General features: G+C 41.0%; 58 protein-coding genes and 2 pseudogenes (1 of these 60 only partly in view). 21 read left to right on the forward strand and 39 right to left on the reverse strand.

What is annotated here, in order from left to right; all coding sequences use genetic code 11:
* Window positions 1-162: 162 nt before the first annotated feature.
* The gene (locus CWC30_RS06960) at window positions 163-561 is read right to left on the reverse strand and encodes a DUF3224 domain-containing protein (RefSeq protein WP_138626724.1); all 399 of its coding nucleotides are present in this window, start codon (window positions 559-561) and stop codon (window positions 163-165) included.
* An 88-nt stretch (window positions 562-649) separates the two neighbouring features.
* Here CWC30_RS06960 and CWC30_RS06965 point away from each other — a divergent pair, with 88 nt between their 5' ends.
* Window positions 650-2,428 (forward strand): ABC transporter transmembrane domain-containing protein, encoded by a 1,779-nt coding sequence (locus CWC30_RS06965; protein ID WP_138626725.1) that lies wholly within the window; start codon window positions 650-652, stop codon window positions 2,426-2,428.
* A 14-nt stretch (window positions 2,429-2,442) separates the two neighbouring features.
* On the opposite strand, the gene CWC30_RS06970 is transcribed toward CWC30_RS06965, so the two are convergent.
* Both CWC30_RS06970 and CWC30_RS06975 read right to left on the reverse strand, forming a co-directional pair.
* The gene (locus tag CWC30_RS06970; protein ID WP_138626726.1) at window positions 2,443-3,108 is read right to left on the reverse strand and encodes a hypothetical protein; all 666 of its coding nucleotides are present in this window, start codon (window positions 3,106-3,108) and stop codon (window positions 2,443-2,445) included.
* A gap of 104 nt (window positions 3,109-3,212) precedes the next feature.
* Entirely contained in the window at window positions 3,213-3,845 is a 633-nt protein-coding gene (locus CWC30_RS06975) for a YiaD family glycine zipper/OmpA-like lipoprotein (RefSeq protein WP_013466091.1), read from the reverse strand.
* A 184-nt stretch (window positions 3,846-4,029) separates the two neighbouring features.
* Between CWC30_RS06975 and chrA the strand changes: the two genes are divergently transcribed.
* On the forward strand, window positions 4,030-5,181 hold the full coding sequence (gene chrA / locus CWC30_RS06980) for a chromate efflux transporter (protein WP_138626727.1): 1,152 nt from the start codon (window positions 4,030-4,032) through the stop codon (window positions 5,179-5,181).
* Here chrA and CWC30_RS06985 read toward each other — a convergent pair.
* Genes CWC30_RS06985 through speA form a run of 4 tightly spaced genes read right to left on the reverse strand, consistent with a single transcriptional unit; the run spans window position 5,141 to window position 10,149 of the window.
* Window positions 5,141-6,400: a mechanosensitive ion channel family protein gene (locus CWC30_RS06985; RefSeq protein WP_036980491.1), complete on the reverse strand. Its 1,260-nt coding sequence runs from the start codon at window positions 6,398-6,400 to the stop codon at window positions 5,141-5,143. The genes chrA and CWC30_RS06985 overlap by 41 nt on opposite strands.
* Window positions 6,397-7,317 carry a 1-acylglycerol-3-phosphate O-acyltransferase, YihG family gene (yihG, locus tag CWC30_RS06990; RefSeq protein WP_138626728.1) on the reverse strand — a complete coding sequence of 307 codons (921 nt, stop codon included), beginning with the start codon at window positions 7,315-7,317 and terminating at the stop codon, window positions 6,397-6,399. Before yihG (CWC30_RS06990) ends, CWC30_RS06985 begins: the two co-directional genes overlap by 4 nt.
* Window positions 7,318-7,335: 18 nt before the next feature.
* Entirely contained in the window at window positions 7,336-8,208 is an 873-nt protein-coding gene (gene yihG / locus CWC30_RS06995) for a 1-acylglycerol-3-phosphate O-acyltransferase, YihG family (protein WP_076922746.1), read from the reverse strand.
* Between the two features lie 60 nt (window positions 8,209-8,268).
* On the reverse strand, window positions 8,269-10,149 hold the full coding sequence (gene speA, locus CWC30_RS07000; protein ID WP_036980494.1) for a biosynthetic arginine decarboxylase: 1,881 nt from the start codon (window positions 10,147-10,149) through the stop codon (window positions 8,269-8,271).
* A 199-nt stretch (window positions 10,150-10,348) separates the two neighbouring features.
* Between speA and speE the strand changes: the two genes are divergently transcribed.
* Window positions 10,349-11,212 carry a polyamine aminopropyltransferase gene (gene speE, locus CWC30_RS07005; RefSeq protein ID WP_138626729.1) on the forward strand — a complete coding sequence of 288 codons (864 nt, stop codon included), beginning with the start codon at window positions 10,349-10,351 and terminating at the stop codon, window positions 11,210-11,212.
* Between the two features lie 139 nt (window positions 11,213-11,351).
* Window positions 11,352-13,394 (forward strand): glycoside hydrolase family 97 protein, encoded by a 2,043-nt coding sequence (locus CWC30_RS07010; protein ID WP_138626730.1) that lies wholly within the window; start codon window positions 11,352-11,354, stop codon window positions 13,392-13,394.
* A gap of 41 nt (window positions 13,395-13,435) precedes the next feature.
* On the opposite strand, the gene envZ is transcribed toward CWC30_RS07010, so the two are convergent.
* Together envZ and ompR are read right to left on the reverse strand one after the other, a co-directional pair.
* A complete protein-coding gene (envZ, locus tag CWC30_RS07015; RefSeq protein WP_138626731.1) occupies window positions 13,436-14,749 on the reverse strand; it encodes a two-component system sensor histidine kinase EnvZ in 1,314 nt (437 codons plus the stop codon).
* 5 nt (window positions 14,750-14,754) lie between these two features.
* On the reverse strand, window positions 14,755-15,474 hold the full coding sequence (gene ompR / locus CWC30_RS07020; RefSeq protein WP_036980498.1) for an osmolarity response regulator transcription factor OmpR: 720 nt from the start codon (window positions 15,472-15,474) through the stop codon (window positions 14,755-14,757).
* Window positions 15,475-15,657: 183 nt separating this feature from the next.
* Here ompR and greB point away from each other — a divergent pair, with 183 nt between their 5' ends.
* From greB to CWC30_RS07040, 4 genes are all read left to right on the forward strand, one after another.
* Window positions 15,658-16,131, forward strand: coding sequence for a transcription elongation factor GreB (greB, locus tag CWC30_RS07025; RefSeq protein ID WP_036983331.1), 474 nt, complete (start codon window positions 15,658-15,660; stop codon window positions 16,129-16,131).
* Window positions 16,132-16,255: 124 nt separating this feature from the next.
* Window positions 16,256-16,561, forward strand: a complete 306-nt coding sequence (locus CWC30_RS07030; RefSeq protein ID WP_024602195.1) for a hypothetical protein — start codon at window positions 16,256-16,258, stop codon at window positions 16,559-16,561.
* 55 nt (window positions 16,562-16,616) lie between these two features.
* Window positions 16,617-17,195, forward strand: coding sequence for a CBS domain-containing protein (locus tag CWC30_RS07035; protein ID WP_036980500.1), 579 nt, complete (start codon window positions 16,617-16,619; stop codon window positions 17,193-17,195).
* 168 nt (window positions 17,196-17,363) lie between these two features.
* A complete protein-coding gene (locus CWC30_RS07040; RefSeq protein ID WP_138626732.1) occupies window positions 17,364-19,679 on the forward strand; it encodes a Tex family protein in 2,316 nt (771 codons plus the stop codon).
* 66 nt (window positions 19,680-19,745) lie between these two features.
* Here the strand turns inward: CWC30_RS07040 and CWC30_RS07045 are convergent, their stop codons facing one another.
* The 3 genes from CWC30_RS07045 to bioH all read right to left on the reverse strand — a co-directional run bounded on the left by CWC30_RS07045 (window position 19,746) and on the right by bioH (window position 21,748).
* On the reverse strand, window positions 19,746-20,603 hold the full coding sequence (locus tag CWC30_RS07045; protein ID WP_138626733.1) for a putative metalloprotease CJM1_0395 family protein: 858 nt from the start codon (window positions 20,601-20,603) through the stop codon (window positions 19,746-19,748).
* A gap of 6 nt (window positions 20,604-20,609) precedes the next feature.
* Window positions 20,610-20,918: a hypothetical protein gene (locus CWC30_RS07050; RefSeq protein WP_008112879.1), complete on the reverse strand. Its 309-nt coding sequence runs from the start codon at window positions 20,916-20,918 to the stop codon at window positions 20,610-20,612.
* A gap of 92 nt (window positions 20,919-21,010) precedes the next feature.
* A complete protein-coding gene (gene bioH / locus CWC30_RS07055; protein ID WP_036980508.1) occupies window positions 21,011-21,748 on the reverse strand; it encodes a pimeloyl-ACP methyl ester esterase BioH in 738 nt (245 codons plus the stop codon).
* A 74-nt stretch (window positions 21,749-21,822) separates the two neighbouring features.
* On the opposite strand from bioH, the gene CWC30_RS07060 reads away from it, so the two are divergent.
* Window positions 21,823-22,500 carry a ComF family protein gene (locus CWC30_RS07060; RefSeq protein ID WP_138626734.1) on the forward strand — a complete coding sequence of 226 codons (678 nt, stop codon included), beginning with the start codon at window positions 21,823-21,825 and terminating at the stop codon, window positions 22,498-22,500.
* A gap of 2 nt (window positions 22,501-22,502) precedes the next feature.
* Here the strand turns inward: CWC30_RS07060 and CWC30_RS07065 are convergent, their stop codons facing one another.
* Window positions 22,503-25,052: a M14 metallopeptidase family protein gene (locus CWC30_RS07065; RefSeq protein ID WP_171034693.1), complete on the reverse strand. Its 2,550-nt coding sequence runs from the start codon at window positions 25,050-25,052 to the stop codon at window positions 22,503-22,505.
* Between the two features lie 146 nt (window positions 25,053-25,198).
* Between CWC30_RS07065 and nfuA the strand changes: the two genes are divergently transcribed.
* The gene (nfuA, locus tag CWC30_RS07070; RefSeq protein WP_036980513.1) at window positions 25,199-25,774 is read left to right on the forward strand and encodes a Fe-S biogenesis protein NfuA; all 576 of its coding nucleotides are present in this window, start codon (window positions 25,199-25,201) and stop codon (window positions 25,772-25,774) included.
* 13 nt (window positions 25,775-25,787) lie between these two features.
* Window positions 25,788-26,057 carry a hypothetical protein gene (locus tag CWC30_RS07075; RefSeq protein WP_036980514.1) on the forward strand — a complete coding sequence of 90 codons (270 nt, stop codon included), beginning with the start codon at window positions 25,788-25,790 and terminating at the stop codon, window positions 26,055-26,057.
* A gap of 4 nt (window positions 26,058-26,061) precedes the next feature.
* Here CWC30_RS07075 and CWC30_RS07080 read toward each other — a convergent pair whose 3' ends face one another.
* Window positions 26,062-27,333 carry an MATE family efflux transporter gene (locus tag CWC30_RS07080; RefSeq protein ID WP_138626749.1) on the reverse strand — a complete coding sequence of 424 codons (1,272 nt, stop codon included), beginning with the start codon at window positions 27,331-27,333 and terminating at the stop codon, window positions 26,062-26,064.
* Between the two features lie 42 nt (window positions 27,334-27,375).
* On the opposite strand from CWC30_RS07080, the gene CWC30_RS07085 reads away from it, so the two are divergent.
* Window positions 27,376-28,401: a polysaccharide deacetylase family protein gene (locus CWC30_RS07085; protein ID WP_138626735.1), complete on the forward strand. Its 1,026-nt coding sequence runs from the start codon at window positions 27,376-27,378 to the stop codon at window positions 28,399-28,401.
* Window positions 28,402-28,404: 3 nt separating this feature from the next.
* Here the strand turns inward: CWC30_RS07085 and CWC30_RS07090 are convergent.
* The 8 genes and pseudogenes from CWC30_RS07090 to CWC30_RS07130 form a co-directional block, all read right to left on the reverse strand.
* Window positions 28,405-28,827 (reverse strand): annotated as a pseudogene (locus CWC30_RS07090) (CheB methylesterase domain-containing protein); the annotation flags it as partial.
* Between the two features lie 572 nt (window positions 28,828-29,399).
* Window positions 29,400-29,735, reverse strand: coding sequence for a hypothetical protein (locus tag CWC30_RS07095; RefSeq protein WP_212746075.1), 336 nt, complete (start codon window positions 29,733-29,735; stop codon window positions 29,400-29,402).
* 2 nt (window positions 29,736-29,737) lie between these two features.
* Window positions 29,738-30,411: pseudogene (locus CWC30_RS19230) on the reverse strand (ISAs1 family transposase); the annotation flags it as partial.
* A gap of 223 nt (window positions 30,412-30,634) precedes the next feature.
* A complete protein-coding gene (locus CWC30_RS07110; protein WP_138626736.1) occupies window positions 30,635-31,252 on the reverse strand; it encodes an SCO family protein in 618 nt (205 codons plus the stop codon).
* Window positions 31,249-32,178 (reverse strand): heme o synthase, encoded by a 930-nt coding sequence (cyoE, locus tag CWC30_RS07115; RefSeq protein ID WP_138626737.1) that lies wholly within the window; start codon window positions 32,176-32,178, stop codon window positions 31,249-31,251. Before cyoE ends, CWC30_RS07110 begins: the two co-directional genes overlap by 4 nt.
* A gap of 12 nt (window positions 32,179-32,190) precedes the next feature.
* On the reverse strand, window positions 32,191-33,180 hold the full coding sequence (locus CWC30_RS07120) for a COX15/CtaA family protein (RefSeq protein ID WP_138626738.1): 990 nt from the start codon (window positions 33,178-33,180) through the stop codon (window positions 32,191-32,193).
* Between the two features lie 12 nt (window positions 33,181-33,192).
* A complete protein-coding gene (locus tag CWC30_RS07125) occupies window positions 33,193-33,687 on the reverse strand; it encodes a transmembrane cytochrome oxidase associated protein (protein ID WP_069438574.1) in 495 nt (164 codons plus the stop codon).
* On the reverse strand, window positions 33,677-34,417 hold the full coding sequence (locus CWC30_RS07130; RefSeq protein ID WP_013466137.1) for an SURF1 family protein: 741 nt from the start codon (window positions 34,415-34,417) through the stop codon (window positions 33,677-33,679). The genes CWC30_RS07125 and CWC30_RS07130 overlap by 11 nt, the downstream gene beginning before the upstream one ends.
* A 14-nt stretch (window positions 34,418-34,431) precedes the next feature.
* Here CWC30_RS07130 and CWC30_RS19115 point away from each other — a divergent pair, with 14 nt between their 5' ends.
* The gene (locus CWC30_RS19115; RefSeq protein WP_081485455.1) at window positions 34,432-34,740 is read left to right on the forward strand and encodes a DUF2909 family protein; all 309 of its coding nucleotides are present in this window, start codon (window positions 34,432-34,434) and stop codon (window positions 34,738-34,740) included.
* Here the strand turns inward: CWC30_RS19115 and CWC30_RS07140 are convergent.
* The 5 genes from CWC30_RS07140 to lexA all read right to left on the reverse strand — a co-directional run bounded on the left by CWC30_RS07140 (window position 34,643) and on the right by lexA (window position 39,929).
* Window positions 34,643-35,518 carry a cytochrome c oxidase subunit 3 gene (locus CWC30_RS07140; RefSeq protein WP_138626739.1) on the reverse strand — a complete coding sequence of 292 codons (876 nt, stop codon included), beginning with the start codon at window positions 35,516-35,518 and terminating at the stop codon, window positions 34,643-34,645. The genes CWC30_RS19115 and CWC30_RS07140 overlap by 98 nt on opposite strands.
* A gap of 35 nt (window positions 35,519-35,553) precedes the next feature.
* A complete protein-coding gene (locus CWC30_RS07145; RefSeq protein WP_013466139.1) occupies window positions 35,554-36,084 on the reverse strand; it encodes a cytochrome c oxidase assembly protein in 531 nt (176 codons plus the stop codon).
* The gene (gene ctaD / locus CWC30_RS07150) at window positions 36,084-37,676 is read right to left on the reverse strand and encodes a cytochrome c oxidase subunit I (protein WP_028834828.1); all 1,593 of its coding nucleotides are present in this window, start codon (window positions 37,674-37,676) and stop codon (window positions 36,084-36,086) included. The genes CWC30_RS07145 and ctaD overlap by 1 nt, the downstream gene beginning before the upstream one ends.
* Window positions 37,676-38,818, reverse strand: a complete 1,143-nt coding sequence (coxB, locus tag CWC30_RS07155; protein ID WP_036980527.1) for a cytochrome c oxidase subunit II — start codon at window positions 38,816-38,818, stop codon at window positions 37,676-37,678. Before coxB ends, ctaD begins: the two co-directional genes overlap by 1 nt.
* A 493-nt stretch (window positions 38,819-39,311) precedes the next feature.
* Window positions 39,312-39,929, reverse strand: coding sequence for a transcriptional repressor LexA (gene lexA, locus CWC30_RS07160; RefSeq protein WP_008114166.1), 618 nt, complete (start codon window positions 39,927-39,929; stop codon window positions 39,312-39,314).
* A 198-nt stretch (window positions 39,930-40,127) separates the two neighbouring features.
* Between lexA and CWC30_RS07165 the strand changes: the two genes are divergently transcribed.
* Window positions 40,128-40,571, forward strand: coding sequence for a PaaI family thioesterase (locus CWC30_RS07165; protein WP_013466144.1), 444 nt, complete (start codon window positions 40,128-40,130; stop codon window positions 40,569-40,571).
* A 29-nt stretch (window positions 40,572-40,600) separates the two neighbouring features.
* Here CWC30_RS07165 and CWC30_RS07170 read toward each other — a convergent pair whose 3' ends face one another.
* Window positions 40,601-40,981, reverse strand: coding sequence for a hypothetical protein (locus CWC30_RS07170; protein WP_036983336.1), 381 nt, complete (start codon window positions 40,979-40,981; stop codon window positions 40,601-40,603).
* 252 nt (window positions 40,982-41,233) lie between these two features.
* Between CWC30_RS07170 and CWC30_RS07175 the strand changes: the two genes are divergently transcribed.
* Complete coding sequence (locus CWC30_RS07175) at window positions 41,234-41,887, forward strand: endonuclease (protein ID WP_138560693.1); 654 nt, start codon at window positions 41,234-41,236, stop codon at window positions 41,885-41,887.
* A gap of 39 nt (window positions 41,888-41,926) precedes the next feature.
* On the opposite strand, the gene hmpA is transcribed toward CWC30_RS07175, so the two are convergent.
* From hmpA to CWC30_RS07190, 3 genes are read right to left on the reverse strand one after another with little or no spacing between them, the layout of a single operon-like run.
* On the reverse strand, window positions 41,927-43,108 hold the full coding sequence (gene hmpA / locus CWC30_RS07180; RefSeq protein ID WP_138626740.1) for an NO-inducible flavohemoprotein: 1,182 nt from the start codon (window positions 43,106-43,108) through the stop codon (window positions 41,927-41,929).
* Window positions 43,109-43,158: 50 nt separating this feature from the next.
* Window positions 43,159-44,391, reverse strand: coding sequence for an NnrS family protein (locus CWC30_RS07185; RefSeq protein ID WP_138626741.1), 1,233 nt, complete (start codon window positions 44,389-44,391; stop codon window positions 43,159-43,161).
* Window positions 44,391-44,660: a hypothetical protein gene (locus CWC30_RS07190; RefSeq protein ID WP_011329510.1), complete on the reverse strand. Its 270-nt coding sequence runs from the start codon at window positions 44,658-44,660 to the stop codon at window positions 44,391-44,393. The genes CWC30_RS07185 and CWC30_RS07190 overlap by 1 nt, the downstream gene beginning before the upstream one ends.
* A 159-nt stretch (window positions 44,661-44,819) precedes the next feature.
* On the opposite strand from CWC30_RS07190, the gene norR reads away from it, so the two are divergent.
* A complete protein-coding gene (gene norR / locus CWC30_RS07195; RefSeq protein ID WP_171034694.1) occupies window positions 44,820-46,385 on the forward strand; it encodes a nitric oxide reductase transcriptional regulator NorR in 1,566 nt (521 codons plus the stop codon).
* Between the two features lie 5 nt (window positions 46,386-46,390).
* Here norR and CWC30_RS07200 read toward each other — a convergent pair whose 3' ends face one another.
* On the reverse strand, window positions 46,391-47,287 hold the full coding sequence (locus CWC30_RS07200) for a LysR family transcriptional regulator (protein ID WP_138560683.1): 897 nt from the start codon (window positions 47,285-47,287) through the stop codon (window positions 46,391-46,393).
* Between the two features lie 115 nt (window positions 47,288-47,402).
* On the opposite strand from CWC30_RS07200, the gene CWC30_RS07205 reads away from it, so the two are divergent.
* Entirely contained in the window at window positions 47,403-47,969 is a 567-nt protein-coding gene (locus CWC30_RS07205) for an NADPH-dependent FMN reductase (protein ID WP_036980537.1), read from the forward strand.
* A gap of 7 nt (window positions 47,970-47,976) precedes the next feature.
* Here CWC30_RS07205 and CWC30_RS07210 read toward each other — a convergent pair whose 3' ends face one another.
* On the reverse strand, window positions 47,977-48,420 hold the full coding sequence (locus CWC30_RS07210; RefSeq protein ID WP_069438568.1) for a tellurite resistance TerB family protein: 444 nt from the start codon (window positions 48,418-48,420) through the stop codon (window positions 47,977-47,979).
* 95 nt (window positions 48,421-48,515) lie between these two features.
* Here CWC30_RS07210 and CWC30_RS07215 point away from each other — a divergent pair, with 95 nt between their 5' ends.
* Window positions 48,516-48,896, forward strand: coding sequence for a hypothetical protein (locus CWC30_RS07215; protein WP_138626743.1), 381 nt, complete (start codon window positions 48,516-48,518; stop codon window positions 48,894-48,896).
* Window positions 48,897-48,970: 74 nt separating this feature from the next.
* Here the strand turns inward: CWC30_RS07215 and CWC30_RS07220 are convergent, their stop codons facing one another.
* Window positions 48,971-49,567: a hypothetical protein gene (locus CWC30_RS07220; RefSeq protein WP_138626744.1), complete on the reverse strand. Its 597-nt coding sequence runs from the start codon at window positions 49,565-49,567 to the stop codon at window positions 48,971-48,973.
* Window positions 49,568-49,789: 222 nt separating this feature from the next.
* Between CWC30_RS07220 and CWC30_RS07225 the strand changes: the two genes are divergently transcribed.
* A complete protein-coding gene (locus tag CWC30_RS07225; protein ID WP_138626745.1) occupies window positions 49,790-50,083 on the forward strand; it encodes a hypothetical protein in 294 nt (97 codons plus the stop codon).
* A 51-nt stretch (window positions 50,084-50,134) separates the two neighbouring features.
* Here CWC30_RS07225 and leuD read toward each other — a convergent pair whose 3' ends face one another.
* The 5 genes from leuD to fabR form a co-directional block, all read right to left on the reverse strand.
* On the reverse strand, window positions 50,135-50,734 hold the full coding sequence (gene leuD / locus CWC30_RS07230; protein ID WP_069438564.1) for a 3-isopropylmalate dehydratase small subunit: 600 nt from the start codon (window positions 50,732-50,734) through the stop codon (window positions 50,135-50,137).
* Window positions 50,734-52,134, reverse strand: a complete 1,401-nt coding sequence (gene leuC / locus CWC30_RS07235; RefSeq protein ID WP_138626746.1) for a 3-isopropylmalate dehydratase large subunit — start codon at window positions 52,132-52,134, stop codon at window positions 50,734-50,736. The genes leuD and leuC overlap by 1 nt, the downstream gene beginning before the upstream one ends.
* Before the next feature lie 56 nt (window positions 52,135-52,190).
* The gene (gene leuB / locus CWC30_RS07240; protein WP_013466156.1) at window positions 52,191-53,267 is read right to left on the reverse strand and encodes a 3-isopropylmalate dehydrogenase; all 1,077 of its coding nucleotides are present in this window, start codon (window positions 53,265-53,267) and stop codon (window positions 52,191-52,193) included.
* Window positions 53,264-54,817 (reverse strand): 2-isopropylmalate synthase, encoded by a 1,554-nt coding sequence (gene leuA / locus CWC30_RS07245; protein WP_138626747.1) that lies wholly within the window; start codon window positions 54,815-54,817, stop codon window positions 53,264-53,266. The genes leuB and leuA overlap by 4 nt, the downstream gene beginning before the upstream one ends.
* Before the next feature lie 395 nt (window positions 54,818-55,212).
* Window positions 55,213-55,830, reverse strand: a complete 618-nt coding sequence (gene fabR / locus CWC30_RS07250; RefSeq protein WP_008114202.1) for an HTH-type transcriptional repressor FabR — start codon at window positions 55,828-55,830, stop codon at window positions 55,213-55,215.
* Window positions 55,831-55,960: 130 nt separating this feature from the next.
* Between fabR and CWC30_RS07255 the strand changes: the two genes are divergently transcribed.
* Entirely contained in the window at window positions 55,961-57,094 is a 1,134-nt protein-coding gene (locus CWC30_RS07255) for an acyl-CoA desaturase (RefSeq protein ID WP_054202812.1), read from the forward strand.
* Between the two features lie 13 nt (window positions 57,095-57,107).
* Window positions 57,108-57,246, forward strand: the 5' end (the start) of a protein-coding gene (gene sthA / locus CWC30_RS07260) for a Si-specific NAD(P)(+) transhydrogenase (RefSeq protein WP_171034695.1). 1,292 nt of this gene lie beyond the right edge of the window; 139 of the gene's 1,431 nt are visible here — the first part of the coding sequence; its start codon is at window positions 57,108-57,110; its stop codon lies off the right edge, out of view.

The raw sequence follows: 57,246 nt of genomic DNA on the forward strand, positions 1-57,246 counted from the left end.
TTCTTAAACGAGTGGTGTTAGTCAATGGCACTGCGTTTATTACTTTCCAGCCATCTTGGTTTAATTCCTGTATGCGATCATTTAGTGCGACTATATCTACCCCACCCAAAAAACGGGCCTTTCTGAATTCGATTACTTTTTGCATTTTAATCCTTGTTGAACTTATAACATGTATTCAAAATCGTAATGGTGAATCCCTTGCTCAATCCGTATTTTCATACTGCCTGTTAATCCTGCGAGCTCATCAGTGCCTGAGTCGGGTACCACTTTTAAAATCAAGCTATCTTGGCCTTTATCCATAGTGACAAAATGCTGCAGTACAAAACCACCTTGCAAACCATCAAGTTCGCCTATTACTTGTTCAATAGCCACATAACCGGCACTGCCTTGGGTGGGGGTCATGGCGCTGAGCATTTCACCTTGGCTAGTTGCGGTTAGGCCACCAGTAAATTGTTTATCAATCGACATACGACCTAAATTAACGCCTTGCTGCCCGTGTGCATACCCTTCTATAGGCGCTAATGTAACGGTAAACTCGCCTGTTACCTGTTTAGTTGTCATAATTTTTCCCTATTGATGATTTTTAATACTATTGATTTTTAATCTATTGATGCCATATCTATACCTTAATCATCAATAAGAATCTACTATGCCTACAGACAAGCCTGCTCCAGATAAAGCCGCCTTTAGCGCTTTATTCCCTATATTCAATTTTATTAAGCCTTATAAATGGGTGGTTTTAGGGGCTCTAGTTGCATTACTTGCCACTGCAGGAGTTAACTTATCGCTAGGGCAAGGCGTTAAATTTGTGATTGATCATGGCTTTATTGCCGGCTCGCAAGCGCAGTTACAACAAGCTGTTTTGGTATTAATTGGTTTGATCAGTTTATTGGCAGTGGGTACATTCAGCCGATTTTATTTAATGTCGTGGATTGGCGAGCGAGTCAGTAACGACATTCGAAAAGCTGTATTCAATCGTATTGTTACCTTGCATCCGAGTTACTTTGAAGAAAATCGCAGCGGCGAGCTGATGTCGCGTTTAACCACCGACACCACATTATTACAATCTATTATTGGCTCGTCATTTTCTATGGCACTGCGAAGCGCGCTAATGTTAGTCGGTGGTTTAATTATGCTGCTTGTTACTAATTTAAAGCTTACCTTGGTCGTTGTGGCCTGCGTCCCTTTAGTACTGGTGCCTATGATAGTGTTTGGTAAAAAGGTGCGTAAACTCGCAAGCTCCAGCCAAGATGCTATTGCCGATATAAGCACCTACGCGGGTGAGATCATTCAAAACATAAAAGTGGTACAAAGTTATAGCCATGAACAGCAAGAGCAATCTGCTTTTGCGCTTGAAACCGAAAAGGCCTTTAATGTGGCTAAAAGCCGAATTAAACAACGTTCGTTTTTAATTGCAGCTGTTATTTTTCTTACCTTTAGTGCTATTAGTGCCATGCTCTGGGTAGGCGGTAGTGATGTGTTAGCAGGCACTATGACGGGCGGTGAACTCGGCGCGTTTGTGTTCTATGCCATTATGGTGGCCATGTCGGTAGCGACCGTTGCAGAGGTTTATGGTGAACTACAGCGCGCCGCAGGAGCCGCAGCAAGATTGCTTGAACTGCTAGCCGTTGAAAGTAAAATACAAAACCCCGAAATTCCACAAGATGATGAGTTACATGCAACAACCAGCAACAGTGCAATTTCACTTGAAGGTATTAGTTTTAATTACCCTTCTCGCCCAGATGTAAGCGCATTAAATAATATCAGCTTAAATATTGAAACAGGTAAAACTGTGGCTATTGTTGGCCCTTCCGGTGCGGGTAAAACTACCTTATTTGAACTATTGCAGCGCTTTTACGATCCAGCCAGCGGAGCGATTAAGTTTCATAATATAGATATTAAACAGTTGTCGTTAAACACCTTACGCAACAAAATGGGCATGGTGGCACAAAACCCGATTTTATTTAGCTCTGATGTCATGCATAACATTCGCTATGGCAACCCAAGCGCCAGTGACGAGCAAGTTTATGCGGCCGCCAAACATGCACATGCTGATGAATTTATAAAACAGTTACCACAAGGCTATAACAGCTTCTTAGGTGAGCAAGGTGTTAGGCTTTCGGGTGGACAAAAGCAGCGTATTGTACTTGCCCGCGCCATTTTAAAAGACCCAGAAATACTGCTACTCGATGAAGCCACCAGTGCACTTGATGCACAAAGTGAGCATCATGTTCAGGCCGCACTTGAGCACTTAATGCAAAATAGAACAACGCTGATTATTGCCCATAGACTAGCCACGGTAAAACACGCCGATATGATTGTGGTGATGGAAAATGGCGAAATAAAAGCCACAGGCACTCATCAGCAATTAATGGCAAGCAACCCTTTGTATCAAAAGTTATGTGAATTACAGTTTAATCTAGATTGATTGCAATTTAGTCGCTACTTTTTATCAAGCCATTTATTCATTGCGGTATCGTAAGCCTCAGTTAGCTTGGTTTTATCGCACTTTGCACCAGCAATATAACTATCTGGCAAGTCATTTTTTGGCATAACTCCAGCACCAACGGATACCTTTTTAAAACAGCTATCACCTCGTTGGTAAGTGGTAAATTGCATATTTTGCTGCTCTATTTTTAAAAGCGGCTTCACCTTCCCTGCATGCTCTTTTGGCACGGTAATGCGCTTTTTCTGAGGGTCATTCTTTGCAGTATCAGAATAGCCAATTTGTTGCTGTAAAATACTATTGAGCCCTTTTTTCAGGTCGATCTTTTTATAAGACGTTGCGGTTACAGGGTGGGTATTTATGGAGGTGGTACTTACCGGCTCAGTCGTCTTCTGTGTTTTTTTATTAGTCGCATTCAGTGGTTTTGATTGGGTTGCATTAACAGGCTTGGTTGGAGTTATTTCTGTATTAACATTTTTATTAGCGCTTTGCTGAGTGGCTTGTTGTGTTACTTTATTTTTGGCAGGCACATTCACCATATACGCTTTAATTAGCGTTAATTGCGGCTGTTTAATTTTAGGGGCTTTTAAGGTAGTTAAAAAAAACAAAACTAACCCATGTAAACATACCGATAAAATAATTGCTGTACGCCACTTTGTCATAAACATGTCCCTATGAAGAACTCCTTATGACAACTAACTTATTTAAAAGTGCCCTTTAAATAAGTACACAAACCGCGCGCAAACGCGGTTTGTAACTACAAAAGCTAACCTTGAGTGTTTGGTACAATTTGAATTTCTACTCGGCGATTTTGCGCACGACCATTCGCTGTGTCGTTAGTCGCTATTGGGCGTGATTCGCCATAGCCACTCGTGCTTACTCGAGCAGCCATAATTTGTTGGTTTACCAAGTAATTTTTTACGCTTTGTGCACGCTGCTCTGAAAGAGTCATGTTGTAACTGTCTTTGCCCGTGCTGTCGGTGTGGCCTTCAACACTTAAGTAGGTTTTTTCGTATTTATTCATTACACTTGCTATCGCATTTAGAGTGTCATGAAAGCCCGATGAAATATAAGATTGATCAGTCGCAAACGTAATATTAGAGGGCATTACTAAGCGTAAGTTATCGCCTTCACGAACCACTTCAACTCCCGAACCCGCTAACTCATCACGAAAAGCAGCTTCTTGTTTATCCATGTAATCACCTACAGCAGCACCCGCCAGCGCACCAATAGCTGCACCAATAAAAATACGTTTATCTTTGTGGTTACCTGTAGCTTTACCTAAAATACCACCCGCGGCTGCACCTATAGCGGCACCTTTACCTGTGTTATTCATTTCACAGCCAGAAAGTAATACAGCAACGACAGTGACACTTAAAAGTGATTTAGTTAACGTCATGGTGATTTCCTATTCATTTAGAATTTATTATTGCGATTATGCAAATATATGTATGAACCAACAATGAAGAATAACGTATAAGCGTTGATATTGCCTATCAAATAAGGAAGTAGTGATAGCGTTTCATAATAATGTCATACTTGTTTGTGACAATTTTATGATTTATCAAAAGGCGATTGCCACTATGTTAATTGCGATTTTTAGGCAGTTTTTTTTGCTTGGCTGCATGAGTTTTGGCGGCCCTGCCGCCCATTTAGGTTACTTTAAACATCACTTTGTTGATTCGCTGCGCTGGTTAAGTATCAATCGCTATTCACAGCTAATAAGCCTCAGCCAAGCTCTGCCTGGCCCTGGCTCTAGTCAGGTTAGCTTTGCTATTGGCGTAGAACGTGCTGGTGTTCTCGGTGGTATCACTGCGTTTATAGGCTTTACCCTGCCTTCGTTTTTGATCATGGTGCTAATTGCAATAAGTGCACATCAGTTTGATGCTGTTTATTTTGCTATTATTGCAGGTTTGAAACTATTTGCCGTGGTTATTGTTGCTGATGCGACCCTTAGTATGGCGAAAAGCTTTTGCACCAGTGCGGTACTTAAACTTCTGGCAATAATGAGTACTTTAGCACTGATTTTATTTCCTATGTTGGGCACTCAAATCGCCATTTTAGTAACCGCTGCCATTATCGGTGCTTTATGGCCTTTACTTAACTTAGCTAAATCTACAGAAAATGTTAGCAGAGAAAAAACCAACATCAATTGGATTGCTCTTAGCTTATTTGCACTACTACTTGCCATCAGCTTTATCCCACTTGGCGAAAACGCTGCGTTATTCGCGCCTTTTTACCAAGCAGGTGCCATGGTATTTGGCGGCGGACATGTTGTGTTGCCAGTACTTCAAGCGGGTGTGCCTACGTTAAGTGATGATCAATTTTTAACGGCTTACGCCAGTGCTCAGGCTATACCTGGACCGATGTTTACTATAGCGACCTACTTAGGCGCGCAGCTAACTACCGAGCAGCCAATGATGGGCGCAATCATAGCTACATTATTGATATTTTTACCCGGTTTTTTACTGATGCTGGCGTTTCAAAAAAGCTGGATAAACTTGGCCAGTAATCCTCGCTTTGCCAGCTCAATTGCAGCGCTTAATGCTACTGTAGTTGGCTTTTTGGCAGCTGCATTATATTCACCCATTTGGACTTCTGCCGTAAGCAATATTTGGCAAATTGCATTAGTGATTGCTGCGTTTGCATGGTTACGTATTAAAAAGCCACCTATTTGGTGGCTATTGTTATTGTTTATTGGTGTTGGCCTTGGACAGCATTATTGGGCACTTTAATGCTGGGTTTACCTGCCATATTGGCCCCGTCAGCTGGGCTTAATTGCCCACTGACACTTTGATAAGCGCGCAGCCCAAACACAGGTAATACGGCCAGTAAATGGTCCATAATTTCAGCTTGTAAGTGCTCGTACGATATCCAACGTTTGTCTTCACTGAAGCAGTAAAACTCAATCGGTAAGCCATGATTAAGCGGTTGTAGTTCACGCACCATAAGTGTGAGCGAGGTATTGATTTTACTGTGTTGTTTTAAGTAACCCTCTGCATAGCGACGAAATAGCCCTAAGTTCGACACCGGATCGGGAAGTGTGCCTAGTCGAATATATTCTTGCAGTGGTATAGCCGCTTCTATTTGCGCTTTAAAATCGTCATCAACTAAAAAGATGCTGTTCATATCAATGTTTAAAGAACGCTTGATGCGTCGCCCACCAGATTCTTGCATACCGCGCCAATTTTTAAATGAACCGGCCACCAGCATATAAGTAGGGATGGTCGTTATGGTGTTATCCCAGTTACGCACTTTTACAGTATTAAGTCCTAAATCAATTACTTCGCCATCGGCGCCGTAGTTATCTACTTGGATCCAATCTCCATAGGTCACTAAACGATTAGCGGCAATTTGAATGCTGGCGACAAAACCTAATATGGTGTCTTTAAATACTAATAAAGTAACAGCGGCGATCGCACCAAAACCAGAGAGAATATAAGTCGGCGATTTTTCAAGCACAATACTAACAATTAATATTGAACACACAATAAAGGTGATCAGCTTAACCACTTGAATTAAGCCTTGAATAGGTACTTCGCGAGCAAAGTCTAGTTGGTTATAAATAGCGCCAGCAATGCTCACTATGCTGCTAATAATAAAACCTATATAAATAATTAATAATGCTTGGCCAATGGTTTTAAGGATCTCTTGAGCAATTGCATTAACCGGATAAACACTATCAAATGTGGCTAAAAAAAGTACACAACATAACAAGCAAGCAATTCGTTTATTCAGCTTAGTTAACATAGGTGTCAATGAACCAATACGCTCAGGAGAGAGTTTAGTCACCACCTTTTGAATACCCGGTAACATTAAGCGACGAGTAAATAAGTAAACAAATAATAATGAAAGAATGCCAATTGATGAGGCGGTGATGGCACTGAGAAAAAAAGCATCGGGGACTTTTTCAAACCAAGGAGTAATTAGCTCCTGTAGGTGTGTTTTGCTCATGGTATTTCAATTTCCTTACTGGGTGTTAATTCAGTACTAGCTTGCTGAATATGAATAGCGCTTAATTGCTTATCTTTTTTTATCCATAAATTATTTAAATATTGCTGAAACTCGGCTCTAAATGCGTGATCTGTTTGGTAACTGCCAATCATCTGTGTATTTATTGGCATAACCTCAATAGTAATATGAATAGACTCCAACTCGCCTTTTAAAATATTACGACACACATGATCTGACTGACCGCTATACACTAAACTGGTGTTAAGCATAGCGTCAAACTGCTCGTTTAAAACCTCTAAGGCAAAAGCAGTTCCACCAGCCTTAGGCTTTAATAAATGCTGAAAAGGGCTTTGTTGATGCAGGTGCTTTTGCGCAGTAAAACGCGTACCTTCTACAAAGTTAACTATGGTTGTAGGATGATGACGAAAGTTACGGCAACTGCGCTTAGTACGCTCGACATCTAAGCCTTTTAAATTCGGATTTTTAGCCAATTGCGCTTTGGTCACTCGTTTCATAAAGGGCATACCCATCGCCCACGCACCAGTGCCAATAAATGGCACGTATTTAAGCTCATCTTTTAAAAAAAACTTAGGGGCTGGTAATGCATTTAACGAGCTTAATACCGCAATATCAAGCCAGCTAATATGATTACTGATTAGCAAATACCAACTGTTGGCATTCACCTCCCCACTAATATTAACTTTAATATCATTACAGCCTAGCCACAGCCCTAAGCGGTTACCTTTGCACCACCCTTTATACGCACTGTGTAATAATTTACTCACTACAGGTATGGGCAGCACTAATTTAACTAACCCTAGGGTAAGCACTAATGCGCCAAATATTATTAAATTAGCAAATAAAACACAGCCAACAATTAAGCCATTTAACCAATTAGGTAACCATTTTTTTAGCATAACTGTCAGCTCATTTTGTTATTTTTGTTTGAGATTAACCAACGTCTGGTTTTTTTCTTCCCACACGCGATTTAATTCACTTTGAAAGCGTACTCTAAAGTCAGGATCATTAGTGTAATCACCAATTAAGTCGTCACTAACGCCTTTTACTTCAACATGTACATCAATGTGTTTTACTTTACCGGCTGCAAAATCCATAAAGGTAGGAATGCCCTCAGGGTAATGAATAGTGACATTTACCACTTTAGAAATTTGCTCACCCATGGCTTGCATTACAAACGCCACACCACCCGCTTTCGGTTTAAGTAAGTGAGTAAACGGGCTATTTTGACGCGCATGCTTTTGCGCTGTAAACCGCGTCCCTTCAACAAAGTTAACCACACTGACTGGCATTTCTTTAAATTTTTCACAGGCTTTACGAGTGGTTTCTAAATCTTTACCACGCAACTTGGGGTTCTTTTTTAATTGGCTTTTACTAGTGCGGGTCATAAAAGGAAAGTCGAGTGCCCACCAACACAAACCTAAAACAGGCACGTAAATAAGCTCTTTTTTCAAAAAGAAGTTTAAAAAAGGTATTTTTCGGTTAAACACCCGCTGTAACACTAAAATATCCACCCAGCTTTGGTGGTTAGCAATGACTAAGTACCAATCTTTTAATTTAAGCTCTTCAAGGCCAATAACATTAAGTTTTGTTGGCGTTAATAACGTTTGATTTAACGTGTTGAAGGTCACCCAAATAGAGGCACATTGCTTGGCCGTCCAGCTCATTAATTTTTGAAGTCCCTTAATTGGGATTAACTTAACGATGCCACAAATAAAAATAGGCACAAACCAAAAAAGAGTGTTTATTGTATAAAAGAAAATACTAAATACACTGCGAATAACTGACATTACTTCTATTCCTTTAAATATCGCGCAGCCACTAGGACCGCGCTTAACTATGCAACTAAATTAATCTTCAAAATAGGTGTAGCCCTCAAGCCCTGCATTGAGCTCGGCTAGATACCCTTCTTTACAGTGTTCTGATACATCAAGTTTATTAATTTGAGTGGCAAAGTTATCAGCTAATAACTCGCTATCATAATCAACAAATTTTAATACATCCTTAACGCTGTCACCTTTAATGGCATTGGTTAATACATATCCTTGCTCATTAAGCTCAACATGGACTGAGTCGGTATCACCAAATAGGTTATGTAAGTCACCTAAAATCTCTTGGTATGCCCCCACCATAAACATGGCAATATGATACTGCTGACCTTGTGTATATTCAGGGATAGGTAAACTTGTTTCAATACCTGCACCTTCAACGTACTCACGTATTTGCCCGTCAGAATCACAAGTAATGTCTTGGATAATCGCGCGCTGAGTAAGCGGCTGCGTTAGGTTTTCGATGGGCATAACCGGAAATAACTGCTGAATACCCCATACATCAGGTAATGACTGAAACAATGAAAAATTCACAAACAGTTTATCGGCTAGTTTTTCGTTTAAATCATCCAGCACTTCGCGGTGAGCTCTTGCATTAGAGCTTAATGAAGCACGAACACGATGTAAAATAGTAAAGTAAAGCTGCTCTATTTTCGCCCACTCTAGCATGCTCACTAAACCATGCACGTATTGATCGTGTGCTTCGCTAAATAAGTGCATAGCGTCATGATATATTTCAAGTGCCATACGTGGGTTCAAACGTTGTAAGCATTGCCACATTTCATCTAGCACTAATGCGCTGTTTTCCAATGGCGGTTTTGGGTTTAAATGATTCGGTGCTTTTTCTACATCAATGACATCGGTGATCAACACTGCATGATGAGCCGTTAATGCACGGCCAGATTCTGTAATAATCGCAGGATGCGTTAAGTTATGCTGATCGCACACATCGGCAAATGCATTCACTACATTACGTGCGTATTCTTCGACTGTGTAGTTCATTGAGCAGGCACTTCGTGAGCCTGAACCTTCGTAGTCAACGCCAAGCCCGCCACCCACATCAACCGTATTTAGCGGTACACCGTATTGAGTTAATTCAGCAAAATGGCGAGCACATTCGCGCAAGGCACGATGAATATCACGAATATTGGCGATTTGAGAACCAATATGAAAATGCACCATTTGCATTAAATGCAACTTGTTATGTTGCTTAAGTACTTCCACTGCACTAAGTACTTGCCCTGCGGTTAAACCAAACTTACCTTTTTCACCACCGGTATTTTGCCATTTACCTTTACCAACCGAATTTAAGCGAATGCGAATACCAATAGCAGGCTCAATACCTAAATTATCAATTTCTTCAAGCAATGTGGTTAGCTCAGAGAGTTTTTCGACCACAATTTTAACGTTGTGCCCCATTGCTTGACCAATACAGGCTAAACGTAAAAACTCACTGTCTTTGTAGCCGTTGCATACAATTGTAATAGGCTCTTTCGCCACCCCTAAAATGGCCATTAGTTCAGGCTTAGAACCGGCTTCAAGCCCCACTAAGCCACTTGGGTGAGCTAATAACTTACTCACAACAGAGCGCTGCTGGTTTACTTTAATAGGATAAACACAGGTGTATTTGCCGTTATATTCTCGGTTAGTGCGCGCTTGAGTAAAGGCATTGGTGAGCGTATCGACACGATTTTTTAAAATATCAGTAAAGCGCACCAGTACGGGCAATGTTAACCCTTGTTGCTTAAATTGCTCAGTAAGCTGACTTAAAGAAATGGCAGGTTTTGTTTGGTCGCCATCAGGATAGGCTATCAACTCACCTTGTGCGTTAATATCAAAATAACCATCGCTCCAATGAGCAACATTGTATGTAGCACGTGCTGTTTCTAAACCCCAAGTCATGGCAACTCTTCTTTATTAAATTAGGTGTAAAGGGGCATTTTAATACGTCACTATCTGCTAAGCTAACAAAAATTGAACTTTCCCCTCTTTATAGCTAACTTTATTCGCTAAAGAGAGTAAAATTTGATTGAGCAATAGGCCAAGCACTGGCAGAATTGCCTCCTTTTTTTCATACTCAACCAAAAGTGTAACAACAACTATGGCAAATTTAGATCAAAGTAAGTGGTTTACTGAAATTAGCGACCGCGATGGCAGCGCATTTTCATTACGTATTAACAAAAAGTTAGATGAAAAACAGTCTCCTTTTCAAAAAGTAGAAATGTTTGAAACCACAGACTTTGGTAATTTAATGATCATTGATGGTTGTACTATGGTAAGCAGCCGTGAAAACTTTTTTTACCACGAAATGATCAGCCACCCAGCATTACTGGCGCATCCAAACCCAAAAAACGTAGTTATTATTGGTGGCGGCGATTGCGGTACATTACGTGAAGTGCTCAAGCACCCTAGTGTAGAAACTGTTACACAAATCGATATTGACGAAGTGGTTACCCAAATGTCGTTAAAGTACTTCCCTGAGTTATGTGAATCAAATAACGACCCACGTGCTACTGTGATGTTTGACGATGGCATTAAATACATGCGCGAAGCAGCTGGTGAGTCTATTGATGTAGTGATTGTTGATGGTACTGATCCGGTAGGCCCAGGTGAAGGTTTATTTAACCATGCGTTTTATACTAGCTGTTTAAACGCACTTCGCCCTGGTGGAATACTGGTACAACAAAGTGAATCGCCATTAATGCATATGCCACTGTTGGTTGAAATGCGCGAAGCTATGCTAAATGTTGGTTTTAACGATTTACAAACACTCCCATTCCCACAACCTATTTACCCAAGTGGGTTATGGTCAGTGACGCTAGCTCGCAAATCTGAGGTATTTAATGGCTTTAGAGAAGACGGCGCAGCAATAATTGCACAGCATAGTGAATACTACAATGGCGGCATTCATCACGGTGCACTCGCAACACCTAATTACATGAAACGCGCTTTTGATAAAAAATAATAAGTTATAAATACAAAACAGGGCTCGCTAGAGCCCTTTTTTATGTGTTTAATTACATTGAATACGTTTGCAGTCATCTCGTAATAACCCCACCTTCACTTTATGCTCATAGTCTACAATTTGACATAAAGGACACACAATGAGATTACCTTTACTGCTAGTTGCTTTACTTTCAAGCAGCGCTTTTGCAAAAGAAGCCATGCTGGAATCGCCTGATCAAAAAATTAAAATCATCATATCTGATCAATCTTCATCTCCTTACTATTCTATTAGCTTTAATGGTAAACCTGTTATTGCGCAGTCACATTTAGGTTTTAGATTTAAAAGCCAAGCGCCATTTGATGAAGGTTTTGTTATTAGTGAAGTAACCCACTCACAGACAGATAGCCAATGGCAACAGCCTTGGGGTGAGCGCCAAACCGTTGTCGACAAGCACAATGAAATTGCCGTTACCTTTAATAAACCCGCCCCCCACGGTGGCACATACACAGTGCGATTTAAAGCCTTTGATAGCGGTGTGGGATTTCGCTATGAAGTCCCTAAACAAGCCGATTTTGAAAAAACAGAAATTACTAAAGAGCTGACCGAGTTTGCCATCGCCGGTGCCGATAAAGCCACCGCATGGTGGATACCTGCTCGCGGTTGGAATCGTTACGAATATGTCTACAACACCACAGCCTTACAAGATGCTGCACTCGCTCACACCCCTTTTACCTTTAAAAATGGTAACGGTGTACATGTCAGCATTCATGAAGCAGCCCTAGTCGATTATGCGGGCATGGTGCTTAATCAACGTCGCCCAGGCACTTTTAGCGCCGATTTAACGCCATGGTCAGATGGTATAGCAGTCAAAAAGCACGGTGCATTTAATACGCCTTGGCGCACCATTCAAATTGGCGAACATGCGGTAGACTTAGTTAATTCAGATATTATTTTAAATCTAAATGAGCCAAATAAGCTCGGTGATGTGTCCTGGGTTAAACCAGGCAAATACGTAGGTATTTGGTGGGGCATGCACATCAATGAGAATACTTGGGGTAGTGGCGAAAAACACGGTGCTACCACAAAAAATACTAAATACTACATGGACTTTGCCGCAAAATACGGCTTTGATGGTGTATTAGTGGAAGGTTGGAACACCGGTTGGGATGGCGACTGGTTTTTTAATGGCGATGTATTTAGTTTTACCCAACCATATGATGACTTTGATATTGAGGAGCTTACCCGCTACGGTAAGCAAAAAGGGGTGCAGTTAATTGGCCACCATGAAACCTCAGGTAACGTAACAAATTATCGTAATCAAATGGAAGACGCTTTTGCGCTTTACGAGCAATCAAATGTAAGCCAAATTAAAACCGGTTATGTGGCCGATGGTGGCAATATTAAACGCATTGATGAAAATGGCATTGCCCGTTTTGAGTGGCATGACGGCCAATTTATGGTTAATGAGTACTTATACAACGTTAAGCTAGCTGCAAAACATAAAATAAGTATTAATACTCATGAGCCAATAAAAGACACCGGCCTTCGCCGTACTTACCCTAATTGGATTGCTCGTGAAGGTGCTCGCGGCCAAGAATTTAACGCATGGGGCACGCCACCCAATCCACCTGAGCACATTCCAATGCTTGCTTTTACGCGTATGCTTGCAGGCCCAATGGACTTTACGCCAGGTATTTTTGACATGAGTTTTAATGGCTTAGGTGGCGATACAAATCGCCCGCAAACAACGCTGGCAAAGCAATTAGCACTTTATGTCGTAATGTACAGCCCAATTCAAATGGCGGCTGATTTACCTAAAAATTATTTAGCTAAGCCCGATGCTTTTCAATTTATTCAAGACGTACCGACCGATTGGCAACAAAGTATTGCGCTTGATGGAGAAGTAGGCGACTTTATTGTATTTGCACGTAAAGAACGTAAACGCGATCAGTACACCGGTAATGACTGGTACTTAGGCGCTGTAACTGATGAAAACGCCCGCACCATTGAGGTTAAACTCGACTTCTTAGATAAAGATAAACAGTTTGAAGCGCAAATCTACAAAGATGGTGTTAAGGCAGAGTGGAAGAACAACCCTTACGATTTAAAAATAGAAAAACGCACTGTTACCGCAAATGATAAACTCACACTAAAATTAGCCACCAGTGGTGGTACAGCCATTCGTTTTAAAGCACTATAAAATGGTTAAAGCTATCCGCATATAACGGCGGATAGCTTTATTTAGTTTTGATTAACCACTTTAACCGGTAAATATATTTGCGCACTTAAACCACCTTCAGGGCGATTAGAGAGCACAACCTTGCCATTATGCATGTCTATAATGCGTTTAATAATAGCTAAGCCTAAACCACTGCCTTCACTGCCTCGTGCAGCGTCACCTTGCTTGAATGGTTCGAACACTGATTCTAATTCACTCTCAGGAATACCTGGGCCATTATCGTTAACCGCAATAATGACGTACTTTTTATTGCTATTAAAATAACTTTGCACCTCAATATCCCCTTGCGAGTAACGCAGTGCATTTTCAATCATATTCGTCACTACTCGCTTAATAGCCACTGAGCTTATGGGAATATTACCTAGGTTAGGATTGCTTTCAAACGTAATAACACGTTGATGCTTTAATTCACTTTGTACGACTTCGGCTACTAACGCATTGATATCTTCATAGCTTTGTTCTTCACAATTATGATGGCGTAAATATTCAATAAACTGATCAATAATGCCATTCATATCTTCAATGTCGTAAATAATACCTTCGCGTAAATAATCATCTTCATCAACCATCATTTCTGTGGCTAACCTAATACGGGTAAGCGGTGTGCGTAAGTCGTGAGAGACACCGGCCATGAGTAATCGACGATCATTTTCAAGGGCTGCAATACCTCGCGACATTTGGTTAAAAGCCCGCGTTACCTCAATAACTTCACTTGAGCCTTGTTCTTGTAACTTAGTACTAAAATCACCAACACCTACTTTTATTGCCGCTTGTTGCAGTGCTTTTAATGGTCGGTTCAAATGCCTTGCAAATAACCACCCGCCTAAGACACTTAAGAAGCCTATACTGGATAAGTAAAAAGTTAGAAATTCAAGATTACTTTCTTTAAATCCGGTTAAGGGAACTTTAACCCAATAGCCCGGTGCTTGCGGGGCTTCCACCCAATAAATAAGTGGTTCGGTTTGACTAATGCGTACCCGAGAAAACCCATTCAACTGCTCTGACATACTTCGCGATAGCCCTGAATACTCACGACTTTGTCCTAAGCCATTGCGCATCGCTTCACGCTGAGTCATCACCTCAATACCGGTTATTTCAAAAAACTTTTCTGAAACTTCATCGGTTACTTCAACACCATCTTCCCAGTCAATAAATACAGTTTTAATTTGCTTAGCGAGCATCAAATTAACTTGCTCAATGGTGGGTTTAACAACATATAAACTTACTGTGACGTAGGATACAATTTGGTTAATCAGCAACAAAGCTGCCACTAAAAAAACAGTTTGCCCAAACGCACTACGTGGAAACATCCCCATAATTATTACTTTTCACCATCAGGAACAAACACATAACCTAATCCCCATACAGTTTGAATATAACGCGGGTTAGCCGCATCCACTTCTATCATATGGCGAAGGCGTGACACTTGCACATCAATACTACGCTCTAGCGCACTGTAATCACGACCTCTTGCCAAGTTCATTAATTTATCACGACTTAACGGCTCTCGAGGGTGAGATACCAACGCTTTTAATACGGCAAATTCACCACTTGTGAGCGATACGGTATTATCCCCTTCGCTCATTTCTCGTGTGGCTAAATTTAAGGTAAATTTACCAAACTTGATTAAATTCTCTTCTACTGAGGGCGCCCCTGGCACTTCTTTTGATTGGCGACGTAAAATTGCTTTTATGCGGGCAAGTAACTCACGTGGATTAAACGGTTTAGGAATATAATCGTCAGCACCGAGCTCCAAACCAATAATGCGGTCTACTTCATCACCTTTAGCGGTCAACATCACAATTGGGATTTGGTTTTCTTTTTGACGTAACCGTCTGCAAATAGAGAGCCCGTCTTCTCCGGGCAGCATTAAATCAAGCACCATTAAGTGAAAATTTTCACGCTCAATAAGCCTATCCATTTGCTGTGAATCGGCGGCTGTTCTAACAATAAATCCTTGCTCTACTAAATAGCGCTCAAGCAAACTGCGCAAACGTTTATCGTCATCAACCACTAATACTTTTACTGTCTCTTGTCCCATAATCTGTTGCTTATTTTTATAATTTATTAATAGTTAATATAAATGAAAAACTTAATAATAAAAAACTAATTAAGTGCTTAGATTGTTACTGAACATTTCAAACCCATTGGTGGCTATTTTATCTCGACAAGCTGCCTTTATTTTAATACCGTGCCACACATGAAACTTAAACAAGAATACGGCGTGAAAACAAACTTAATTACTCGCGAAGGTTATTTACAACTTCAGCAAGAACATGACCATCTTTGGAATGTAAAACGCCCAGAAGTCACTAAAATTGTGAGTTGGGCTGCAAGCCTTGGTGATCGCTCTGAAAATGCAGACTATCAGTATAACAAGCGTCTATTACGCCAAATAGACCGCCGAGTGCGCTATCTACGTAAGCGCATCCCCGATTTAAAAATTGTTGATTACTCACCCGTGCAAGACGGTAAAGTTTTTTTTGGTGCTTGGGTTGAAATAGAAAACGAGGCTGGGGAGTGTAAGAAGTTTAGAATTGTCGGTCCCGATGAAATTTATGATCGCAACGATTACATTTCTATTGACTCACCGATGGCGCGAGCACTATTAAAAAAACAAGTAGACGATGATTTTGAGGTCATGACCCCTCAAGGTGCTAAGCAATGGTATGTAAATAGTATTTCCTACCAAAAATAAAACGGCTTAGTCTTGATTCAGATCATATTAACTTTTTATTGTTTATATTATCTGGGTACGCTATAACTAAAGCAACTCAAGTTATGATGTATTAATTTGAGAGTAGTTAATTAAGGTCGTCACTATGTCAAACATTACAGCGCGCATATTACAAAATGCCCTATTGTTTACACTCTTTATGAGTGTAAGTTTGACATTGCATGCAACACCCAAAAATACGCAAATTGATGCTGGTTTTACACCTGCAGAATTTATTGTTTGCGATTCTCCTGACCAAGCAAACCTCGACACCGATATAGACTCTCATGTCGGTGTTATTGCGCTTAGAGAAATTCAACCACTTCCTTTAGCGTTTTACTTTCATTATGAAAGCAGCCTTTTAGTCACACCTTACAGCCATGCACACCCGCGAGCGCCACCCGTTATTTAGTTTAATAACTTGCTTTTAAACATTATTAAATTTTATAACTAATTAGGTGGATATTATGTCTAACTTTAAAGAACTCCGTACCCAAGATATTTCTCATGGCACTATTGCGAATACATTTACTAATGAAGCTGTCATTGATTTAACTTCACCTGCTACACAAGTGGTGACTAGTTTTACTGATACAAGCCCGATGCGTGCATCGTTTGATACAACAATTGAACAAGCGTCAAAACAGTTAACGACTCAACGCTCTGATTTTATTTTGGTAACTGGTGAGCAGCAAAAGCTAATAGGTATAGTGGCGAGTGCTGATTTACAAAGCTCAAAAATCATGATTTTAGCACAGCGTTTAGGCTTGCCTCGTAGTGAAATTAGCTTGCGCTATTTAATGACACCGCTAAGTAATTTAATGGGTGTAAGTATGAAAAGCTTAAGCTACTCATGCATTGGTGATGCACTGCAAACTATGGAACATCATGGCGCTATGTTTTTATTAGTCACTGCGGCTAATAATGAAATAAGTGGTTTAATTTCAGCACGCGATATAGCACGTAAGCTGCAAATTCCTGTTCATATTAGTCCAATAGCGCACACATTTAGTGAAGTACTCGAAAGTATAGAGCACCCTCACTAAATCAGCTTTTTATTAGTATAGTTCCAACCCCAGTAATGGCATCTTAAAGCAAGTAAAATAGCTTGCTTTAAGAGCTTTTTATTACCTTCCCCTGTGATATTATTCAAGACATTGACGCATCAGTTAACTTCTTAGCTGGTCTTATTTTTTGTATTAAAAGGTTTTTGCATGAGCGATATCTCTGCACGTTTAGCAACTGAGCTAAATGCACAACAGCAACAAGTGGTTGCTGCAACAAAGTTACTTGATGAAGGTGCAACCGTCCCCTTTATTGCCCGTTACAGAAAAGAAGTGACCGGTGGATTAGATGACACCCAACTACGCCTTCTAGAACAACGTTTGTCTTATTTACGTGAACTTGAAGAGCGTCGTGGCTTTATTCTATCGACGATAGAATCTCAAAATAAGCTTACCGGGGAATTAGCAGCTGATATAAAAGCAGCGCAAAGTAAAACCGAGCTTGAAGATTTATACTTGCCTTATAAGGCAAAGCGTCGCACTAAAGGTCAAATCGCTATTGAGGCCGGTTTAGAACCTCTTGCTAAGGCGTTATTTAACGACCCAATGCTCGACCCAGAAGCTGAAGCCGCTTACTATATTAATGCCGATAAAGCCATTATTGATACAAAAGCAGCCCTTGATGGTGCCAAATTTATTCTAATGGAGCGTTTTGCTGAAGACGCTAAATTACTCGCTAAGTTTAGAAGCCATATTAGTCAAAATGGGGCGATTGAGAGTAAGTTAATTGATGGGCAAGAACAAGCAGGTGCTAAATACAGAGACTACTTTGAACATCAAGAGCCGTTAAAAAAAGTGCCCTCGCACCGTGCATTAGCCATGCTAAGAGCACGTAATGAAGGCATTTTACAGTTAACGATTAACCCTGAGCCAAGTGCTGAAAATCCAGCCCAGTTATGTGCCCAAATGATCAGTGATCATTATCGCCTAGATATTAAAAACAAACCTGCTAGTGCATGGTTATTAACTGTGGTGCAGTGGGCATGGAAAATTAAGCTTGGGCTACACTTAGAAAATGAGTTTTTAGCCGCAATGCGTGAAAAAGCCGAAACCGGTGCTATAGACGTATTTGCTAAAAATTTAAAAGATTTATTAATGGCAGCGCCTGCAGGCCCTCGCACGACACTTGGTTTAGATCCCGGCTTGCGTACCGGCTGTAAAATTGCGGTAGTCGATAGCACAGGAAAACTGCTCGCTACACAAACAATCTTCCCACATGCACCACAAAATCATTGGGATAAATCACTGCGCACGCTCGAGCAATTATGTCGCCAACATAAAGTTGAGCTTATTGCGATTGGTAACGGCACTGCTTCTCGCGAATCAGATAAACTAGTTGGTGAGCTTATCAAGGCAAATACGGAGCTTAAACTAAATAAAATCATGGTCAGTGAAGCCGGCGCTTCGGTGTATTCTGCGTCTGAATTTGCCGCTAATGAGTTCCCAGATTTAGATGTATCTTTACGCGGTGCAGTATCTATTGCACGTCGCCTACAAGATCCATTAGCTGAACTAGTTAAAATAGAGCCTAAGTCTATCGGTGTAGGCCAATATCAACACGATGTATCACAAAGCCAACTTGGGCAAAGCCTAATTTCTGTAGTAGAAGACTGTGTAAACAGTGTGGGGGTTGATTTAAATATGGCCTCAGTGCCTTTGCTTGCACGTGTTTCTGGCTTAAACAAAACGTTGGCTCAAAACATTGTAAACTACCGTGACACGAATGGGTCATTTACAAAACGTAGTCAGTTGAAAAAAGTAGAACGCTTAGGGCCAAAAGCATTCGAACAAGCGGCTGGGTTTTTACGCATTAATAATGGCAGCGATCCGCTAGATAACTCATCAGTTCACCCCGAAGCATACCCTATCGTTAAGCGTATTTGTGAACATAACCAGGTAGACGTAAATAACTTAATTGGTAACAGTGAATTTTTAAGTAAACTCGCTGCAAACGACTATATTGACGATAAATTTGGCTTACCAACCGTGACTGACATTATTAGCGAGCTTGATAAACCAGGTCGCGATCCACGTCCTGAATTCAAAACCGCGGAGTTTAAAGCCGGTGTTGAAAAAATTAGTGACCTCAAGCCTGGTATGATTTTAGAAGGTGTGGTTTCTAACGTTGCTAATTTTGGTGCATTTGTTGATGTAGGTGTTCATCAAGATGGACTCGTGCATATTTCAGCTATTACTAACAAGTTTATTTCTGACCCACGCGAAGTGGTTAAAGCAGGTGACATTGTTAAAGTAAAAGTGGTTGAAGTCGATGCTGCTCGTAAACGCATTAGTTTTACTATGCGCCTGGATGACGACATAGACACCAGCAATAAAGCGACACCGCAAAAGCCTCGCAGCAATAATACCAACCAAGCACGAGCGCCTAAGCCTAAACGCGATACAGGCAATGCGATGATGGGGAATGCCTTTGCTGACGCCTTTGCTAACGCAAAAGTGAAAAAGTAATTTAAACGATATATTTAAAAATAAAAAAAACCGCCTAGGCGGTTTTTTTTATGCATTTTAAATAAGCTAAATTTGCGCTGAAAATTCGCTCTGGATCGCGGGGGATGTCGCCAGTTGATAAAAGCTAGCAATGCGTCCTGCACGCGCTTCAACTTCAATATCACGCGATTGCTCTTCGCTTTTAGCGGTTTTTACTTCTGAACTTTCACTATTAGAAAACGACGCACTGACTCTGCTTTTATCTTCGCTGCTGTCTTCGTCATCAGCTGAAGCTAACTCAGCTTGTGCGGCAGCCATTTTCTGTGTGGCGTCTGCCGCAATCGCTCTGTCGGCACCTGAGGGTTCTGCTGGTGCTAGTGCAGCAGCACGTACCGTTTGCATTTTATCGATGGTTGCTTGCGGATCGCCATTGATAACCCCAACATCAATCGGTACTTCACCACCTACGGCATAATTAGTGCCATCGGGGCCTCTTTGGTATTCGTAACTGGGTGAACCGGCATATTGTCCACCAACAGCGGCATGCGCTTGCTCGTGGGTTCGCACTTCGGTATTACGAGCTTTGAGCTCTTTAATTTGTTGCTGTTCTTGCTCAAGTTTAAGCTCTTCTTGCTCACTAACTTCTTCGGCAGCTTGCTGTTTTTCTTGCTCGGCATCATCTTGATCACTATCAGCATTGCCTTCGCGTTGTTCAATAGTTTTGTTGTCTGCAATTTTGCCGCTTGCAGTATAAGTTGAACTATCGCTGTTACCAGGTAGTTTGGCTTTTTCTGCATCACTTTGAGCTTTGTTTTCAGTACTACCGGCGGTGTTTGCAGCGGCTGGGGGAATGACTTCACGTAACTGATTGTCACGCCGAGCAGTCTCCGTATAAACATTTGCAGTGTTTATATTGATAGACGGAAACGGCGTGACGATATTCATGAGGAATTACACTTTAATATCAACTAAAGTGCCTAGTACATCATCTGCAGTTTGAATTGATTGCGTGTTAGCCTTGGCATTAAACTCTTCAACTTTTAAGTTTACTAATGCATCATCAATTCGTGCAGGTTGAGATACCGGCGCGGTTACGGCTTCTTCAGGGCGAGCAGCCGTTAATTGACGTTGCTGCGCTAATTGAGAATCATCTTGCTGCTCTATGCTGGCACGGTTAATCTCAGCGCTGGCCTTTTCAATACCTTGGCTGGCTCTATTAAACCCTTCAACACCGCTATTAAATACAGATCCAATCGGCATAATAATAAACCTCAACCAAATAAATATTGTTTAATTATCGCTCAAAAATCACGCAAAATAAAGCTTTAAACCGCTGTATTCATGGCTTTGCTTCAAAGCATTGATTTAACGGCAGATAAAAATTCGTTTTTATGAGAAATAAATGGCGCATGGGATGCTTTGTCTATCACTTCGTACTCAAAGCCAGAATTAAGTGCGACCATTTTTTCAATTGCTCGATAAGGAACGAGAGAGTCTAAACGCCCAAAAATTCCACTAATCGCGACGGGACAGTGAGAAAATAATTCACGTAAGTCTTCACTTTGCAATATATCCAACCCCGCACTTAATGCTTGATTACTCGGCGGCGGTGACTGACTCAATAGTTGTTTTAGCTGTTTTACATCATCTCGCGCCGACTCACTGCCCATCGCTTGAATCGCCAAAAAGCGCTCTATCGTTTTTGAACGCTCTTGCAATAGCTGTTCTTTAAACTGTGTGAGCACTTTAGGTTTAATACCTTCCCAGGGCAATTGCTCTACAAAAAAAGGAGTGGAGGCAACTAAAATAACTTTTGACACTTTTTCTGGCCAATGTTTGGCAATATAAATGGCAAACAAACCGCCTAAAGACCATCCCATCAAAACAGATTGTGGTTTCAATTGCTGACTCACCAGCTGAGCTGCATCATGTAAAGTATACGGATCCAAAGAGACATCATGATCACCGTAACCAGGTAAGTCTAAACAATGTACCTTACCAGAATATAAAAATTCTAATTCTGGTTTTATTAACTGCCACACGCCTTGGTTCATTCCCCAACCATGCAACAACACACATTCATTTTGCATATTTGCCTAACCTCAACCAAACTTAAATCTATGATAGCGTTTTAGGGGAAGTTTGTAATGAGGAGAATCAGCGAATGAAACTTAGCCTAACTGATTGGCTGTTTCCCTCGTATTGCGTGTTGTGCCAGAATCAGATACACAGCTCACTGGGACTATGTCAGTTTTGTTTAGATGACCTGCCTTTGCTAGATTTGGCTGAGTATGACAATTTATTTTACCGCCCAGATATTGTAGAAATGTTTCCTAACTGCAGCTTTGAGAAACTATTTGCCTGCGCTTTTTATCAACCCCCTTTTGATTTATGGCTAAAACAACTCAAATTTAATAATCAAATTCATTACAAAAAAGCACTACAGCAAGTCATCAAAAAACAACTTACTATTTTTACTAATAAACAGCATTTAGCTACTGCTGTATTTATTATTTTACCTTTGCACAAGTCGCGTTTTTTTAGTCGAGGATTTAATCAGGTTACCCAAGTATGGCTGCCTTGTTTGTCATCCTTTAATGTCTTGAATAATGTTTTAATACGCAATAAAAACACCTCGGCACAGTCACAACTGAGCAAAACAAAGCGGATAAAAAATTTACAGCAGGCTTTTTCATGTACTGCCAATTTAGAGGGTAAAACGGTGGTCATTATTGATGATATTATGACCACAGGTGCAACACTCAATGCAGCTACCTTGTCGCTAAAAGAAGCGGGCGCTAAACAAGTCTGGGCATTTACGACCTGTTTAACGCCACTTTAGATTTAGTTACCACTGACACGAAAGGTATGACCGAAAAATAAAGCGTTACTTAATAATCGGCTGGTGCCATACCAGTAACCTCTAAATACAGGGTTGTCTGTCATCGCAATCACACTACCTCGACCATAAGAGTGAGCCATTAGCGCAGCACCACCGGCCACTTGCTCTACATTAACCGCATCAGTAAAACCAGCAAGTAACGGCTGTTGTGTATAGGTGAGTATATTTACAAACGGCGCTTGCGAGGCTTCAAGTAACCAGGTACTGTTTTTAAATACTGGCAGAGTGTCACGCTTAAATGAAAACGTCAGTGGGTGCGTAGTATCTACATCAGTATTAAATATAGCGCCTGCAATACGCTGGCGACCCGCTAGATGGTCTTTGTCTGCATATTTTAAACCTTGAGTATCAAATGCGCTGGCAACATCTTTACGTGATAAGTAGTTTGCTTTTAATAACTGCTGATCAGCTAAGAACTTTGCCCCACCTTTATGACCCCAAATAACGCCGCCTTTTCTCACCCAGCTTTTAATTGCCACTTTGTCGGTATCAGATAACGTCGAATAATCGCCATGCGCCAAAACAATATGGCTGTAATTACTGAGCTCTAAAGACGCTAAACGATTCATTTCAACAATGGTTGGCGCTACGCCTACAAAGCGATCTAGGTAATACCACACTTCACCTGCTTCATATTGGCTAACCCCTTTACCGCCAACTAATAACACCTTAGGCGCAGAAACAACCGCCATAGAGCGCGAGCCTAAGTCGGCACCTTTACTGGTTAAGCCTGTGGTAATTGGCTTAATTTCAATATCAAATTGGCTTTGTGCTTGGTTTAGCTTTGCCACCCAATCAGTCTCTGTTTGCAGTCCTGCAGGGATAATAATACTGCCAGCATCAAAATTTATCTCATTACTCGTTGATGTTGCGGTTAATGGTTTTAATGCAACACGTGCTTTAATACCTTGCTGTAACAGACTATTGAGCATTTTTGGGGCAAGCATGTCGTCCCAAGCAAATCCATAGGCATAGTTTTTAGTTAGCGGCGTTAAAACAGGCTGTTTTGCTTTTTGCCAAGCCGTAGTATCAACCTCTAATCCCCAGCGGCTGTTTACTTTAGCAAATGGTAAATTAAACGCATGCGCTAATGTCCAACCTGATACATCGTAAAAAGTGTTATCGGCAAAGTTTTGCTGTTCACTAAAAATAGCTTTAACTAATCGGTATTGTGGTTGCGCAAGCGGCACAAAATAGCTATTAGCGGTAAAGTTTTTACCTTCAGCTTTTAGTCCCTCTTTAACTGGATAAGCATTAATTTGGTGCTGTTTAAGTATGCTTAAAAAATCGTTAATACGTGTTTTGTCTTCCCCACCTTGAACAATATAACCTTGATAGTCTTCATCTTTGGCAAGCTCAACCGCTTTGTTATAAAAGTTAGCCTGATACTCAAGTAAAGCTTGGCGGTTATCAATCGCCGCTTTAAACGTTGATAAGCTCGTTAAAAGTTGGTTTTTAATCGTAAACGCAAAAGTTAGCGGGCCATTGATCGTTTCTTGAATATGGCCACGAGAACTTGCTTGTTCAAATAAAATACCGACACCACCATTTACATCAGGGTAAGTTGAACCTTTGCCATAATAAAAGTCATCAAAGCTTTCTTCTGTAAAATACAGTGCATTGTTTTCATCTAAAGTTTTTGCATGATAATTTGCAATTGCTTTTGTTAAGCTCACATTTTCTTCAGGGGTAATGGGGTGTTTACGACTTGGGATCCCTGGTTGAAAAAAGTAGCTACTGTTTGGTCCCATTTCATGAAAGTCAGTTAAAATATTAGGTTTCCAATAATGAAACTTGGCTATACGCGCTCGCGACTCAGGGTGCTGCAGTAAAAGCCAATCACGATTTAAATCAAACCAGTAATGATTGGTACGGCTACTTGGCCAGCTCTCTACATGCTCACGCGTTTGCGGATCTGACGATAAGTTCATTCCACGATTACTATTAGCCCAATTAGCAAAACGTGCTAAGCCGTCTGGGTTAAGCGACGGGTCGAGTAAAATCACCGTGTTGTTAAGTAGCTCATTTATTTCATCACCTTGCGCGGCTGCTAAATAATAAGCCACTAGCAAGGCAGCATTACTCCCTGACGATTCGTTACCATGAACACTGTAACCCATCCACACAACACTTGGCTGCTCCGCTGTTTTATTGTTTGAATTATTTAGGCGAGCTAAGTGTGCTTGGCGAGTTTGCTCTATATTTTTTAGTTTGTTCGCTGCGGTAATAGTGAGCATAACTAGTGGGCGCTGCTCGTGGGTACGACCTATTACTTCAAAATTAATTCGATCACTTTTTTGAGCTAAAATTTCCATGTAGCGAACAAGTTGGTCATGCCTTACATGCCATTCACCCACTTGATAACCAAGTACTTTTTCAGGTGTTGGAATGCTGGGATCAAATTCAACCTGTTGCTCAAAAAAATACGACAAGGGCTTTGCCACACTTGAAAAACTGGCTAGTATCACCATTACTGTTAATATAAACTGCATATAAATCACTCTAAAAATGCTTGTTAATTGCACGCTACCATTGCTTAAAATAGATGCCAACTTTTTTCGCTCAACACTAGCCGCAACACGATGAGCGGAGTATGATATGCAGTATCCGAGTAATTTAGTCAAGTATAGACGGTTTTATGATTTCAATTTCCGAAACAGCGCAAGCGCATTTTGCTAAGCTATTAGCAGATCAATCTCAACAAACGAATATTCGTGTGTTTGTTGTTAATCCTGGTACATCACAAGCTGAATGTGGTGTTTCTTATTGCCCAGAAGACGCGGTAGAAGAGAGCGATATTCGCCTAAACTTTAACGGTTTTGACGCTGTTGTTGATGCCGAAAGCGCGCCTTTTTTAGCCGAAGCTGAAATTGATTTTGTTACTGACAAAATGGGCACTCAGCTAACTCTAAAAGCGCCTAACGCTAAAGCACGTAAGCTAGGTGAAGACGCAAGCCTAAATGAACGCGTTCAACACATGCTAGAAACAGAAGTTAACCCACAACTTGCAAATCATGGCGGGCAAGTAAGCTTAGTAGAGATCACCGCTGCTGGTGTTGCTGTGCTTCAATTTGGTGGTGGTTGTAATGGTTGTTCTATGATTGATGTCACACTAAAAGAAGGCATTGAAAAAGAAATGATTGCTAAGTTTGATGAGATCACCGGTGTGGCTGACATAACCGATCACGAAGCTGGCGAGCACTCTTATTACTAAGTATTAACCCACTATGCTAAAGCCACTTATTTACCGCTTAGGGAGTGACCCTAAGTTGAGTTTAAAGCGCTTTTTTCGCGGCCTAGCACTGTTTGTGCTGGCCGTGATATTTATCACTTTGGGTTATTACAGCCATTATAGTTTACAAGTCATTGGCTTAGTAATTTTAGCACCGGCATTATTTTTAGCATTCTGGGGCTACGCGGGTATTTTTGCCAATCGTTTTTCGCAAGTATTGAAAAACATCCCCGCGAAAAATAACGACCCCGATCTGTGGAAATAACGGTTTAATCAAGTAATTGATTATTGGCTTTTAGCTGCTGATATTTAATGATAAGTGTTACACCACGCATTAGCATAAAACAGCTCATTGCTAACCATAAGCCATTATTTTGCCACGACTGAAACAACCAAAATACCCCAAAAAACCCTATCGTTGCCGATAACAGCATGCTATTTCGCATTGCTTTTGCACGAGTTAAACCAACGAATATGCCATCAAACAAAAAACAACTCATTGCTAAAATTGGCAGCACAATTACCCACGGTAAGTAATATGTAGCCTTTTCAATAACCTCAGGTACATTAGTCAACAGCTTTATAATAGAGCTGCCAAATAATATAAAAAATACACTATACAAAATGCCAAACAACATGCCCCAAAATACGCTTATTTTTACCCATAGCCTTATCTTTTCAACACTTTGTTGACCTTTCGCTTGGCCTACTTTTGCCTCGCTAGCATAAGCAATCCCATCAAGCGCAAAGCTGACCAACATTAAAAAGTTGAGTAGTACCGCATTGGCGGCCAATGTAGTTTCACCTATACGTGCAGCATAAAAGGTCATAAAGCTAAAACATAACTGCAACACTAAAGAGCGAATAAAAATATCGCGATTTAAACTTAATAACCCTGCCATTTTTTCTATGCTAAACCAATTTGCAACCGCTAAACTTATGCTCTGTTTTTTAGCCAGTTGAACCACTAACAGCAAAGCAAAAATTAAAGCCGTGTAATCCGCTATTAATGATGCCCAAGCCGCCCCTGCAACCGCCCAATCAAGATAAACTACAAAATAAATGTCGAGTACAATATTGGTAATATTAGTGACTAACAATAAATAAAGTGGCCCTCGCCCATAATGAACGCCGAGCATCCAGCCTAATAAAACTAAGTTACATAGTGCTGCTGGGGCGCTAAAAATACGAATACTAAAATACCGATAGGCCTCATTGAGCACATCACTATTGGCAGCAGATAAATACGCAATGGCGTGTTTTATAAGGGGGGATAATAAAATCAGAATTAGAGCTACGCTGCTGGCCAATAACAAACTGCGTTTGAGTAAAGCTGCCAGTTGGGTCAAATTATTTTTACCATAAGCCTGTGCCACCAGCCCAGTGGTGCTCATTCTTAAAAAGCCAGCAAGCCAAAATAAAATGGAGATCACGGTAGAACCTAAGGCAATTCCCGCTAAATAATGCGCACTCCCCAGGTGACCAATTACTGCCGTATCAACAATTCCTAACAACGGCACAGTAATATTTGATAATATCATTGGACCGGCTAACAACAACAAGCTTTTATGGTGTGCTTTATTATGTATAAGAAATTGTTTCATTTAGTATTATTGTTCCTGATTTGTGGTTCTTTACGTGCGCAAGCAGTTGTTATTCTACAGTATCATCACGTCAGTGAAACCCTTCCCGCGGTGACCAGTGTAAGCGCCAACACTTTTACTAAACACTTAAATTATTTAAAAGAGCATAACTTTAACGTTATTCCACTAAATGAGCTGATTAGCGCATTAAAACAAGGTAAGGCTTTAGACGATAAAACGCTCGCGATTACTTTTGATGATGGATACAACAATAACTACGAACAAGCTGCGCCTATTCTTGAGAAATTTGGCTATCCGTACACTATTTTTGTAAACCCTAAACTCATTGATGAAAAAGCGAGCTACGTTATGGGGTGGGATAAGCTCAGAGAACTGGCAAAAAAAGGCGCCCTTATTGCCAATCATAGTGCCGAGCATAACTATCTGCATAAAAAGCGCGAAAATGAAACGCAAAGCCAATGGCGTGAACGCACTAAAAACGACATTCTTAGTTCACAGCAGCGTATAAAAGAAGAAATAGGCCACGATTATAAATACCTTGCCTATCCCTACGGAGAGTTTAACAATCAGCTACAAGCTCTCGTTACTGAACTAGGCTTTATTGGCATTGGTCAGCACTCTGGTGCAGTTAATCAACATTCCAATTTTAGCCGTTTACCACGTTTTCCCGCATCTGGTTTTTATAGCAAATTAGATACGTTAATTACCAAACTCAATTCAACTGCTTTTACTATTAATAAACTAACCTATAAAGATAGTGTAACCACACAAAATCCACCGTCGTTAACTATAAATCTAAAGACTGATGACTTCCATAAAAGCCAATTTGCCTGTTATGTATCAAGCGTTGGGCAAGCTAATTTAAATTGGTTAAACGATAATACGGTTGAGGTGACCTCGCCAAAGCAGCTTAATATAGGCCGCTCTCGCTTTAACTGCACCGCCCCATCAATAAAAAAAGCAGGCAGTTATTATTGGTTTTCACAGCCTTGGGTGATCAATTAAATTCTATTGTTTAATCACTTGATTTAATAACCGCTGGGTCATTTTATCCAGCGGTACGACCTCATTTGCAGCCCCGATATCAATAGCAACCTTGGGCATTCCCCATACTACAGACGAAAACTCATCTTGTGCCAATGTATAAGCCCCTTGTTGTTTTAATGCCAGTAAACCTTTCGCGCCATCACTTCCCATACCGGTTAATAGTGTGGCAACAATATACTTAGCACCAATTTCAAGTAATGAGTTAAACAGTACATCTACTGCGGGCTTATGCCTATTTACAGGTTCACCATCATCAAGCTGACAATATAATGCACTACCTTGTTTGCTAATGCGTAAATGTAGCCCGCCGGGAGCTATGTAAGCGCATCCTGCTACCAGCTTATCGCCTTGTTGTGCCTCTTTTACGTTAATGGTACAGGTGCGCTGTCGCTGAAATCAAACCGACATAAAATACAACCATACGATGACATAGAAGTTAAGGATTATGTGTGTTTAAGGCTGCCGTTGGCAAATCGCTATCGTCAGTACGTACATAAAGAATAGGTAGAATTTCAGTATTTACGATTATAGGGCTGAATTCCAGCCTATCCTAATACTTGGTTTTCGCTCAAACCGAACTTCGCAAAAGTGCCATAAGCTGCCTTTCCGGTTTAACTCATATCTGCCCAAAAATCATTTAGAGCTAATGCTTATTACACCTTCAAAAGACCTTACTTACCCCAATTTTTATAATGAATCAGTATATGCTCAGTTGATTAATTACTGGATTGTCCTAAGTCTAGGGATATGGTGTCTATTTACTTTTATCAGATAAACCTTTGGCGATCTAGCAACCCAGATGCTTAGGATACCCGAAGTGCATATTTCAAAAGTTAGAATTGAAAAATTCCGCAATTTTCGTGAATTGGAAATCATGAACTTTCTATTCGGATGAGGGAGAGGGGCTTAACTTGCCCTCTTGTTATTTTGTTGTGCCACTGCGATTTCTGACTAATTTATACCCCTTCTAAAGCCTCTCTGAGCTTGTCGAGCACAAAGTTGACATTAGCAGACTTTAAGCGACAAACACCCAGCCTAGTCAACTCACATAATAACTCCAAACTGCCAAACTCAGCCTTAAATTTCACGCTATCAACCAAATACCGCTTATCTGAAATGATAGTGCTGAAATCATCTCTAATGTCTTTTATGCCATTCACTGTAATTTTCGCAGAAGCCCCCTGTGAAACACGGATGCCATATGAGGACAATTGAGTAACTTTCAAAGAATCAGACGCGCGCTCCAAGTAACCAACCCAACGCTCGGGGGCCACAAGAGCATGAAAAAACACTATAAATTCAATACCTTTTCAAGATAAGCTATACTGCGCATCGCTTTCTTCTGCATTGCTGGCATCCCTTTACTAAAACTGGTTTCTGCCTTTAATTGATTAAAGGCGATATGCCTCAGCCCTGCAAATACAGACGCTGCACCTTCGCGCCTAATTCGGCACTCATCTTCTTTAAACCCTACGTCTAAACGCCAATGTAATCCGTTCTCTATCTGCCAATGTTGCCGCGCTGACCTTGCCAATTCTTCCGCCGTTAAATGTGCTGAACTGATATAATATCTATAAGATAACTCATTGCTTATTTTACCTTTTTCCTTTCTGTAGGAAACAATAACACCCACTGTTTTTGCCCCTTCCCAGTGTATCGTTTCTGATAAATTACTTACGTCATGGCGCACTGCACAACACCTAAACTCCTCTCTGTTTTTTTGATAATCTGCTTCATTAAACAAAACCCCTTTAGACGTTTTCGTATTATCTCCGGTATTAAAGCCCCCTCTATTTGCGACAAGAGTCCTTTATGATTTGCCTTCACTGCAAGAAGGTAATCAGCTTCTTTGCTCACTATTTTTTCTGCAATTGATTTTTGACACCCCATGGCGTCAATTGTGACTAAGCACCCTTTTATCTCAAGTAACTCTAGAAGTGTTGGTAACGTTGTTATTTCATTCGACTTTTTATCTTGATGTAAAACTTCAACATGAACAATTGAAAGTTCGTTTGGTAGTTTAAGCATTTTTTAAGCTTTTCCTTATCAACTCAATCCATAACAAAAGCTTAGAGCGAGATAATGAAAACGCCACAAAAACGACTAAAAAACAACCAGTCAATTAAAAACCGTTAATAAAAAACGCGAAAAGGGGCATAAAGCCCCTTTAAAATCGTAAAACCTTTAAAAGCTAGTTTTTGTAGTGTTCGGCTATTTCAATAAATTCTGCGGTTAATTTTGTAGTATTAACCAAAGGCACATCACCTTGTTTAAATTCAGGCTTAAAAATAGCTCTTAGTGCGCCACTGCCATCAACAAGGGCAACAGATGCACTATGATCCACCGCATAGTCTGATTCATTACTATCACTAATTGCGTAAATTAATCCAAGCTCGCGGACAAATGGAAATAAGTCTTTATGCTCACCTGACACAGCTAAAAAATCTGGATTAAAGTAATCTATGTACTCTTTACGTTTTTGGGCAATATCACGTTTAGGATCAACAGATATAAACCATACTTGTAGTGGGTACTCAGCCTGCAAATTTTTATAGACATTGTTGAGCTTAGCTAGCGTCATTGGGCAAATATCAGGGCAACTTGTGTAACCTAAAAAGACTAAATTCCATTGACCTAAAAACTGCTGTTTGGTTACTGAATTCCCTTGTTGATCATTCAACGAGAAATCAGATAACGGCTTTGCGGTTTCATAAACTAACGCATCAAGATCTTGTAAATTATTTTTATCACTACAGGCTGATAAAAAGAGTACTGAAAAAACAACTAAACCACACCATAACTGCTTCATATAACTAGCCATTTATCTATAAATAAGATGATAAATAGTATCATCAAATGAATAATCGAAAAACGAAATAAATCCATCGCAGTGTCTTCTTTGGCGGCAAACTTTAAGTTAATTGCTTTGTATATAAATACAATATTGAGAAGACATGCCCCGCTTAGATAAATAAGCCCTGACATGCCAATCAAATAAGGAAACACACATACAATGGCGAGTAATACCGAATATGCAAGCACGCATGTTTTACAAAAATCGATACCATGGGTGACCGGTAACATGGGGATTTTAGCCCGCTCATAATCACTTTTACGCGCGATGGCGAGCGCCCAAAAATGAGGTGGGGTCCAGGTAAATATAATCATCACCAGCAACCAAGGGGCTGCCGCCATTTGATTTGTTTCAGACACCCAACCGAGTAATGGAGGCATTGCACCGGCTAATCCCCCTATAACTATATTTTGTGGCGTGGCGCGTTTTAAAAACGACGTATAAATAAGTGCGTAACCAACAAGTGCAAATAAGGTAAGTATGGCAGTGAGTGTATTTGCCCACAACATCAACATAATAAACCCTGCCACGCCAATAACAGCAGCAAAACTCAATGCGTGTAATTTACTTAAGCGTCCTTTGGCGACTGGGCGGTGGCGTGTACGTGCCATTTTACTATCAATTTCACTATCAACCACATGATTGATAACGGCAGCTGCCGCAGAGAGTAAACCAATCCCTAATAAACTTATGAACTGAACCCCAACACCTCTGCCAACATCAGGGGCTAGCGCTAAGCCAACCCATGCTGTTAACACTAGCATAGCCACTACTTTAAATTTACTTATTGCCAAATAATCTTGGATTAAGTGGTAACTTTTAGTCAATAACGATGCGCTGTAAACGGGCTGCATTGCTTTTTTATTAATTGTAAGTGCCATAATCATTCCCCTCTAAGTACGTGCTTTTAGGTAATAACATAACCTAACCATAGTTAATAACAGTATGGCAGCCATTAAGTTATGCGCCAGTGCCACGCCTAACGGAAAATGAAAATGCACCACGGCTAACCCTAAAGCTATCTGGCAGAATAACGCCACTAACACACTCACCGTACAGCTTTTAATTTTTTGCGAATAGGCATGACTGTATATACGCCACACCACCAAGGCTAAAACAATGCAAGTAACTAAGGCCCATATTCGATGCAGTAAATGAATAGACATACGCGCCTGTTGCGACAACACACCAAATTCATAATTACTGTGCTCAAGGGGGAGCTGAAAGACACTACTGAATGAAAAAGGCTGAGCGTAACTACACAGCGGTAAGCCATTACAATGTGGAGCCGCATAATTAGCCGCTAACCAACCACCAAGGGCGATTTGTAAAATCAGTACCGTTAATGCCACGAGGCTTAATTTAAAGTGAGGTTTTGCGCCCGCATCACCACCTGTAATAGGTTGGCTGGTCAGACGCAAATACAATAGCGTTAATAACGCTAAAATACTAAATCCTCCGAGCAAATGCCCCATAACTATAAGCGGCTGTAGGTTCATAGTAACCGTCCACATACCTAATGCGGCCTGAAAAATAACAAGCAGCAGCAATATCATAGGCAACCTTACAGGCGTGGTTGGGTACTGACGCTTTAGAAAAGCTAAAATAAACAACACTAAAATTAATACCCCAAGCGTGCCTGCAAAGTAGCGATGGATCATTTCTTTCCATGCTTTTGCTTTTTCAAATATCATATCGGGATAACTTTGAATCGCTTGTGCAATCTCTGCTTCGTGTTTAGGCACGGTTAAAAAGCCATAACAACCAGGCCAATCGGGACAACCAAGCCCAGCGTCACTTAAACGCGTGTATGCGCCCAGAGCCACCACAATTAATGCGAATAAACTCGTTGCTAATACCAAATTTTTATAGTTTTTATACATAGCATCCTCTACTTAGCTCGAACGAGAGTAATTGAGTAATTTTTTTAGATCTTTTAATAACCCTTTTTGGATCAAACGGTTTTCTTGTGGTTGAGAACTAAATGGATACTCCAGTACAATTAGCCCCATATGATCGATTAAATACAAACTGGCAGGCTTTAACTGCTGTTGCTCATCAATAACATGCCAACGCGTTGTAACTAGCTCAGGCTGTCCCATAATAGCCATATCAACTTTGTGTTGGTTTTTGCCAAGGGCAATATATAAATTGTCTAAAGCGGCTAATTGCTCTGTGCAAGACGCTTTGCATTGTGCTGAATAATTTAAAGCGATGGTCCATTGCTTAGGGTTATGCTGCGCCCAATTGTCTAGCTTAATTTCACGCTCTAAAAATTCACCATGGTTAGTAATTGCTGTAGGTAGCCAATCAAGTTTTAACGCGCTGTAAGCCAGCACTAAGGGAATAGCGCAGCACACAGCAAAGAGTAACAGGGGTTTATTTTTCATTATCTATCCTCTTCCTGCTTGCAAAAATAGCGACCACCACACAGGCAACCGCAATTAAAAACCACTGTACTGAGTAGGCATAATGTTTTTCTGGACTCATAACAACCGCTTCATAATGAGGGGCAGCAATTTCATCAGCTTGACCTTGGCGGTAAGCCATAAAATTCACTAAAGGGCGATTAGATTGGCTACTCAATGCTTGTAAATCAATGATTTGAATTCGTTTGGCTAAATCCGACTGAGTATTGTTATTGGCTAAGGTAAAGCCACTTAAATTATCTTCTTTAATTTGTGCCGTTAACGTAAATTTACCACTGGGTATTGTTACGTTTGGTAGGATTTCTCTTGAACGTTCTGCTTTTACCCAGCCTAAGTTCACTAACAAAAAGCGTGATTCATCAGACAGTTTTAATAATGCCAGTAAGTCGTAACCAACCTGACCATTATAGATTTGGTTATCAAGCAACCAATAATTATTAGTGTCAAAATAACCATTTAACGAAACCAATACACCGGTTTTGTTCCACTCTTTTGGCAGCTGTTGTAACTCTGCCCAGCTCATTACGCCATGTTGTTGTATATTTTCAATGGCACTAAGCTGCTGTTGCTTTTGTTCTGCTCGCTGTAATTGCCAAAACCCTAGTCGCACACAAACCAATACCACAATAACAACCAAGCAAATTGTTATTATTGAGCTAAGCTTTTGTTTGTTAAATACAACTAACTGCATAAGGGTAAAATCCAGTGATTATTAAAATTATTATTGTTCTACTGTTATTATTTATATTATTTAATTTATTTCGTGCTTTATTAATTATGGTGTCGGGGAAAACCAATGGACGCCCTATGTCTCACTTTTTAGGGCGTCGGGTGTTATTTTCTGTTGTGGTATTAGTGATGGTGATTGCCGCACTAAAACTTGGTTTTATTACGGCAAATCAGTCCCCCTTAATCACTAAAGCACATACACAAATACAAACAAACACAGCCAAACAACATCAACAAAATGCCAGTACCAAGCTGCAGCTTGAAAGGCAAAGTGCTTATCTTTAGTGAAATGTCCTTTCATAATGCGTAAAAACACCACTAATAAAATAATTGTTCCTAAGGTGACGTGCATGCCGTGAAAGCCGGTTAACAAAAAGAAGGTATTGCCATAAATGCCCGCATCAAGGGTTAAGTTAAGATCGTTATAAGCATATATATACTCTTCTACCTGCAGCCCTAAAAAGCACACTCCGAGTAAAATGGTCGCTCCCAAGCATACTTTGAGTAGGGTACGTTTATTATTTTCCATCGCCACATGGGCAAAATGTAAAGTTACCGACGAGGCCAGCAAAATAAGGGTGTTGATAAGCGGCAACCCTTGCCAGCCCATCGCTTGGGTCGTAGTGCCTCCTGGGGTATTTAGCAATGGCCACATGGATTCAAACGTCGGCCACAATACTTCATTTGTCATGGCGTTGTTATCCGCACCTCCTAACCAAGGCACAGAGAACATGCGGGCATAAAATAATGCGCCAAAAAATGCCATGAAGAACATCACTTCTGAAAAAATAAACCAACTCATTCCTTGCCTAAAAGAACGGTCCATTTGTGCAGAATAAAGCCCTTGATCAGACTCGTGTATGACATTTTTAAACCAGCTAAACAGCATGTAAAGTAGTACAGCTATACCTACGTATAACAAGTAAACGCCATTACCACCCTCTTTGCCCATATCCATTACGGTTAAGGCTGCGCCTACCGCGATAAAAAACAACGCAACCGCCCCTATAATGGGCCATGGACTTTGCTCTGGTACATAATAATGTTCATATTTTTGATTCATTTTATTTGCTCCTAGTTTTTCACTAGTTTTATAAGCTAGTTATTACTGGCTACTAGCCGCTCGCTAATATCAAATACGGTATAAGACAGGGTTAACTCTTCTACATCACTGGGTAATTCAGTATCTACATAAAACAATAATGTAAACTCCAGCTCTTCACCTGCCTTTAACGGTTGCTGATCAAAGCAAAAACACGCTATTTTGTGTAAATACTTGGCCGCTTTTCCTGGTGCTACCGACGGTATAGCCTGCATTACTTTATCTTCATTGCTATTATTTTTAGCGCTAAACTTAACTTCACGCATGGCCCCAGGCTTTACATCTACACTGTACTCTTTAGATTTAACTTCAAAAGGCGCACCACTTTGCGCATGCGTAGTGAAACTAACGCTGACCTCTCTATTTTCAGTGACCAAGGTACTTTGCTGTGCCTGCTCTAACGAGGGCTTACCATTAAGCCCCGTTATATCGCAAAACACGTCATACAAAGGGACCATGGCAAATGCAAATGCAAACATTGCAATGCAAATCACCACCAACTTTTTTAATAACGGCAAGTGAGTCATTATTTAATGTCCGGCGGCGTTGAGAACGTATGATAAGGCGCAGGTGAATCAACTTCCCATTCAAGCCCCTCAGCTCCATCCCAAACTTTTGCAGGCACTTTGTCGCCCCCTTTTGCACATTTATACACAACCACCACAAATAATAATTGCGATAAACCAAAGGCAAACCCACCTATACTAATAATGGCGTTAAAATCAGCAAACTGTAGCGCATAATCTGGAATACGGCGTGGCATACCGGCTAACCCCACAAAATGCATTGGGAAAAACAGCACATTTACACTTATTAACGACAACCAAAAATGCCATTTTGCTAAGGTAATATTGAACATGTTTCCGGTCCATTTTGGCAGCCAATAATAAGCCCCCGCCATAATAGAAAACACCGCGCCCGTTACGAGTACATAATGAAAGTGTGCAACCACAAAATAGGTATCATGATATTGGAAATCGGCAGGTGTAATCGCTAGCATCAATCCCGAAAAACCACCTAAAGTAAACAACACAATAAATGCGATACTAAACAGCATTGGCACTTCAAAGCTAATAGACCCGCGCCACATAGTCGCTACCCAGTTAAATACTTTTACGCCGGTAGGTACCGATATCAGCATAGTCGCGTACATAAAAAACAACTCACCCGCCACGGGCATACCAGTGGTAAACATATGATGCGCCCACACAATAAAGCTCAACAAGGCAATGGAGGAGGTGGCATACACCATAGAGGCATAACCAAATAGTTTTTTACGTGAAAAGGTGGGAACAATCGTAGAAATAATGCCAAAGGCAGGCAAAATCATAATATAAACTTCAGGGTGACCAAAAAACCAAAAAATATGTTGGAACATCACCGGATCGCCACCACCAGCGGCATCAAAGAAACTGGTCGCGAAGTATTTATCGGTGAGCACCATAGTAACTGCACCAGCAAGTACCGGCATAACTGCAATAAGTAAAAACGCCGTGATCAACCATGTCCACACAAATAACGGCAGCTTCATCCACGTCATACCCGGAGCACGCATATTTACTATGGTGACCACCACATTAATGGCCCCCATAATCGAACTAATACCCATAATATGCACAGCAAATACAAACATTGCTGTGTTGTCGTTACTATAAGTGGTGGAAAGCGGCGCGTAAAAGGTCCAACCAAATGCAGGGCCACCACCAGGCATAAATAATGAAGCTAATAGGATTAAAAACGCAAACGGTAAAATCCAAAAGCTCCAGTTATTCATTCTCGGTAAGGCCATATCTGGCGCACCAATCATTAGCGGGATCATCCAGTTTGCCAAGCCGGTAAAGGCTGGCATAACCGCACCAAACACCATTATTAAACCATGCACTGTGGTCATTTGATTAAAAAAGTGAGGATCAACCAGTTGTAAACCCGGCTGAAATAACTCAGCTCGAATAACCATCGCCATTGCCCCACCAATTAAAAACATGGTGAGTGAAAAAATTAAATATAAGCTACCTATATCTTTATGGTTGGTTGTAAATAACCAGCGCTTAAAGCCTGTGGCAGGTTGATGGGCATGATGAGCCTCATTGGTATTAGGTTGTTCTGCAATGCTACTCATTATTTAGCCTCCCCATCAGCATCCAGTGCCGCTTGTATCTCGCTCGGTTGAATTACATCACCAGTGTCATTGCCCCACGCGTTGCGTTTATAGGTAATAACAGCTGCTATTTGCTTGATTGATAATTGCTTTGCGAAAGACTGCATAGCCGTACCTGGTTTACCATGGAGCAAAATATCTATATGCCCTTTGATATCACCTATGACTATTGGGCTGCCTTTAAGAGCCGGAAAAACACCCGGCAAGCCTAATCCTGTTGGCTGATGGCACGCCGCGCAGCTCGCCATATAAACCTGCTCACCAAGCGCCATCAGCTCTTCTTTTGGTACAACTTGGTCTAATAACGCAGCGTCTGCTTCAGCTGCTTTTTGCTTGGCTTGTTTAGCCTCTGCTAACCACGTTTTGAAGTCTTCTTCTGTTTTAGCTTCTACCACAACAGGCATAAAACCATGATCTTTACCGCAAAGCTCTGCACACTGCCCACGGTAAGTACCAACCTCATTAATATTGGTCCATGTTTCGTTAATAAACCCAGGGTTTGCATCTTTTTTAACGGCAAAGTCAGGCACCCACCATGAGTGAATAACATCATCTGAAGTCATTAAAAAACGTACTTTTTGATTAATTGGTAGTACCAGCGGTTTATCGACCTCGAGTAAATAATTCGGGTTTTTATCAGCAAGGTTGGTTATTTCATTTTGAGGGGTAGCTAGCATGGAATAAAACTCAACGTCCTCCCCCATATACTCGTAATGCCACTTCCACTGTGAGCCTGTAATTTTAATGGTGAGATCAGCTTTGCTGGCATCCTCCATGGCAATTAAGGTTTTAGTCGCAGGAATGGCCATAACAATTAATATGACAAAAGGGATCGCAGTCCACAGTATTTCTACTTTGGTGCTTTCATGGAATTGGGCAGGGACAGCCCCTTTAGATTTGCGATGATGAATGAGTGCCCAAAACATAATGGCAAACACGATCACCCCAATCACACAACATATTAAAAAAATAGTCATGTGCAGTTGGTATACATTATTACTTATATCGGTTACGCCTTTACGCATATTATATTGGCTATTAGCAAGCACATTCTGCGAAAAAACAAACAATATAAGCCACAAGGAAGAACTCAGCTTACCCATGTGACGGCTCCTTTGATGCTATTGCTGACGCAAAGCGAAGAGGCATACGGCTTAAACGCCTATTCGTTATTTTTATTTTTTATAAGGGTGCTGGATTTAGTAAATGTGTGTTCTCAAAACGACTAAGCTGTGAGTTATTTTTATTCCAGCTCTTTAATAACTAGTTAAAAAATAAACAATAAGCAAGGTAAGTATGAAAAATAGACAAGGTGAATTTTTTAAAATGCGCAGTTAAAAAATAGCAACCAGTCAGGCAATTAATCTAAGAGTCAGGTTTAGTAAGGGGTGTATTGAAATTACAGGATAGAAATATAAAAAAATTGTTAACTTAAAAAAGCAGAGTAAATTTGTTTATTTATAAAGTATTTAGTGATTTTATTTATGATAGGGGGAGCACTTAACATCATATAGTCATACATTTGATAAGTTAGACATTGTGCTACTAACAAACCCAGCGCCTAATCACCATTAAGCGCTAAATTATGCTTTAATACTACATCCAGTCAGCGTTACGAATAACACCTACCGCTAAGCCTTCAATATTGAACGACTCATTTTCTAAATCAACCTCAATAGCTGAAAACTCATCATTTTCAGCATGTAAGAGTACTTTTCTGCCCGCTTTTTCTAAACGCTTCACGGTTACATCGTCGTCAACACGGGCAACAATAACTTGTCCATTTTCGGCAACTTGGGTTTTATGCACAGCAAGTAAATCACCATCCATAATACCAATGTCTTTCATACTCATACCGTTAACACGCAATAAAAAATCGGCCGCAGGTTTAAACATTAAAGGGTCAATTTTACAGTGGCTTTCTACATGCTGTTGCGCCAATATTGGCTCACCGGCAGCCACCCTGCCAATTAAAGGTAAGCCTAACTGCTCTGGCTCCTCTTCTTCAACAAGCTGAATTCCGCGACTCGCGCCTGGCTTCATTTTAATAACACCTTTTTTGGCCAATGCTTTTAAGTGTTCTTCTGCAGCATTTGCACTTTTAAAACCCAGTGTTTGTGCAATTTCGGCACGTGTAGGAGGCATACCAGTGTCTTTAATAAACACTTTAATGAGTTCGAGTATTTGCGCTTGGCGTTTCGTTAATGGTCGCATACAACTGGTTTTCCATACAGTACAATTAACTGTGAGTATATACAGTTATTTAAAAATCGCAAATATAAATTAATGCCTTATATGCCGTTATCATCAAACAATAACCTACTTTAAAAGCAGGGTAATAAATGTAATTATTAGCAACGCATTATCATATTAATAAATTTTAATTCTCGATTACTTATCCAAGGAGCTAGCATGAGTATTTGGCATCAACCGATTACATTAGAGTTTTGTAAGCAATTAGATCAAGGTATTACAGGCCAAGGGACACTCATGAAAACCATGGGAATAGAGATCAGTGAAATTGGTGATGACTACTTAGTGGCAACTATGCCGGCAATTCCAGAGCATCATAACCCTATGGGTATCGTTCATGGTGGTGCAAATGTGGTACTTGCTGAAACAGTAGCAAGTTATGCCGCTAATTTTGTGGTTGATTTCAATCGGTTTTATTGTGTTGGCCAAGAGATCAGTGCAAGTCATTTAAAGGCATCACGCAATGGCACATTAACGGCCACAGCGAGAGCTTATCATATCGGCAAACGCAGCTCGGTTTGGGATATTAAAATAACCAATAGCCGCAATGAGCTTTGCTGCGTATCACGTATGACCGCAGCCGTAGTAGAGCGAAAAGGCTAGTAAATCTGTTAACCAAGGTTGAGGTTAAATTACTTTTCGAGAGGGTAAATAGTAATTTCCACGCCTGCACCAATTGCAGATATACGTAACAAGGTATCTGCATGTAAAGCTTGGTTAAAGCATTTTGGCGAAGTGCCAGACTCAAAACCCATATCGAATGTTCTGCGTGAACAACTCAACCATTGCTTTAATGCATTGCGTGAACACGACTCGATTAACTCGCACAAGTGATTAATCGCTTTATCTGGCGTGGTTATTTCACCTGCAACCTCAATGCGAGCAAGTTGACGGTATTCGTCTTTATCATAATGTAAAATAGTTGCGACCTTTTTTAAATCAGCAACTAATACGCTAATATCTTGCTTTGACTCAAGCTCTAGATCTACATTTAAAAATTGAATTTCCGACATTATCTCGTTTTTACCCTCTATTAATTTCATTGCAAACTTTAACGCAGTTTTACCGTTATACCAAATCAACAACGCAAGAATCACTGCATTAACGCGTTTTTAGCGTTAGCCTCTGAATATTACCCACTATTTACTCCTAAAAAACGCCCTACACAAAATACGCAAATTAAAATTAAAGCATGCCGGCGACAGTTTACTTTTTTATTCTAGGCCTTAAACTAGCCGCTCCTGTAGTTCACGTATGTGATGGATATGATTCGGTTTATTTTAGCTTTGTTGGCTTGCTGTGCTTGTTTTTCAGCAATTGGCGAACAATTTACGCGGTTTTCGAGTGCCAAAAAGCACTTAATTAATACCCTTCCCGAAAACGCTAAAAGTATTTATTGTGGTTGCGATATAAAAAAACAAGGCAAAAAGTTAGTACCCGACCCTACCCATTGTGGCTACGTGCCTCGCAACACACTAACCCGCTCAGGCAAAGTAAATCAACGTGCATTGCGAATTGAATGGGAACATATTGTCCCTGCATGGGAATTTGGTCACCAGTTACAATGCTGGCAAGATGGTGGGCGTAATAATTGCCGCAAAGTTAGCGCTAAGTTTCGCTTGATGGAAGCCGATATAAACAATTTAGCCCCTGCAATCGGTGAAATTAATGCCGATCGCTCAAACTACCGCTTTGGTATGTTAGCCCAAAACGCGACGCAATATGGTCGCTGTGAGGTTAAAGTTAATTTTAAACAACGTGTTGTTGAACCGCCTGTTCATGCACGTAAACGCATTGCCGATGCGTACGCTTACATGCAAAAAACGTATGGTTTAAAAATTTCAGCTAAACAACAAAAGCTATTTAATGCTTGGCAACAACAAGCTTATGCTGCTAACACAAATAGTAAAAAGCTGTAAGTTTAAATTAAAAGCGTGTAACACACGCTTTTAATTAACCTATAACGCTTGGTGTGGTCCAAATATTTCGTAGTGAATGTTTGAGCTTTGCACACCTAAATCAAGTAGCTGGCCTTTTACGTAAGCCATAAATGATGCTGGTCCACACAAATAAAATGCCCCTTCGCTAATAGGTAATGATGCCTCAAGCACCGTTAAATCCATTAGCCCAGTGAAATCACACTCCTCGCCACCTTGATTAAACCAAGTAAATGTTTTTAGCTGTGGATGCATTGCCGTTTGCTGCGCTAAATACCCTTTAAATGAAAATTCGCGGCTGTTTTCACACGCGTGCAAATAACTAATCGCTTGATTTTTATCACCACTAAGTAGCGTTTGCAGCATTGCCATCATCGGGGTTTGGCCAACACCTGCTGAAATAAGTACCACTGGAGTTGCCTCATTTTTTAAAATAAAATCTCCCGCTGGCGGGTATAACTCTACTCGTGCGCCTTGCTCTAGTGAGTGTAAATAATTAGACACCACGCCAGGCTTTGGTTGGCACTCTTTTTTAACGCTAATACGATAGTTTTTAGCATTGCTCTTTTGCGAAATAGAATACTGGCGGATCTCTTCATATTCTGCGCCCTCAGGCTTAACTTTAATGCCAATGTACTGTCCTGGCTTGTAGGTAATAACTGCTTTACCATCCACAGGTGTCAGCGTAAAACTAGTTACGAATTCAGATTCAACATCTTTATCAGTAATTTCAAACTGGCGCGTGCCTGCCCAGCCACCATGGTTGTTTTTACTGTGCGCATACAATGCCGCCTCTTCGGTAATACAAATATCAGCAAGTACACCGTAAGCTTCGCGCCACGCATATTCAACATCGGCAGTAAACTGCTCAGGAATAAGCTCTTTTAACGTACCGATTAAATGTGCGCCCACAACAGGATAATGCTCGGGTAAAATATTTAAGCTGGTATGCTTATGATTAATTCGCGCTAGCGCCTCTTTTAACACGGCTAAATTATCAATATTTTGCGCGTACGCAGCCAACGCATTAAATAATGCAAATTGCTGACGACCCGTTTCTTGATTAGTCATATTAAAAATATGTTTAAGTTCGGGGTTATGACTAAACATGCGCTTGTAAAAATGATCGGTTACGACCGTACCTGCCTCTGCTAATAAAGGAACAGTACTTTTAACAATTTCAATAGTTTTATCAGATAACATCTAGGTTTTCCTACGTGTGAATAATACCCAATTAATAAAATAGGCATAGGTTAACCACGACGCCCATCAACACGACGCTGTGTTAAAATAGGTGTGCAGTGAATTAAAAATAATAAAAAGGCAATTAGCCACAGCCCAGCACTTAGCTGCCAAGCTAGGTGTGGCCCAATAACAAAAGGCAGTAAAGAACGAGTAATCCCAGCCACTAACACTAAAGCAAAAGCAACCGCCATATAATGTGGAATAGTCAAAGAGCGCCCGGTATGCCCATGAGATACGCGTGTCATCATGGCTAAAATTATCATCCCTATGGTACTTATGGTAATGAGGTGTAGTGCATCTTTAAATAAAATAACACTGCTGTAAAAACTCACGGCTACCAGCATTAAACCTACACCTAGTGCCAAGTACGAAAAATGCAAAGACCATAACAAAGGAACTTTAAGTACGTTTTTATCCCACCAATAAAAACTACGAATTAAATGCAGCACAGCAACAACAGCAAGTGCCCAGCCTGGGTTTAGCTGATTAAAAAATAACTGACTAAGAAAAAACACCGCAATACTAAAAACGCTCATATACAGTAATACTGAGTCAACATTAGCTGTACGTACCTGTGCTGTTAAACCAAGGCCTTTACTGGTAAAAAATGGCAATACACGCCCTGCTACTATGCCAATTAATAAGGTCATCAGTAATACTGCTGTATCAACAATGGCGAGCGCAAACTGCATGTTTTGTTCAATCAGCAGGGCCAAGTAAACAATATTTAACGTACACAGCGCCGCTAATAGCACTAAAAATTGATAGTTATTTTTGCTTTTAGCGGTTAATAACATATTAGCTAATGCTGCAATAACACCTAGCCACCATGCAAGCTGTAACACTAACACCGCATATAAATTAAATTGTGCAAAAGCAGGCAAAGACACAAAAAATGCGCCTCGCGCCCCAAGCCATAACAGCGTTAATAGCATTAACTTTTTGCCACTAATGCTAGGTACTCCAGTCCAAGTTTGCGCGGCGGTAAGTAAAAAACCCACTGCAACAACACCTGCAAAACCAAATAACATTTCGTGGGCATGCCATAATGTAGCGGGGATTGTTAACTGCCAAGTTGCACTACCCGTTAAAATTAATAACCAGTAGCCTATTGAACTAAAAGCCAACAAGCCTGCGGCTAAAAAATAGGGTCTAAATGGCAGCATCCATACTGGCCACTGCGTTATTTGGTAAAAGCGAATATTAGCCGGTACCGGCTGAGATAAATTAATAGGTCGCATTAACGAACTTCCTTCCCCATGCCATGCAGTGCGATACAACGCAGCACATAGCTAATTTTTAAAATAGCAGCAATAACAATAGTGCTAATATGTGCCGAAATTTGCACCGGTATAGAAAAGTAATCGGCAAAAGGGTAGCTAATTAAAATACTGGTTATTAGTAATGCACAACTAGCTGCTAATAATGAGTTTGCCACTAGCAGTAGTTTTTTCAGTAAACAAGCTGTCTCTATTTTGTAGCTTGGATTATGTATAACCAAGGTGTTCATAACGGCCTCAACAACTAATGCACTTAACTACCTATTACACTTATCGTGCCAATAAAATAAACATATATATTTCAATGAACTAACTTATCCACCTTTGCTTTTCATGTCTTTATGACCTACCATAAATCAAACCAAAAAACACATAAGAGTCATTTTGACATGAGCAGCGCAATTAACTTCACTGCCGTAGCGGTAAAGCTGGCTCAAAGCACATTAGATAAAAACTGTTTTGAGCAATTACTTACTGTCCTTGAAACAGTGATTGCCAGTGATGCCAGCGCACTGCTTGAGCTACAAGGTGAGCAGCTCAAGCCACTTGCAATTAAAGGCTTAATGCCAGATAGCCTGGGGCGGCGTTTTAAGCTTAGTGAGCATCCGCGCTTAGAAGCTATTTGTAATACTCAGCAACCACTGCAATTTGCCCATGACTGTCCATTGCCCGATCCGTACGACGGGCTACTACTGGCTAAAACCGGTGATATTCCAGTGCATGCCTGCTTAGGGTTACCCCTTTATGATAAAAACGCACTACTTGGCATTCTGACCTTTGATAGCCTTAACGCCAATGCGTTTGACGGTATTACCACTGATACACTCAACACCTTACAAACCTTGTGCAGTGCGCACTTTAAAACAGCCCTAGAGCTTGCCCATTACAAACAACATGCGCAGCACTCTAGTGAATTAGTACAAGCGTTAAACCGTGAGGCGCTCAAACGTGATGGTGGTGAAATTATTGGCCAAAGCTCAGCAATACAAACGCTTAAAAATGAGATAAAACTGGTTGCGGCATCAAACTTTAGTGTCCTTATTTTAGGTGATACTGGGGTCGGCAAAGAGTTGGTGGCACGTAATATTCACTTACACTCCGCACGTAAAGATCAGCCATTAATTCATTTAAATTGTGCATCACTGCCTGAAAACCTCGCAGAAAGTGAATTTTTTGGCCATGCAAAAGGCGCTTTTACCGGCGCCCAAAATGCCCGCCAAGGTAAATTTCAGTTAGCCGATGGCGGCACCTTATTTTTAGATGAAATCGGCGAGCTGCCTCTGGCTATGCAAAGTAAATTATTACGCGTACTGCAAAGTGGCGAAGTACAAACCGTTGGCGAAGATGAACTTAAATATGTCGATGTTAGAGTGATTGCAGCAACCAATCGCGACCTAAAACACGAAGTAACACAAGGACGGTTTCGCGCCGATTTGTACCATCGATTAAGTGTTTATCCACTCACAGTCGCTCCATTGAAAGCCCGTGATGAAGATGTTATTTTATTAGCCGGTTATTTTGCAGAAAAAACAGCCCGCAAGCTCGCTATTAAACAGCTAAAACTCAGTATTGAAACGCAACTGCTGCTTAAAAAATATGACTGGCCAGGCAATGTGAGGGAGCTTGAGCATGTGATTAATCGGGCTGCATTAAAGGCTAAACAACATCAGTGGCAGCAACCAATTATTACTATTGAACCTGCGCATTGTGAGCTAAATTTAAGCGCTGTTAACACCTTAGCTCTTGAACACTCAAACCAGCTTGTAATCCCACCTTTAGCAAACAACATTTCGTTAAAGCAAGCCATAGATACCTATACTCAGCAACTTATAATACAGCAACTTAATCAACATAATTATAACTGGGCAAGCACAGCGCGTAGTTTACAGGTCGACCGCGCTAACTTAACGCGGCTAGCCAAGCGCTTAGGTGTTTCAATAAAAAAATCGTTGTAGCCTTTTTAACTTAACTTTCGCTGCCTAAAATAATTTTTTAATAGCTGACTAAACGCTTGAACTTTTGCCGTTCGATGCACTAAATGATGCGTAACCAGCCACAAATCGGTTGGCCAGCTCAGTTCATTAGGCAGTACAGGGACTAAATCAGGGTATTGCGCTGCAACATCATGCTGTAATCCGCCAATCCCTAGCCCCTTAACGATGGCGCGAGTGGCCTCTGAGGTTTCTGACACTCTTAGCTTAACTTGCGACGGGGGAATATTTTCATCAACCCATGCAAAGTAAGGCACTTTGGCATTATACCCTGCTACACCTGACACAAAGCTATGCAGCGATAGTTGCGCTAATGTTTGTGGCAACCCATAACGGCTAATGTAATGCTTTGATGCATAAAATCCTGACGAGAGCGCCGCTAAATGCTGAGCAATATAATCACCCTCATCCGGTCTGGGTCCAGCTCTTACTGCGATATGTGCTTGGCCATGATCTAAACGTAAGCGTTTTTGATCCATAATCACTTGTAATTGCACTTGCGGATGCAAGGTTTGAAACTGCTCACACACCTCACTTAATACATCAATAAAGCCACTAACTGTGGTGAGTAACAAGCTACCTTGCAAGGTGCTATCTGCAGCAATAATGTCATTATGTAGGCGCTCTAGTTCACCATTAATCGCTTGTGCTGTGGTAAATAACTTAGCGCCAATTTCTGTGACTTTGTAGCCGCGAGCATGGCGATGAAATAGTCGCGCATTTAAGCTTTTTTCTAAGTTATTTATTCGCCTGAGCACCGTACTATGGTGAACATCTAACACTTCGGCCGCGGCAGTTAAAGTACCTAAGCGCGCTACCTCGTAAGCAACCTTCAGGTCTTGCCAATCATTAAATTGAATTGCCATGATAACTACTCTTTAATCGTGCATATACGCACACAAGTTTTGCGTTTATTTGGCTTTTCTGCAAGTGATTATTTGTTAAAGTCACATTATACAAACTCATTATCAGGAGCAGCTCATGACAACACCAAAAATTATTGCCCTAGCAGGTAGCTTACGTAAAGATAGCTTTCATCAAAAACTCATTAACGAAGCGGCACGCTTTGCTTTAGAAAGTGGCGCTGAAGTAGAAGTGATTAAACTCGCAGACTTAGCCATTCCTATGTTTGATGAAGATCTCGAGGCACAAGGCACACCAGCCGGTGTACAACAACTTAAAGACAAACTTCGCGCAGCCGATGGCATTTTGCTGGCCAGCCCAGAATATAATGGCTCCATTACCGCGGTGTTAAAAAATGCTATTGATTGGGCATCGCGCACCGAACAAGGCGCAGAGCCTGCATTTGCAAATAAAGTAACCGCCTTATATGCAGCCTCACCAGGTGGGTTGGGCGGTTTACGGGGCTTAAATCACGTGCGCGATATTTTATCTGGCATTGGCAGTTTAGTATTAGCCAATCAATTAGCTGTACCGGCTATTCATACTTTGTTAGACGAAAACGGCCGTATTAATGACCCTGCTACCGCTGAAAAAGTGGCTGGTCTTGCACAGCAGTTAGTTAGCGTAGCAAGTAAGCTTAAATAAGCAGCAACTATAACTTTGTTGCTGCAAGCTTTGCAGCAATAAAGTCTTCATGGGTAACATACAATAAATTAGCAACACGACGAATAACGTATTCTTCTTGTGGATCAAGTTCACCATCTGAGTATGCTAATCGCCAGAGTAGTTCAACTATTTCAATACGCTGCTTCGCACTACATTGATTATTAATTTGCTTTGAAAATTGAAAATAATCAATGGCGTCATCTAAGCTCGAACTTGCTTGTTCGGTTAACTCATCTACTGCTTCATCAGTTAAATCAAAATACTTTTTTAATGTCAGACTTAGCGTTTGTTGCTCATCTGCCTGTAAATCGTTATCCGCTCGCATTACCTCAATTAATAATGCGGCAACCGCTGTTTTTAAATCATGTTGTTCAATATCATAATCTTGCTGATCAATACTCGAAAAAAGCTGTTTAATTTGTTTGAACATCACATTTCCCCTTTTTGGGTGTTAGACTTATATCATAACGGGTGTAATTGATATGCTGATCACACTACCCAATATCAAGATGGAGTTAAAGGTTTATGAGTATAAAAGCCAATCATTACATACATGGAATTATTAGCTGGGGTTTATTAACAGGGTGTTTGAGTGTGTCGGCAGAGCAAAGTGAAATGCAACGGCTCTACGATTTTGATGAAAAGGTGCATTATAAGCAAACTCAAATAGACACTAACAATTACCACCTAGAAATACAGTCTGATGACTACCCGCACTTTAGAAACCAAAGTGTCTTTTTATTACGCCACGCAAATCGTTTATGCCGCGATAATCCTTTTATGTTAAAAGTGACTGAGGGCGTGCAGGAGTACCAACGCTTTCCAACTAAACCGCGTGCTTATCAGCCACCGCTCAGTGTATTTGTGCAGTGTGAAATGCCCGCAGAAAAAACCTCAAAAAAATAACACCTCGTTATTTTCAGTAAAACCACTGAGTATTAAAATAGCCTGTGGTTTTACTGTAGTTAACCTGAACTAAGTTAGTTAGCGCCATATCCCCACGGCGCAGCCGGTGGTGTAATAGGTTTAGTTAAATCAAAATCAACACGGAATTCGCGACCTTGGCGAATAAGTCGATAAGTGAACTGCTCAGGGTAAATATACATTTGCCATGTATTGCCTACCGATTGCGGTATGCCTTGACTAACAAATAACTCTTTTGAATACTGATCTGCAGGGAATGACTGCATATTAGCAAAACCCGCATTTAAAGTATGACCACCATACATAGTTGATACATCATCAGTACCATCTTTATGGCGGTGATCGTGCTTTAGGCTCAACCCACTGCCTGTTTTAGTAATGATCCACGTACGTGAGGCATCATCACCGACATGAAACGGCACTTGTAGTTCATGTTCATTACACTTACGCACATGCATAACTAACTTTTTATCGGCAAATGAACTCGGCCCTGTGGCATTATCAACCGTTACTTTACCCTCAAAAGCTTTACCGCAATGGGCAGCAATACTATTGAAAAAGCTATCATGACTTGGAATTGATACTAAAGGCGCTGGACGTGCTATTGCTGCAGTGGATGCCAGCATAAACGCTGCAGCTGTTAATAATTTCATAATGTGTCCCTAAACATGTAAAAAATCAGCTTAGCGTTTAAGCAAACACAAAGAAAATAATCACGATGAACAGCAATAAGAAATTAACAGAGCAATAGGATTTTACTGTAATTAATTAGTAAAAAAATATCGCTTGAAAGAAAATGAGAAATTAAATATCGTTGATTGATAAAGGTAGGTAATTAAACACAAAGTCAGTTTTAGCACGGAGCTCATATATAGATGGAGAACTATATCGGCCTAGTAATCATCGTATTACTATTAATTATTCAAAATCGCTACACTTTGCATATATATCAACACCTTGCTGAGCAGCACCCAGAACAATGGAAAAAATTATCACAAAATTCATTAGATGGGACACCCTATGCCAATCTTGCTGAGTCATTTAAAGATGGTTTTTTTTCGACTATCAACGACCCAAAGGTAGTCCGCTACCAGAAATTTAAAACTCTCAATTTATTACTAATGGCAATGGTTACATTAGCAAGCTTATTGCGTGGTTTTTTAATATAAGCGATTAAAAAAGCGCAACCTAAGCTGCGCTCCAGTTTCATATGTAAAAGGTTACTGCCACGGTCTCTCTGCGGCTAACTGCTTTTCAAACGCATCAATTTGCGGATTGAGGGTTTCGGTTACACCGATAAAGTCTAAGCCACTTAATAAACGTTCTTTTACGTCTTTGCGAATATCAAAGCGAATTGGCGCAAACTTATTACTGGTAAGCATCTGGTTTTCAAGATCCACATCAATGTGAATATCGTCGTGCTGCTCACTTAACACAAATAACTCTTCCAGCGTTTGCGCTGGCAGTGCAATGGCAAGCATTTGGTTGTTGCCACAGTTATTAAAGAAAATATCAGCAAAGCTTTCAGCTAAAATCACTTCAAACCCATATTGCTTTAATGCCCATGGTGCGTGCTCGCGTGATGAGCCACAGCCAAAATTATCGCGGGTTAATAATATTTGCGCGCCTTGGTAACAAGGACGGTTTAAAATAAATTCAGGGTTTGGCTCGCCATTATCTAAATAACGCCAATCGTAAAACAGTGCTGCATCAAAACCATCACGGCTGGTTGAGGTTAAAAACTGCTTAGGAATAATTTGGTCGGTATCGACATTGTTTTTATCAAGTGGGGCCATTAAGCCGCTAAAATAGATGCTCATTAAGCTTCTCCTCTAATATCAACAAAGTGACCATGTATTGCAGCCGCTGCCGCCATTGCAGGGCTCACTAGGTGTGTACGCCCGCCTCGCCCTTGGCGACCTTCAAAATTACGATTCGAGGTGGAAGCACAGCGTTTACCAGCCCCTAAACGGTCATCGTTCATAGCTAAACACATAGAGCAGCCTGGCTCCCGCCACTCAAACCCTGCAGCTTTAAATATGTCGGCAAGGCCTTCATCTTCTGCTTGCTGTTTAACCAAACCTGAGCCCGGAACAATTAATGCCTCAACGCCAGCAACCACTTGCTTACCTTCAACAATTTTTGCTGCGGCGCGTAAATCTTCAATGCGACTGTTGGTGCATGAGCCAATAAATACTGTGTCTACTTTGGCAGTTGATAACTTATCGCCCGCTTTTAAACCCATGTATTTAAGCGCACTGCGAATTGCATCGGCTTTAATTAAATCGGTTTCTTTGTCTGGATCTGGAATACATTCATCAACGCCAATCACTTGCTCTGGATTAGTCCCCCAAGTAACTTGCGGTTGGATACTGCCTGCATCTAACTCTACTTCTAAGTCAAAATGAGCACCATCATCCGTTTTTAAAGTTTCCCAGTAGGCAACAGCGGCATCAAAATCAGCACCTTTGGGTGCAAACGGGCGGCCTTTTAAGTACTCATAAGTGATTTTATCTGGGGCAATTAAACCTGCCTTGGCGCCCATTTCAATGCTCATGTTACACAATGTCATACGGGCTTCCATTGATAGAGCTTCTATGCCTTCACCACAAAATTCAGCCACATAGCCAGTGCCACCAGCAGTGCCTAGCTTGCCAATAACCGCCATAATTAAATCTTTAGCTGTTACTGTAGGGCGTAATACACCGTTAATTTGAATTTTTAACGACTTCGCCTTTTTTTGCTGTAGCGTTTGCGTAGCTAATACATGCTCAACCTCTGAGGTACCAATACCATGTGCCAAGGCACCAAACGCACCATGCGTTGAAGTATGACTATCGCCGCAGACTATAGTGGTACCTGGTAAAGTAATCCCCTGCTCAGGGCCAATAACATGCACTATGCCTTGGTTTACTGAATTTAAGTCGTATAGCAAAATGCCAAATTCTTTACAGTTTTCATCCAGTGCCATTAATTGATTTTTAGAGACTTCGCTAGCTGCATCCAGTGAACGACTTTTAGTTGAAACATTATGATCCATGGTGGCAATGGTTTTTTCTGGACAACGCACTTTACGATTTTTTTCACGTAAGCCGGCAAATGCTTGTGGTGACGTCACTTCGTGTACTAAATGACGGTCAATATAAAGTAAATCGGTTTGCTCATTAATGCTGGCAACGGTATGTGCTAGCCAAATTTTATTGTATAAGGTTTGGGCCACTTGCTAACTCCCTGATCTGATTGAGCCACAGCCTGACGGTGCTGTGGCTTTAATAATTAAATGCGTGAAACGATGGCCGCTGCTACATCGGTGGTGGTATAGCCGCCCTGCGGATAAATATCCGGCGTTCCCACACCGGCTTCAACCGCCTCTGCGACTGCTTTTTCAATCGTACGAGCTGCTTCGTCTTGGCCTAATGAGTAACGTAGCATTAAGGCGGCACTTAAAATTTGTGCGATTGGGTTTGCCACCCCTTTTCCGGCGATATCAGGCGCTGAACCACCCGCGGGTTCATACAAGCCAAAGCCTGATTGATTTAAGCTAGCGGAGGGTAATAACCCCATTGAACCGGTGATCATCGCGCACTCGTCCGATAAAATGTCGCCAAATAAGTTATCGCACAGTAATACATCAAACTGGCTAGGCTGTTTAACTAGCTGCATCGCTGCATTATCTACATAAATATAATCTAAGCTCACTTCTGGAAAGTCTTTACTCACTTCGGTTACCACTTCGCGCCATAAAACGCTTGATGCTAAAACATTGGCTTTATCGACCGAGGTTACATGATTGCTGCGTAATTTAGCGGCCTCAAAAGCAAAACGTGCAATACGCTCTATCTCTTTACGTGAATAAGTTTGCGTATCAAATGCAGTTTCTTCTGCCCCTTCGCCACTGCGACCTTTCTCACCAAAATAAATACCACCCGTTAGCTCGCGCACACATAAAATATCAAAGCCTTTTTCGCTAATATCAGCACGTAGTGGTGATGCAGCGCTTAATGCTGGTAATAATTGTGCTGGGCGTAAGTTACAAAACAAACCAAAGTGCTTGCGCAGTGGTAACAGTGACGCGCGCTCCGGTTGGTCATTAGGTGGTAAATGTTCCCACTTAGGACCACCTACTGAACCAAATAAAATAGCATCGGCGTTTTCACATGCTTTTAAAGTGGTATCAGGAAGGGCTTTGCCAAACTCATCAATCGCTGCTCCGCCAATCGCGTGGTGTTCACGGTTCAGAGTAAAACCAAACTTATCACTTACTGCATCAAGCACTTGCTCTGCAGCTGCCATAACTTCTGGGCCAATACCGTCGCCCGCTAATACGGCAACGCTGTAATGTGTTTTACTCATCCTGCTTTCCTTTGTTGTTTTAAATCAGACACTTTTTGTGCTCGATAAATTAAGTTATAAACCCGAACCATAGCGCGTACTGAGGCTTCGACCACATCGGCCGCAATACCGGCACCGTGATAAGGACGGCCATCATATTTAGCAATAATATTCACTTGTCCTAATGAGCTTGCACCTTGGCCGGTGGCCTCTAAATTGTATTCAATCATTTCAACGCTCATACCAGTTAAGCGCTCAATGGCTGCAAATGAGGCTTCTACCGGGCCGTTACCTGTGGCCGCTTCTTGTTTTGCTTCGCCATCAATCAACAAACCTATCGTTGAGCTGGCTACCGATTGAGAGTTCGACGTAGAGTGAACAAACTCTAATTGATATTTTTCATCTTTGTCGCTGATTTGATTAAAGTAAATCATTGCTTCTAGGTCGTAGTCATATACTGTGCCTTTTTGGTCAGCTAACGCAACGAAACTTTGGTATAAGCTATCCATGTCGTAATCAGATTTTTGATAACCTAACTCTTCTAAGCGATGCTCTATAACATGACGCCCTGAACGCGAGGTCATATTTAATTGATTACTTGGCACACCCACACTTTCAGGTGACATAATTTCATAGGTATTTTGCGCTTTTAAGACACCATCTTGGTGAATACCTGAACTGTGGGCAAACGCATTTTCGCCAACAATCGCTTTATTTGGCTGTACCGGCATATTACAAATTTTGGCTACTTGGCGAGAGGCGCGGTAAATTTCTTCGCTTTTTATATCGGTATATACGTTTAAATGGTCTTTGCGCATTTTCATGATCATCGCCACTTCTTCAAGTGAACAATTACCCGCGCGCTCCCCTATACCATTAATCGTACATTCGATTTGGCGAGCACCTGCTTGAACGGCAGCAACAGAGTTAGCAACGGCTAAGCCTAAGTCGTTATGGCAATGCACACTTAAACGGGCTTGATCAATATTTGGCACGTTATTCATTAAATGACGGATCATTGCTGCGTATTCATCTGGCGTTACAAAACCGACGGTATCTGGCAAGTTAATCGTGGATGCACCGGCATTAATAGCTTGCTCAACTATTTTGCATAAATCCCAATGTGGTGTACGTCCTGCGTCTTCACATGAAAATTCCACATCATCAGTGTAATTACGAGCAAGCTTGATTGATTTAACCGCCATTGCAGTGGCATCATCAAGGCTCATTCGCAACTTGTGTTCAAGATGAAGCGGGCTGGTTGCAATAAAAGTATGAATACGGCTTTGCTGTGCACTGCGAAGCGCCTCGCCACAGGCCTCAATATCTTTGGCAACCGAGCGTGCTAAGCCACAAATAATAGGGCCTTTTACTTCAGTGGCAATTCGCTGCACTGAGCGAAAGTCAGCGGGGCTCGAAACCGGAAAGCCCACTTCCATGACATCCACATTTAAGCGGCTAATGGTATGCGCTAGTTGAATTTTATCATCTTCAGTCAGGCTTGCTTTAAGTGCCTGTTCGCCATCACGTAAGGTGGTATCAAAAATCCATACTTTATCTTGCTCTTGCATAACTGCCCCTCATTCCTGTGTTACCCAAATTTCGATTTATCCCTGCAGCGAGATAAAAAAAACCCCGCGGTTGCGGGGTTTTTAATGTTTAACTCAATGCAAACACACTAATCCCCGCTCACTTGCCACAGCAGTAAGAGGTTTAGGTTTAGTGTAATTAAGCGAATAGTTTGCATCTGTTTTCTTGTGTGTGTGTCCAATGAGGCTTATTTTTATCATTGCAACGCAGTTGGCGCAAGCATAAAAATACCAAACAAATAATTAAAGGGGACTTTCTGGGGATTTAAAATTCAAACAAAATTGGATAGCAGAATAAAATATCCAACTTAAACCTAGAGCAGGTTTAAATTAATAAGCGCTGTAAAATACAGCGCTTATTTTAACTTTTTTAATATTTATTCTTTATTTTCAGCACGTACGTAATTTGACGCGCCGCGCGTAATATAACGTAACTGCCATATAACTCGCTCAATCAGTTCATCGCGTTGCTGACCTTCAATATCGAGCGCTTCAGCGCCTGCATTAAATACCAACGTAACCATAGCCTCTGCCTGAATATACGCATGAATAGCATCGCAGGGGGTTTCACTTTCTAAATAATGTGCGAGTTCTAAAATAAAGTGTTTTACTTCACGTGCCACTGCTGCTCTAAATGCTTTTGAGGTACCTGAGCGTTCACGCAACAAAAGTCTAAACTGATTGCTTGAGTTATCAATAAACTCCATAAAAGTAACCACAGAGGTGTTGATTACACTGCCACCACTGGCTATTCGTCTGCGCGCTTGGCGCATCAGCTGGCGCAGGGTTAAACCCGCTTCATCAACCATGGTTAAGCCCAACTCGTTCATATCTTTAAAGTGACGATAAAAAGAGGTAGGCGCAATACCAGCTTCGCGTGCTACTTCACGCAAGCTTAAATTAGAAAAGCTATGATCAGCACTAAGTTGATTAAATGCAGCTTCAATTAATGCTTGTCGTGTTTTTTGTTTCTGTTGTGCTCTAACACCCGACATCAACAGCTCCCTGAGTGAATTTGTAATAAATTTTTAATTAAAAAAATAGCTAATAGTACAGTCTAATACTTGACGGCAGCAGATTGAAATATTATTTTAGCGTACAGTTGTACGCTGAGAAATGAGAAACATGAAAAAACCACCGATTATATGGACCAACGTCCTTTTCTTTAGCCTGACGTTTTTGGCTGCTATTACACTTGTGCCTTGGTATGGGTTTAACTATGGCTTTACAGGCACGCAGTGGGTTGCTTTTGTAGCTTGCATGTTTTTTGCGGGATTATCGATCACCGCGGGCTACCATCGTTTATGGGCGCACAAAACTTACAACGCTCATCCTGTGGTTGAATTTATTTTTGCCCTTGGTGGTGCCTTTGCGCTACAAAACAGTGCATTGCATTGGAGTAGCGATCATCGAATTCACCATGGGCAGGTTGATGACCCAGTTAAAGACCCTTATGCCGCCACAAATGGCTTTTGGTATAGCCACATTGGTTGGATGCTACGTGACTACCAAGGCGACAGCTACGATGATTACAGCAACTGTCGTGATTTACAGCGAAATAAAATTGTTATGTGGCAGCACAAGCATTACTTAAAATTGGTAATTGCCATGAATGTTGGTTTACCGCTAGTACTCGGCTTAATGCTTGGTGATGTATGGGGCATGTTACTGTTAGCAGGCTTATTGCGTTTAGTATTGAGTCAGCACTTTACCTTTTTTATTAACTCAGTAGCACACATTTGGGGTTCACGCCCTTACACTGAAAAAAATACCGCGAGAGACAATGGCTTTTTAGCACTATTTACCTACGGTGAGGGTTATCATAACTTCCATCATATTTTTGCCAGCGATTACCGCAATGGCATTAAATGGTTTCATTACGACCCAACAAAATGGATGATCCGCTCACTCGCTGCCATTGGTTTAGCGAGTAAATTAAAGCGTACACCGGTTGAGCGCATTGAAAAAGCTAAAGCAGAAACCTTAATGAGCAAAACACAAGGTCGCCTTGCAAAATTGCCTTTAGCGCAAGATAAGCTTACATTATTACAACAAGAGTACGATTTGTTGCTTAAAAAGCTGCAAAATTATTGCTCATTACAAAAACAAGTGTTGGAAGCTAAAAAAAATAATATGGCAAAGCAGTGTGAAAAGTCGGCATTAATGGCACAATATCACGAGCTTGAAGCCGCCTGGGAAACACAAAAACAGGCATGGCTAGCACTTAATGCGAGGTTATTAAAAGCCTCTTTTAGTTAAAATAGGAGTGGCTGTGGCCAAACAACCAGAAAAGAAAAAAGTACCCGTGAGCTACCAATATGATGCAATCATTATTGGCACGGGTCCTGGCGGTGAAGGGACCGCTATGAACCTCTCTAAAAGTAACAAAAAAGTAGCGGTTATTGAACGCC

The sequence above is a fragment of the Pseudoalteromonas sp. S4741 genome, from assembly GCF_005886135.1.
Taxonomy (GTDB): Bacteria; Pseudomonadota; Gammaproteobacteria; order Enterobacterales; family Alteromonadaceae; genus Pseudoalteromonas; species Pseudoalteromonas tetraodonis.

Excerpts from the sequence above, each read along its gene's own strand:
- CWC30_RS06960 (WP_138626724.1), bottom strand. The coding sequence starts at position 561 with ATGACAACTAAACAGGTAACAGGCGAGTTTACCGTTACATTAGCGCCT.
- CWC30_RS06965 (WP_138626725.1), top strand. The coding sequence starts at position 650 with ATGCCTACAGACAAGCCTGCTCCAGATAAAGCCGCCTTTAGCGCTTTA.
- CWC30_RS06970 (WP_138626726.1), bottom strand. The coding sequence starts at position 3,108 with ATGACAAAGTGGCGTACAGCAATTATTTTATCGGTATGTTTACATGGG.
- CWC30_RS06975 (WP_013466091.1), bottom strand. The coding sequence starts at position 3,845 with ATGACGTTAACTAAATCACTTTTAAGTGTCACTGTCGTTGCTGTATTA.
- chrA (WP_138626727.1), top strand. The coding sequence starts at position 4,030 with ATGTTAATTGCGATTTTTAGGCAGTTTTTTTTGCTTGGCTGCATGAGT.
- CWC30_RS06985 (WP_036980491.1), bottom strand. The coding sequence starts at position 6,400 with ATGAGCAAAACACACCTACAGGAGCTAATTACTCCTTGGTTTGAAAAA.
- yihG (WP_138626728.1), bottom strand. The coding sequence starts at position 7,317 with ATGCTAAAAAAATGGTTACCTAATTGGTTAAATGGCTTAATTGTTGGC.
- yihG (WP_076922746.1), bottom strand. The coding sequence starts at position 8,208 with ATGTCAGTTATTCGCAGTGTATTTAGTATTTTCTTTTATACAATAAAC.
- speA (WP_036980494.1), bottom strand. The coding sequence starts at position 10,149 with ATGACTTGGGGTTTAGAAACAGCACGTGCTACATACAATGTTGCTCAT.
- speE (WP_138626729.1), top strand. The coding sequence starts at position 10,349 with ATGGCAAATTTAGATCAAAGTAAGTGGTTTACTGAAATTAGCGACCGC.
- CWC30_RS07010 (WP_138626730.1), top strand. The coding sequence starts at position 11,352 with ATGAGATTACCTTTACTGCTAGTTGCTTTACTTTCAAGCAGCGCTTTT.
- envZ (WP_138626731.1), bottom strand. The coding sequence starts at position 14,749 with ATGGGGATGTTTCCACGTAGTGCGTTTGGGCAAACTGTTTTTTTAGTG.
- ompR (WP_036980498.1), bottom strand. The coding sequence starts at position 15,474 with ATGGGACAAGAGACAGTAAAAGTATTAGTGGTTGATGACGATAAACGT.
- CWC30_RS07030 (WP_024602195.1), top strand. The coding sequence starts at position 16,256 with ATGTCAAACATTACAGCGCGCATATTACAAAATGCCCTATTGTTTACA.
- CWC30_RS07035 (WP_036980500.1), top strand. The coding sequence starts at position 16,617 with ATGTCTAACTTTAAAGAACTCCGTACCCAAGATATTTCTCATGGCACT.
- CWC30_RS07040 (WP_138626732.1), top strand. The coding sequence starts at position 17,364 with ATGAGCGATATCTCTGCACGTTTAGCAACTGAGCTAAATGCACAACAG.
- CWC30_RS07045 (WP_138626733.1), bottom strand. The coding sequence starts at position 20,603 with ATGAATATCGTCACGCCGTTTCCGTCTATCAATATAAACACTGCAAAT.
- CWC30_RS07050 (WP_008112879.1), bottom strand. The coding sequence starts at position 20,918 with ATGCCGATTGGATCTGTATTTAATAGCGGTGTTGAAGGGTTTAATAGA.
- bioH (WP_036980508.1), bottom strand. The coding sequence starts at position 21,748 with ATGCAAAATGAATGTGTGTTGTTGCATGGTTGGGGAATGAACCAAGGC.
- CWC30_RS07060 (WP_138626734.1), top strand. The coding sequence starts at position 21,823 with ATGAAACTTAGCCTAACTGATTGGCTGTTTCCCTCGTATTGCGTGTTG.
- CWC30_RS07065 (WP_171034693.1), bottom strand. The coding sequence starts at position 25,052 with ATGCAGTTTATATTAACAGTAATGGTGATACTAGCCAGTTTTTCAAGT.
- nfuA (WP_036980513.1), top strand. The coding sequence starts at position 25,199 with ATGATTTCAATTTCCGAAACAGCGCAAGCGCATTTTGCTAAGCTATTA.
- CWC30_RS07075 (WP_036980514.1), top strand. The coding sequence starts at position 25,788 with ATGCTAAAGCCACTTATTTACCGCTTAGGGAGTGACCCTAAGTTGAGT.
- CWC30_RS07080 (WP_138626749.1), bottom strand. The coding sequence starts at position 27,333 with ATGATATTATCAAATATTACTGTGCCGTTGTTAGGAATTGTTGATACG.
- CWC30_RS07085 (WP_138626735.1), top strand. The coding sequence starts at position 27,376 with ATGTATAAGAAATTGTTTCATTTAGTATTATTGTTCCTGATTTGTGGT.
- CWC30_RS07110 (WP_138626736.1), bottom strand. The coding sequence starts at position 31,252 with ATGAAGCAGTTATGGTGTGGTTTAGTTGTTTTTTCAGTACTCTTTTTA.
- cyoE (WP_138626737.1), bottom strand. The coding sequence starts at position 32,178 with ATGGCACTTACAATTAATAAAAAAGCAATGCAGCCCGTTTACAGCGCA.
- CWC30_RS07120 (WP_138626738.1), bottom strand. The coding sequence starts at position 33,180 with ATGTATAAAAACTATAAAAATTTGGTATTAGCAACGAGTTTATTCGCA.
- CWC30_RS07125 (WP_069438574.1), bottom strand. The coding sequence starts at position 33,687 with ATGAAAAATAAACCCCTGTTACTCTTTGCTGTGTGCTGCGCTATTCCC.
- CWC30_RS07130 (WP_013466137.1), bottom strand. The coding sequence starts at position 34,417 with ATGCAGTTAGTTGTATTTAACAAACAAAAGCTTAGCTCAATAATAACA.
- CWC30_RS07140 (WP_138626739.1), bottom strand. The coding sequence starts at position 35,518 with ATGAATCAAAAATATGAACATTATTATGTACCAGAGCAAAGTCCATGG.
- CWC30_RS07145 (WP_013466139.1), bottom strand. The coding sequence starts at position 36,084 with ATGACTCACTTGCCGTTATTAAAAAAGTTGGTGGTGATTTGCATTGCA.
- ctaD (WP_028834828.1), bottom strand. The coding sequence starts at position 37,676 with ATGAGTAGCATTGCAGAACAACCTAATACCAATGAGGCTCATCATGCC.
- coxB (WP_036980527.1), bottom strand. The coding sequence starts at position 38,818 with ATGGGTAAGCTGAGTTCTTCCTTGTGGCTTATATTGTTTGTTTTTTCG.
- lexA (WP_008114166.1), bottom strand. The coding sequence starts at position 39,929 with ATGCGACCATTAACGAAACGCCAAGCGCAAATACTCGAACTCATTAAA.
- CWC30_RS07165 (WP_013466144.1), top strand. The coding sequence starts at position 40,128 with ATGAGTATTTGGCATCAACCGATTACATTAGAGTTTTGTAAGCAATTA.
- CWC30_RS07170 (WP_036983336.1), bottom strand. The coding sequence starts at position 40,981 with ATGTCGGAAATTCAATTTTTAAATGTAGATCTAGAGCTTGAGTCAAAG.
- CWC30_RS07175 (WP_138560693.1), top strand. The coding sequence starts at position 41,234 with ATGATTCGGTTTATTTTAGCTTTGTTGGCTTGCTGTGCTTGTTTTTCA.
- hmpA (WP_138626740.1), bottom strand. The coding sequence starts at position 43,108 with ATGTTATCTGATAAAACTATTGAAATTGTTAAAAGTACTGTTCCTTTA.
- CWC30_RS07185 (WP_138626741.1), bottom strand. The coding sequence starts at position 44,391 with ATGCGACCTATTAATTTATCTCAGCCGGTACCGGCTAATATTCGCTTT.
- CWC30_RS07190 (WP_011329510.1), bottom strand. The coding sequence starts at position 44,660 with ATGAACACCTTGGTTATACATAATCCAAGCTACAAAATAGAGACAGCT.
- norR (WP_171034694.1), top strand. The coding sequence starts at position 44,820 with ATGAGCAGCGCAATTAACTTCACTGCCGTAGCGGTAAAGCTGGCTCAA.
- CWC30_RS07200 (WP_138560683.1), bottom strand. The coding sequence starts at position 47,287 with ATGGCAATTCAATTTAATGATTGGCAAGACCTGAAGGTTGCTTACGAG.
- CWC30_RS07205 (WP_036980537.1), top strand. The coding sequence starts at position 47,403 with ATGACAACACCAAAAATTATTGCCCTAGCAGGTAGCTTACGTAAAGAT.
- CWC30_RS07210 (WP_069438568.1), bottom strand. The coding sequence starts at position 48,420 with ATGTTCAAACAAATTAAACAGCTTTTTTCGAGTATTGATCAGCAAGAT.
- CWC30_RS07215 (WP_138626743.1), top strand. The coding sequence starts at position 48,516 with ATGAGTATAAAAGCCAATCATTACATACATGGAATTATTAGCTGGGGT.
- CWC30_RS07220 (WP_138626744.1), bottom strand. The coding sequence starts at position 49,567 with ATGAAATTATTAACAGCTGCAGCGTTTATGCTGGCATCCACTGCAGCA.
- CWC30_RS07225 (WP_138626745.1), top strand. The coding sequence starts at position 49,790 with ATGGAGAACTATATCGGCCTAGTAATCATCGTATTACTATTAATTATT.
- leuD (WP_069438564.1), bottom strand. The coding sequence starts at position 50,734 with ATGAGCATCTATTTTAGCGGCTTAATGGCCCCACTTGATAAAAACAAT.
- leuB (WP_013466156.1), bottom strand. The coding sequence starts at position 53,267 with ATGAGTAAAACACATTACAGCGTTGCCGTATTAGCGGGCGACGGTATT.
- leuA (WP_138626747.1), bottom strand. The coding sequence starts at position 54,817 with ATGCAAGAGCAAGATAAAGTATGGATTTTTGATACCACCTTACGTGAT.
- fabR (WP_008114202.1), bottom strand. The coding sequence starts at position 55,830 with ATGTCGGGTGTTAGAGCACAACAGAAACAAAAAACACGACAAGCATTA.
- CWC30_RS07255 (WP_054202812.1), top strand. The coding sequence starts at position 55,961 with ATGAAAAAACCACCGATTATATGGACCAACGTCCTTTTCTTTAGCCTG.